The organism is Streptomyces sp. CA2R106, from assembly GCF_037034245.1.
Taxonomy (GTDB): Bacteria; Actinomycetota; Actinomycetes; order Streptomycetales; family Streptomycetaceae; genus Actinacidiphila.
Window position 1 is genome coordinate 286745 of record NZ_JBAGKC010000005.1, and the last position, 57143, is coordinate 343887.

General features: G+C 73.8%; 49 protein-coding genes and 1 pseudogene (2 of these 50 running past the window's edge). 35 read left to right on the forward strand and 15 right to left on the reverse strand.

All coding sequences use genetic code 11. The annotated features are described in order from the left end of the window. The 4 genes from WA788_RS10640 to WA788_RS10655 form a co-directional block, all read left to right on the forward strand. Nucleotides 1-2376: the 3' portion of an MGH1-like glycoside hydrolase domain-containing protein gene (locus WA788_RS10640; protein WP_335974941.1), read on the forward strand. Its footprint begins 786 nt before the window's first position; 2376 of the gene's 3162 nt are visible here — the last part of the coding sequence; the start codon falls outside the window, past its left edge; its stop codon occupies nt 2374-2376. 131 nt (nt 2377-2507) lie between these two features. Beyond that, nucleotides 2508-5969: a glycosyl hydrolase family 65 protein gene (locus WA788_RS10645; protein ID WP_335974945.1), complete on the forward strand. Its 3462-nt coding sequence runs from the start codon at nt 2508-2510 to the stop codon at nt 5967-5969. Between the two features lie 119 nt (nt 5970-6088). Then, a complete protein-coding gene (locus WA788_RS10650) occupies nt 6089-6658 on the forward strand; it encodes a hypothetical protein (RefSeq protein ID WP_335974949.1) in 570 nt (189 codons plus the stop codon). A gap of 61 nt (nt 6659-6719) precedes the next feature. Then, on the forward strand, nt 6720-7313 hold the full coding sequence (locus WA788_RS10655) for a YdeI/OmpD-associated family protein (protein WP_335974951.1): 594 nt from the start codon (nt 6720-6722) through the stop codon (nt 7311-7313). A 31-nt stretch (nt 7314-7344) separates the two neighbouring features. Here WA788_RS10655 and WA788_RS10660 read toward each other — a convergent pair whose 3' ends face one another. Next, the gene (locus tag WA788_RS10660; RefSeq protein ID WP_335974956.1) at nt 7345-8331 is read right to left on the reverse strand and encodes a dihydrodipicolinate synthase family protein; all 987 of its coding nucleotides are present in this window, start codon (nt 8329-8331) and stop codon (nt 7345-7347) included. A gap of 5 nt (nt 8332-8336) precedes the next feature. Then, nucleotides 8337-9506, reverse strand: a complete 1170-nt coding sequence (locus WA788_RS10665; protein WP_335974960.1) for a mandelate racemase/muconate lactonizing enzyme family protein — start codon at nt 9504-9506, stop codon at nt 8337-8339. An 86-nt stretch (nt 9507-9592) separates the two neighbouring features. On the opposite strand from WA788_RS10665, the gene WA788_RS10670 reads away from it, so the two are divergent. The 5 genes from WA788_RS10670 (at nt 9593) to WA788_RS10690 (ending at nt 13882) form a co-directional block, all read left to right on the forward strand. After that, nucleotides 9593-10432 carry an IclR family transcriptional regulator gene (locus tag WA788_RS10670; RefSeq protein WP_335974965.1) on the forward strand — a complete coding sequence of 280 codons (840 nt, stop codon included), beginning with the start codon at nt 9593-9595 and terminating at the stop codon, nt 10430-10432. Between the two features lie 55 nt (nt 10433-10487). Beyond that, nucleotides 10488-11819, forward strand: a complete 1332-nt coding sequence (locus tag WA788_RS10675; RefSeq protein WP_335974969.1) for an MFS transporter — start codon at nt 10488-10490, stop codon at nt 11817-11819. Between the two features lie 36 nt (nt 11820-11855). After that, nucleotides 11856-12518, forward strand: a complete 663-nt coding sequence (locus tag WA788_RS10680; protein ID WP_335974974.1) for a bifunctional 4-hydroxy-2-oxoglutarate aldolase/2-dehydro-3-deoxy-phosphogluconate aldolase — start codon at nt 11856-11858, stop codon at nt 12516-12518. After that, the gene (locus WA788_RS10685; protein WP_335974979.1) at nt 12515-13546 is read left to right on the forward strand and encodes a sugar kinase; all 1032 of its coding nucleotides are present in this window, start codon (nt 12515-12517) and stop codon (nt 13544-13546) included. The genes WA788_RS10680 and WA788_RS10685 overlap by 4 nt, the downstream gene beginning before the upstream one ends. A gap of 117 nt (nt 13547-13663) precedes the next feature. After that, on the forward strand, nt 13664-13882 hold the full coding sequence (locus WA788_RS10690) for a hypothetical protein (RefSeq protein WP_335974982.1): 219 nt from the start codon (nt 13664-13666) through the stop codon (nt 13880-13882). A 10-nt stretch (nt 13883-13892) separates the two neighbouring features. Here WA788_RS10690 and WA788_RS10695 read toward each other — a convergent pair whose 3' ends face one another. Then, entirely contained in the window at nt 13893-17042 is a 3150-nt protein-coding gene (locus tag WA788_RS10695) for an AfsR/SARP family transcriptional regulator (protein WP_335974986.1), read from the reverse strand. Between the two features lie 391 nt (nt 17043-17433). Here WA788_RS10695 and WA788_RS10700 point away from each other — a divergent pair, with 391 nt between their 5' ends. The 3 genes from WA788_RS10700 to WA788_RS10710 all read left to right on the forward strand — a co-directional run bounded on the left by WA788_RS10700 (nt 17434) and on the right by WA788_RS10710 (nt 18970). After that, nucleotides 17434-17859, forward strand: a complete 426-nt coding sequence (locus WA788_RS10700) for a nuclear transport factor 2 family protein (RefSeq protein WP_335974990.1) — start codon at nt 17434-17436, stop codon at nt 17857-17859. 177 nt (nt 17860-18036) lie between these two features. Beyond that, nucleotides 18037-18411: a helix-turn-helix transcriptional regulator gene (locus WA788_RS10705; protein ID WP_335974994.1), complete on the forward strand. Its 375-nt coding sequence runs from the start codon at nt 18037-18039 to the stop codon at nt 18409-18411. Between the two features lie 142 nt (nt 18412-18553). Beyond that, entirely contained in the window at nt 18554-18970 is a 417-nt protein-coding gene (locus WA788_RS10710) for a VOC family protein (protein ID WP_335974998.1), read from the forward strand. A gap of 125 nt (nt 18971-19095) precedes the next feature. Here the strand turns inward: WA788_RS10710 and WA788_RS10715 are convergent. Next, nucleotides 19096-21063 (reverse strand): annotated as a pseudogene (locus tag WA788_RS10715) (PfkB family carbohydrate kinase); the annotation flags it as partial. Nucleotides 21064-21135: 72 nt separating this feature from the next. Between WA788_RS10715 and WA788_RS10725 the strand changes: the two are divergent. From WA788_RS10725 to WA788_RS10820, 20 genes are all read left to right on the forward strand, one after another. Beyond that, nucleotides 21136-21474: a hypothetical protein gene (locus WA788_RS10725; protein ID WP_335975003.1), complete on the forward strand. Its 339-nt coding sequence runs from the start codon at nt 21136-21138 to the stop codon at nt 21472-21474. Continuing rightward, on the forward strand, nt 21474-22964 hold the full coding sequence (locus WA788_RS10730; RefSeq protein ID WP_335975008.1) for a GMC oxidoreductase: 1491 nt from the start codon (nt 21474-21476) through the stop codon (nt 22962-22964). Before WA788_RS10725 ends, WA788_RS10730 begins: the two co-directional genes overlap by 1 nt. After that, entirely contained in the window at nt 22961-24010 is a 1050-nt protein-coding gene (locus WA788_RS10735) for a glycosyltransferase family 9 protein (RefSeq protein WP_335975013.1), read from the forward strand. Before WA788_RS10730 ends, WA788_RS10735 begins: the two co-directional genes overlap by 4 nt. Beyond that, nucleotides 24007-25056 (forward strand): GNAT family N-acetyltransferase, encoded by a 1050-nt coding sequence (locus tag WA788_RS10740; protein WP_335975015.1) that lies wholly within the window; start codon nt 24007-24009, stop codon nt 25054-25056. Before WA788_RS10735 ends, WA788_RS10740 begins: the two co-directional genes overlap by 4 nt. Further along, the gene (locus tag WA788_RS10745; RefSeq protein ID WP_335975020.1) at nt 25053-25919 is read left to right on the forward strand and encodes a hypothetical protein; all 867 of its coding nucleotides are present in this window, start codon (nt 25053-25055) and stop codon (nt 25917-25919) included. Before WA788_RS10740 ends, WA788_RS10745 begins: the two co-directional genes overlap by 4 nt. Next, a complete protein-coding gene (locus WA788_RS10750) occupies nt 25916-26656 on the forward strand; it encodes a hypothetical protein (RefSeq protein ID WP_335975023.1) in 741 nt (246 codons plus the stop codon). The genes WA788_RS10745 and WA788_RS10750 overlap by 4 nt, the downstream gene beginning before the upstream one ends. A gap of 33 nt (nt 26657-26689) precedes the next feature. Continuing rightward, complete coding sequence (locus WA788_RS10755; protein WP_335975027.1) at nt 26690-29047, forward strand: lantibiotic dehydratase; 2358 nt, start codon at nt 26690-26692, stop codon at nt 29045-29047. Between the two features lie 60 nt (nt 29048-29107). Further along, the gene (locus WA788_RS10760; protein WP_335975030.1) at nt 29108-29350 is read left to right on the forward strand and encodes an acyl carrier protein; all 243 of its coding nucleotides are present in this window, start codon (nt 29108-29110) and stop codon (nt 29348-29350) included. Continuing rightward, nucleotides 29340-30626, forward strand: a complete 1287-nt coding sequence (locus tag WA788_RS10765; RefSeq protein ID WP_335975032.1) for an ATP-grasp domain-containing protein — start codon at nt 29340-29342, stop codon at nt 30624-30626. The genes WA788_RS10760 and WA788_RS10765 overlap by 11 nt, the downstream gene beginning before the upstream one ends. Continuing rightward, a complete protein-coding gene (locus WA788_RS10770; protein ID WP_335975035.1) occupies nt 30623-31600 on the forward strand; it encodes an ABC transporter ATP-binding protein in 978 nt (325 codons plus the stop codon). The genes WA788_RS10765 and WA788_RS10770 overlap by 4 nt, the downstream gene beginning before the upstream one ends. Next, on the forward strand, nt 31600-32373 hold the full coding sequence (locus tag WA788_RS10775) for an ABC transporter permease (RefSeq protein ID WP_335975040.1): 774 nt from the start codon (nt 31600-31602) through the stop codon (nt 32371-32373). The genes WA788_RS10770 and WA788_RS10775 overlap by 1 nt, the downstream gene beginning before the upstream one ends. Before the next feature lie 2 nt (nt 32374-32375). Then, nucleotides 32376-33137: an ABC transporter permease gene (locus WA788_RS10780; RefSeq protein ID WP_335975045.1), complete on the forward strand. Its 762-nt coding sequence runs from the start codon at nt 32376-32378 to the stop codon at nt 33135-33137. Between the two features lie 62 nt (nt 33138-33199). Then, nucleotides 33200-34756: an AMP-binding protein gene (locus WA788_RS10785; protein WP_335975049.1), complete on the forward strand. Its 1557-nt coding sequence runs from the start codon at nt 33200-33202 to the stop codon at nt 34754-34756. A gap of 23 nt (nt 34757-34779) precedes the next feature. Beyond that, the gene (locus WA788_RS10790; protein ID WP_335975051.1) at nt 34780-36354 is read left to right on the forward strand and encodes a condensation domain-containing protein; all 1575 of its coding nucleotides are present in this window, start codon (nt 34780-34782) and stop codon (nt 36352-36354) included. Next, entirely contained in the window at nt 36351-37307 is a 957-nt protein-coding gene (locus WA788_RS10795) for a sugar phosphate isomerase/epimerase family protein (protein WP_335975056.1), read from the forward strand. Before WA788_RS10790 ends, WA788_RS10795 begins: the two co-directional genes overlap by 4 nt. Continuing rightward, a complete protein-coding gene (locus tag WA788_RS10800) occupies nt 37307-38536 on the forward strand; it encodes a DegT/DnrJ/EryC1/StrS family aminotransferase (RefSeq protein ID WP_335975060.1) in 1230 nt (409 codons plus the stop codon). The genes WA788_RS10795 and WA788_RS10800 overlap by 1 nt, the downstream gene beginning before the upstream one ends. Beyond that, nucleotides 38530-38898: a hypothetical protein gene (locus tag WA788_RS10805; RefSeq protein WP_335975062.1), complete on the forward strand. Its 369-nt coding sequence runs from the start codon at nt 38530-38532 to the stop codon at nt 38896-38898. Before WA788_RS10800 ends, WA788_RS10805 begins: the two co-directional genes overlap by 7 nt. Continuing rightward, nucleotides 38895-39662 (forward strand): phytanoyl-CoA dioxygenase family protein, encoded by a 768-nt coding sequence (locus WA788_RS10810; protein WP_335975067.1) that lies wholly within the window; start codon nt 38895-38897, stop codon nt 39660-39662. The genes WA788_RS10805 and WA788_RS10810 overlap by 4 nt, the downstream gene beginning before the upstream one ends. Next, on the forward strand, nt 39659-40639 hold the full coding sequence (locus WA788_RS10815; protein ID WP_335975072.1) for a GNAT family N-acetyltransferase: 981 nt from the start codon (nt 39659-39661) through the stop codon (nt 40637-40639). The genes WA788_RS10810 and WA788_RS10815 overlap by 4 nt, the downstream gene beginning before the upstream one ends. 79 nt (nt 40640-40718) lie before the next feature. Next, complete coding sequence (locus tag WA788_RS10820; RefSeq protein WP_335975075.1) at nt 40719-41948, forward strand: radical SAM/SPASM domain-containing protein; 1230 nt, start codon at nt 40719-40721, stop codon at nt 41946-41948. A 115-nt stretch (nt 41949-42063) separates the two neighbouring features. On the opposite strand, the gene WA788_RS10825 is transcribed toward WA788_RS10820, so the two are convergent. The 4 genes from WA788_RS10825 to WA788_RS36045 all read right to left on the reverse strand — a co-directional run bounded on the left by WA788_RS10825 (nt 42064) and on the right by WA788_RS36045 (nt 44827). Then, nucleotides 42064-42858, reverse strand: coding sequence for a hypothetical protein (locus WA788_RS10825; RefSeq protein ID WP_335975079.1), 795 nt, complete (start codon nt 42856-42858; stop codon nt 42064-42066). Continuing rightward, the gene (locus tag WA788_RS10830; RefSeq protein WP_335975084.1) at nt 42855-43502 is read right to left on the reverse strand and encodes an HAD-IA family hydrolase; all 648 of its coding nucleotides are present in this window, start codon (nt 43500-43502) and stop codon (nt 42855-42857) included. Before WA788_RS10830 ends, WA788_RS10825 begins: the two co-directional genes overlap by 4 nt. Next, complete coding sequence (locus tag WA788_RS10835) at nt 43499-44443, reverse strand: NAD-dependent epimerase/dehydratase family protein (RefSeq protein WP_335975089.1); 945 nt, start codon at nt 44441-44443, stop codon at nt 43499-43501. Before WA788_RS10835 ends, WA788_RS10830 begins: the two co-directional genes overlap by 4 nt. 147 nt (nt 44444-44590) lie before the next feature. Continuing rightward, a complete protein-coding gene (locus WA788_RS36045; RefSeq protein WP_443034003.1) occupies nt 44591-44827 on the reverse strand; it encodes a hypothetical protein in 237 nt (78 codons plus the stop codon). A gap of 124 nt (nt 44828-44951) precedes the next feature. On the opposite strand from WA788_RS36045, the gene WA788_RS10845 reads away from it, so the two are divergent. Continuing rightward, nucleotides 44952-48263, forward strand: coding sequence for an AfsR/SARP family transcriptional regulator (locus WA788_RS10845; RefSeq protein WP_335975094.1), 3312 nt, complete (start codon nt 44952-44954; stop codon nt 48261-48263). Nucleotides 48264-48338: 75 nt separating this feature from the next. Here the strand turns inward: WA788_RS10845 and WA788_RS10850 are convergent, their stop codons facing one another. Together WA788_RS10850 and WA788_RS10855 are read right to left on the reverse strand one after the other, a co-directional pair. Further along, nucleotides 48339-48758, reverse strand: coding sequence for an RICIN domain-containing protein (locus WA788_RS10850; protein WP_335975097.1), 420 nt, complete (start codon nt 48756-48758; stop codon nt 48339-48341). 262 nt (nt 48759-49020) lie between these two features. Next, nucleotides 49021-50001, reverse strand: coding sequence for an NADP-dependent oxidoreductase (locus tag WA788_RS10855; protein ID WP_335975100.1), 981 nt, complete (start codon nt 49999-50001; stop codon nt 49021-49023). A 170-nt stretch (nt 50002-50171) separates the two neighbouring features. Between WA788_RS10855 and WA788_RS10860 the strand changes: the two genes are divergently transcribed. Next, nucleotides 50172-51188, forward strand: coding sequence for a GlxA family transcriptional regulator (locus WA788_RS10860; RefSeq protein ID WP_335975104.1), 1017 nt, complete (start codon nt 50172-50174; stop codon nt 51186-51188). A 9-nt stretch (nt 51189-51197) separates the two neighbouring features. On the opposite strand, the gene WA788_RS10865 is transcribed toward WA788_RS10860, so the two are convergent. The 4 genes from WA788_RS10865 to WA788_RS10880 all read right to left on the reverse strand — a co-directional run bounded on the left by WA788_RS10865 (nt 51198) and on the right by WA788_RS10880 (nt 55816). Continuing rightward, nucleotides 51198-51557, reverse strand: a complete 360-nt coding sequence (locus tag WA788_RS10865) for an STAS domain-containing protein (RefSeq protein ID WP_335975107.1) — start codon at nt 51555-51557, stop codon at nt 51198-51200. Continuing rightward, complete coding sequence (locus WA788_RS10870; RefSeq protein WP_335975110.1) at nt 51554-52741, reverse strand: cobalamin B12-binding domain-containing protein; 1188 nt, start codon at nt 52739-52741, stop codon at nt 51554-51556. Before WA788_RS10870 ends, WA788_RS10865 begins: the two co-directional genes overlap by 4 nt. Further along, nucleotides 52738-54420, reverse strand: a complete 1683-nt coding sequence (locus WA788_RS10875) for a PP2C family protein-serine/threonine phosphatase (RefSeq protein ID WP_335975114.1) — start codon at nt 54418-54420, stop codon at nt 52738-52740. Before WA788_RS10875 ends, WA788_RS10870 begins: the two co-directional genes overlap by 4 nt. A 202-nt stretch (nt 54421-54622) precedes the next feature. Beyond that, a complete protein-coding gene (locus tag WA788_RS10880) occupies nt 54623-55816 on the reverse strand; it encodes a PP2C family protein-serine/threonine phosphatase (protein WP_335975116.1) in 1194 nt (397 codons plus the stop codon). Nucleotides 55817-55913: 97 nt separating this feature from the next. Here WA788_RS10880 and WA788_RS10885 point away from each other — a divergent pair, with 97 nt between their 5' ends. Next, nucleotides 55914-56405: a MarR family winged helix-turn-helix transcriptional regulator gene (locus WA788_RS10885; protein ID WP_335975122.1), complete on the forward strand. Its 492-nt coding sequence runs from the start codon at nt 55914-55916 to the stop codon at nt 56403-56405. A 123-nt stretch (nt 56406-56528) separates the two neighbouring features. Here WA788_RS10885 and WA788_RS10890 read toward each other — a convergent pair whose 3' ends face one another. Next, on the reverse strand, nt 56529-57143 hold the 3' end of the coding sequence (locus WA788_RS10890) for a S53 family peptidase (RefSeq protein WP_335975128.1). 2475 nt of this gene lie beyond the right edge of the window; only the last 615 of its 3090 coding nucleotides appear in the window; the start codon falls outside the window, past its right edge; it ends in the stop codon at nt 56529-56531.

Sequence of the window (57143 nt, forward strand, 5' to 3'; positions counted from 1 at the left end):
GCGTCCTCCTACGCCTCCGGCGACCCCTACCACGGCGGCGCGGGCTACCGGCCGACGCTCAACTCGTACCAGTACGGCGACGCGGAGGCGATCAGCGAGATCGCGCGGCTGGCCGGCGACAGCGCGCTCGCCCGGGAGTACGCCGGGCGGGCCGCGAAGCTCAAGTCGGCGATGCAGAAGTGGCTGTGGGACCCCAGCCGCGGCTTCTACTACACGATGGCGCGCGACGGCAATCCGGACCACCAGCTGTCCGGCACCCGCGAGGAGATCGGCTACCTGCCCTGGATGTTCGGCGCCGCCCAGCCGTCCGACGCCGGCGCGTGGTCGCAACTGCTCGACCCCCAGGGCTTCGCCGGCGCCTACGGGCCGACCACGGCCGAGCGCCGCAGCCCGTACTTCATGAAGGACGCCGGCACGTGCTGCCGCTGGGACGGCCCGAGTTGGCCCTTCGCCACGTCGCAGACCCTGACCGGGCTGGCCGACCTGCTCGACGACTACCCCGCGCAGACGTCGATCGCCAAGGGCGACTACGCCGCGGCGCTGGCCACCTACGCCAGGACCCAGACCAAGAACGGCACGCCGTACGTCGCCGAGGCCCACGACCCCGACACGGACGCCTGGATCTACGACGGCGCCGACCACAGCGAGGACTACAACCACTCCACCTACGACGACCTGGTGCTGTCCGGGCTGATCGGCCTGCGCCCCCAGCAGGGCGACACGCTGAAGGTCCAGCCGCTGGTCCCCGCCTCCTGGGACCACTTCGCCGCCGAGAACGTGCCCTACCACGGCCACAACGTCACCGTGCTGTGGGACCGCGACGGCAGCCACTACCACCAGGGCGCCGGCCTGAGTTTGTACGTCGACGGCAGGCTCGTACAGCGCTCGGCGACGCTGCGCGACACCACCGTGCGGGTCGGCGGCACCGTCACCGCCCCCGCCGGCGGCCTGGTCGACGACGCCGCCAACCCGCTGCGCACCGGCTACCCCCAGCCCATCGCCTCCTACACCTGGCAGAACGACAACGCCTGGAACGCCCTGGACGGCAAGACCTGGTACGACGAGGTGCCCGAGGACACCCGCTGGACGAACTACGCCTCCCCGAACAGCAGCGACTTCTACGGCGTCGACTTCGGCGCCCCCACACCCGTCAGCGACATCCGCTGGTCCGGCTACGACGACGGCGGCGGGGTCCGGCCGGCGGCCGGCTACCGCCTCCAGTTCTGGGACGGCTCGGCGTGGAAGGACGTGCCCGGCCAGGTGCACAGCCCCGCCCAGCCGGTGGGCAACGGCACCAACCGCGTCACCTTCCCGCAGCTGACCACCAGCAAGGTGCGGCTGGTGTTCACCGACCCGCCCGGCGCCTTCGTCGGCGTCACCGAGTTCCAGTCGTGGGCGCCCTCCAGCCCCGACGCCGCCCTCAGCGTCGGGCCCGCCAACCAGAGCGGCCTGGTCACCGCTACCGCGTCCACGCCGATCAGCGTCACCGTGCGCAACACGACCCAGCGGCCGCTCACCTCCGCCCAGGTCGAACTCGGCCTGCCCCCGGGCTGGTCGGCCGACCCGGCCACGCGTCCCTCCGGCGCGATCCGCCCGGGCGGCTCCGCGGTGTGGACCTACACTCTGCACGCTCCCCCGACCGCCGACCCCGGCAGCGCCGCGGCGCTCACCGCCACCGCCACCTACCGGCCCGCGGGCGGCACACGGCAGTCGACCCACCGGCTGCAGAACCTCCGCGTCGCCTACCCGGCCGGCCGGCAGGACCCGGTCGGCACCTGGACCCTCGACGAGGGAAGCGGCAGCACCGCCCACGACAGCTCCGGCGCACACGACGCCACCCTCACCGGCGCCCCGGCCTGGGTGTCCGGCGTCTCCGGCACTGCCCTGCAACTCGACGGCTCCGACCAGTACGCCCAGACCGCCGCACCGGTCCTGGACACCGCCGGCAACTTCACCGTCTCCGCCTGGGTACGCCTGGACTCCTCCGGCGGCTTCGCCACCGCCGTCAGCCAGGACGGCACCACCAGCAGCGGCTTCTACCTCCAGTACTCCTCGGCCGACCACCGGTTCGCGTTCTCCACCAGCGGCGGCCGCGCGCTGTCGGACCAGGAGCCGCAGACCGGCCGCTGGTACCAGCTGGTGGGCGTCCACGACGCCGACGCCGGCACCTACACCCTCTACGTGGACGGCGTCGCGCAGACCACCGTGTGGAACCAGGCCACCGGGGCCGCCGCGAACGGCCCGCTGGCCATCGGGCGCGCGTTCTCCGGCGGGCACACCAGCGACCCGTGGCCCGGCGCCATCGACCAGGTCCAGGTGTGGGACCGGGCGCTGACGGCCGCGGACGTGGCCGGGCAGTACCACCCGCAGACCTGACGGCCGCCCGACTGCCCCACGCCCACGGGCGATCCGGGGCGGGCCGGCCACCGCGTGGCCGGCCCGCCCCGCGCACGGCGTCCGACCACCCACGGACGGCGCCCCTCCACCCGACGGAAGGAACAACGGTGATGCGCAGAGCAGGCCGTGCGGTGGCGATCGCCGCCGCGCTGATCGTCACGGCGGGCACCGCCGGCACGGCCGCCGCGGCCGGCGGCGCCGGCGGTGCCCAGGCACGGGCCGGGCAGTCCCCCGGCTCCGCGGCCGCCGCCGACCCGTGGACGCTGACCAGCAGCTCCTACACCGCCCAGGACATCACCACGATGCCCTTCGTCGGCAACGGCTACCTCGCCGAGCGGCTGCCCGCCGTCGGGCAGGGCTACGAGGGCGGTCTCGGGCCGTCCGGCTACCAGTTGGACCAGCAGCCCAAGCAGCGGCTGACCACCTCCATGGTCGCCGGCCTCTACAACAAGGGCCTGACCTCCGCGGTGCCCGACATGGAGTACATGGTCTCGCTCCCCACCTGGAGCACCATGGCCCTCGGCGTGGACGGGCACACCCTGGACGCCGCCGCGCCGCAGGAGCAGATCAGCGACTACCGGCAGCGCCTGGACCTCGCGCACGGCTCCGTCGACACCTCGCTGACCTGGACGCCCGAGGACGGCAAGGCCACCGGCGTACGCGTCGAGGTGCTCGCCAACCGCTCGCTCGAGCACCTCGGGCAGGTCCGCCTCACCGTCACCCCGCGGTGGAGCGGGAACCTGGACCTGTCCGCACTCCTGGACGGCGCCGGCGCGCAGGGCGTCAGCGCCACCTCCCGTTCCGTGGCGACCTCCGCGGACACCGCGACCGTCCGGCTCACCACGCCGGGCAACGGCACCCGCGTGGTGGAGACGCAGCGCCTCCAGGCCGGCCCGGGAACGAAGGTCTCCGCCCGTACCGCCGCGGAGCCGTCGGACGACACGGCCACGGCGGGCGAGAACTGGACGATGCCCGTCACCGCGGGCGCCACCTACACCGTGACCAAGTACGTCGGCACAGCGACCTCCGACGATCCCGGCGACCCCGCGGCCACCGCGGCCGCCACCGTCGAGACCGCCGTCCACCAGGGCTGGTCCAAGCTCGTCGCTCGGCACGACGCGGACTGGGCCGCGCTGTGGCAGCCCAACATCGAGGCGGCCGGTGACAGCGACCTGCAGGCCGACATCAACATGTCCTTCTACACGCTGTACTCCAGCCTGCGCGCCGGCAGTTCGTGGAGCATCCCGCCCGCCGGCCTGACCAGCCAGGACTACAACGGCGACATCTTCTGGGACGCCGACACCTGGATGTTCCCCTCGCTGCTCGCCCTCCACCCCGAACTCGCCGAGTCCGTCGTCATGTTCCGCTCGCGCACCCGGGTCCAGGCCGAGGCCAACGCGAAGGCCAACGGCTACGGCGGAGGGATCTGGGCCTGGGACAACGGTCCCGGCGGCGCATGCGGCGACCTCGGCCACCCGATGTGCGTCACCTTCGAGGACCACCTGGAAGGCGACATCGCGCTCGCGCAGTGGCAGTACTACCAGGCCACCGGGGACACCACCTGGCTGAAGGACTACGGCTACCCGGTGTTGAAGGACGTCGCCGCGTTCTGGGCCGACCGGGTCACGAAGGCCGCGGACGGCAGTTACCACATCGACGGCGTCACCGGCCCGGACGAGTACCACGAGCACGTCGACGACAATGCCACCACCAACGCGGGCGCCGTCCTCGCCCTGAGGGACGCCGCGGCCGCGGCCGCCGTACTGCACCAGCGCCCGGACCCGGCGTGGACGGCGATCGCCGACGCCATCGCCGTGCCCACCGACGCCGACGGCAGCCACCCGGAGTACGCCGGCTACACCGACCAGACCGTCAAGCAGGCCGACACGGTCATGCTCAGCTACCCGCTGGGCTACGTCACCGACGCGTCGTCGGCCGCGGCGGACCTCGACCGCTACATGCCGGTCACCGACGTCAACGGGCCGGCCATGACGAACTCGGTGGAGTCGGTGGTCGCCGCGCAGATCCAGCAGCCCGGCTGCCTGGACTACACGCTGTTCGAGAACTCCTACCAGCCCTACATCAAGGGGCCGTTCCGCCAGTTCGCCGAGACCCAGGGCGACGTGCCGCTCCAAGGCGGCGGCACCGGCCCCGCGTTCACCTTCGCCACCGGAGCCGGCGGCTTCCTCCAGACCTTCCTGTACGGCTTCGGCGGCATGCGGTGGACCGCCGACGGCCTCACGCTGGCCCCCACCCTTCCGCCGCAGCTCGCCTCCGGTATCACCCTGGCCGGCATCCAGTACCGCGGCAGCCGGCTGGACGTGCACATCGGTGCGAAGACCACCACGGTGACGCTCGTGTCGGGCAAGGCGCTCACCCTCGGCACGCCCGACGGCGACAAGCACGTCACCCGCGGCCGCCCGCTGACCCTGCCGACCGCCCGCCCCGACCAGGCCGCCACCGACGACCTCGCCCGCTGCCAGGCGGCATCGGCGCAGTCCGTGCAACCCGCGATGCCGCCCGCGGGGGCCGTGGACGGCAACGACACCACCACGTGGACGGCTTCGGCCACGTCCTCCTCCCTCCAGGTCGCCCTGTCCGGCCGCAACCTGACCGACCACCTCCACGTGCGGTGGGGCACCACCCGCCCGGACACGTACACCGTCGAGGTCCAGGACGGGCCGGGGGCGGCCTGGCACCAGGTGGACCAGGGCAGTGTGCCGCCGCTGGGCGACCTCGTGGCGCGCTGGAGCCGTACGGAGGCCACCGCGGTGCGCCTGTCGTTCGACGGCGCGGTGGCCGCGTCGGTCGCCTCGCTCTCCGTGCCGCGCGCGCAGGCGGCCGACCTCACCGGGGTGCTGACGGCCGACGGCACCTCGCCCGGCAAGGCCGCCACCGTGCGCCTCGCCCTCACCTCCGTCGGCGGCGCGGACGCCCGGCACGTGGAGAGCAGCCTGCGCGTGCCGGACGGCTGGCAGGTCAGCGGCGACCCCGCTGCGGTCACCATCGCCGCGGACGGCCACGCCGACCTCCGGTGGACGGTCACCCCGCCCGCGGGACAGGCGACCACGGCCGCCGGGCTCACCGCCACCACCAGCTGGGACGGCACGGCCGGACGGGACACGCAGACCGCCACCGCCCTGCTCCCGGTCGTGACGCCGTCGCCGCTGGGCTCCACCATCGAGGCCGAGGACGGCGCGCTCAGCGGGGGCGCGCAGCTGGCGAACGACCACGGCGGCTACACCGGCAGCGGCTTCGTGGCCGGCTGGTACGCCGGGGCCGCCGGCACCGTCGCGGTGGACGTCCCGGCCGCCGGCCCCCGTACCGTCACCATCCGCTACGCCAACTCCCTGGGAGGCCAGCGCCCGCCGCTGGAGAACGTCACCCGCACGATCACCCTCACCGCCGGGGGCGCCTCCCACCAGGTGGAACTGCCGGTCACCGGCAGCTGGGACACCTGGTCGACCGTCACCGTCCCCACCGACCTCCCGGCCGGCACCGACCCGATCACCCTGACGGTGGGCCCCACCGACTCCGGCAGCATCAACATCGACAGCCTGACGGTGACCTGAGTCCATGCCCCAGGGCGACTGCAACGGCCACGTCACGTCGGCATCAAGCAGCCCTCTGTGACGGCGGGCGCCGCTAGCATCACAGCGTGCCGGGGGGCGGCGCACGCCGAGGGGGGCGGATGGTGACCAGAGAACGTGGCGTGATCGCGGCGGCTGTCGTCCTGGGGCTGGCCCTGGTGCTGGCGACGCTCTACGGCGGGTACGTGGTGTTCCTGCGGGACCGGACCACGAGTCCCCGGCGGGACCTGCTGCTGCCGAGCCTGCCCGCGCCGGGGCAGTGGCAGCAGAGCGGGCGCCTGCCCTCGGAGGACGGCGAGGCCACCCGCACCTGGGGCCGCTCCACCGACGACTTCGTGGAGGTCGTCTACGGCTACCACTCGAACGGTGCGGCCGCGCGGCAGTTCACCCGGTCCTCGCCCCAGAGGACGGAGCCGTACCTCAACGGCAACGCACGGCCCGACGACATCGGCGTACGGGTCCCGCAGGCGGACCAGGCTCAGTACATGTGCGGCGAGTACGACCACCAGGTGTGCGACACCTGGTGGGCGTGGCTGCGGTTCGGCAAGGTCGACGTCGAGCTCCGCTATCGGCACGAGGTCGGCGCCTCACCGGCCCTGACCGACCCCGAACTCGCCTCCGTCGTCACCCGGGCGGCCACGACCATCGCGGCCATGGCCGAGGAAACCTGACGCCGCTCCCCCTTCCCGCGCGCCGGTGCGTACGGCGGCGCGCCGGGAAGGGCGGGGGCAGGTGTGGTTCGCTGCGGGGGTGACTCAGGATGGGGAGATCGTGGCGTTCGCCTCTGCCGAGGCGTTCGGGGCGTGGCTCGGCGAGCATCATGGCGACTCGCCCGGGATCTGGCTGAAGCTGCGCAAGAAGGGTCCCGGGGTCGTCGCGCTGGAGTACGCGCAGGCGGTCGAGGTGGCGCTCTGCTACGGCTGGATCGACGGCCGGAAGGCGGGGTTGGACGACGAGTGGTGGTTGCAGCGGTTCACCCCGCGCACCCCGCGCAGCAGGTGGTCCAAGGTCAACCGGGAGAAGGCGGCGGCCCTGATCGCGGAGGGCCGGATGCGGCCGGCGGGACAGGCCGAGGTGGACCGCGCCAAGGCGGACGGCCGGTGGGACGCGGCCTACGACAGCGCGCGGACCGCGACGGTGCCGGACGACCTCGCGGCGGCGCTGGCCGCCGACCCGGCCGCGGCGGCGTTCTTCGAGACGCTGGACCGGCAGAACCGCTACGCGATCCTGTACCGGGTGCAGGACGCCAAGAAGCCCGAGACCCGCGCGCGCCGGATCGGGAAGTTCGTGGCGATGCTGGCGCGGGGCGAGAAGCCGCACCCGTAGGCCGCGGCGAAGGCCGGTCGGGCGGCGGGGCTCACCCCGCGGGGCGGTACGCGGGGAGCGCGGTCTCGGCCAGTACCTCGTCGAGGGCGCGGCGCGTGGCCGCGTCCAGCGGTGCCGCAGGGAGGCGTACGGCGGGGCAGGCGATGACGCCCCGGTGCACCAGGACCTCCTTGTGCACCGCCCACGCCTGCCCGGCGCGGATGCCGAGGTGGATGAGCGGCAGCAGCCGGCGGAACGCGGCGCGGGCGGTGGTGCGGTCGCCCGCGCCGAGGGCGTCCAGCAGCCCGCGCAGCACGTCGGAGAACTCGCATGCGGGCATGGTGCCGACCGCTCCGCAGTCCGCCTCGTCGATGACGTACTGGGCGTTCTGCCCGCCCAGTACGGCGAGTCGCCGGCCCACCGCGGCGGTGACGGCGGCGATCTTGGCGGGCGGTGCGGGCACCTCGACCTTGACCGAGGTGATGCCCGGTTCCGCGGCGAGCGCGGTGATCTGGTCGACGCCGATGCCCACACCGGTGACGCCGGGCGCGTCCTGGATCATGACCGGTACGGGCGCGGCCGCGGCCACCTCGGCGTAGAAGTCGAGGACCTGGCCCGCGGAGGGCTTGGTCAGGAACGGCGGCAGCACCATCAGGTGGTCGGCGCCGTCCTCGGCGGCGCGGACGGCCTGTTCGCGCGCGGTGACGGTGCTGGTGGCGTTGACCCCGGCCACCACCGGCAGGTCCGGCCCGGCGGTGGCACGGACCGTGCGCAGAATCGCGGTGCGTTCGGCGCCGGTGAGCGCGAAGCCCTCGCTGGCCATGCCGAAGACTGCGACCCCGTCGACGCCGGAGGCGAGCTGGAAGTCCACCAGGGTGCGCAAGGAGGGCAGGTCAAGGTCTCCGGCGGCGGTGAAGGGCGTGGCGAGGATGGGTATCAGGCCGTGCGGCTGCCGGGCGGCGGGGGCGGCTTCGGGGCTGTCGGCGCTGCGGGGGCCCTGCGGGTCGTGGGGGCCCTGCGGGCTCTGCGGGGTGGTCACGGCGGTCACTTCTCCTCGGACAGTGCGGTGATCTTCTCCACGTCCACCTCGACGCCCAGTCCGGGCCCGGTGGGAAGCGTGTATCCGGCCGGTGTCGCGTCGAGCGGAACGCGCAGGATGCTCTGGGCCACCGGCAGGGAGTCGGCCTGGAACTCGAAGAAGGGGCAGTCGGCCGTGGCGGCGCTCAGCTGGATGCCCGCGGCCAGCGCGACGCCGAGGCCGACGGAGTGGTGCGGGGCCACGGGCACGTGGGCGGCGGAGGCGAGTTCGCAGATCACGGCGGCCTCGGTGATGCCGGTGCGGGCGACGTCGGGCTGGGCCAGCCTGAGGGCGCGGCGGCCGAGCCAGTCGGCGAACTCGTAGCGGTTGCGCAGCGCCTCCCCGACGGCCACGGGGGTGGTGACGCGGGTGGCCAGTTCGGCGTGGCCGGCCACGTCCTCGGGCGCGAGCGGCGCCTCGTAGAACAGCGCGCCGCGCCGGTCGAGCTCCCGGCCGAGGGTGACGGCCTCCTCCAGGCGGTAGGCCCAGTGGGCGTCCACCGCGATCCGCAGCCCCGGGGCGCCGGCGGCGACGGCGTCGAAGGTGGCGAGGTCCTGCTCGATGCCCTTGCCCAGGGCGAGCTTGACCAGGCTCGCCCCCTTGCGCTCGTAGTCACGGGCGAGGGCGGCCCGCTGCGCGTCGGTCGGTTCCGGCAGGCCGGAGACGTAGGCGGGGACCTGGTCGCGGTAGGCGCCGCCCAGCAGTTCGGCGACGGAAAGCCCGGTCAGCTTGCCGTGCAGGTCCCACAGGGCGATGTCCACGGCGGCCATGGCGTCCGCCTGGTGACCCACCAAGTGGCCGCGCTCCCGCATCAGTTCACGCATCCGCTGCCACAGCGGCCGGACCCGGCGGGGGTCCCGGCCGACCAGTTGCCCGGCGAGCAGCCGGTCCACCACGGCGGCGGGCACCTCCGGGCCGACCGGCGCGAGGGCCTCGCCCCAGCCGACGCAGCCGTCGTCGGTGCGGACCTCGACCAGCAGGGTCTCGAAGCGCCCGGAGTACAGGCTGCGCCAGGGCTCGCGGACGACATAGCCGCGCTCGGCCGTCAGCTCGCCGCCGTCGTCGAGGCGCCCCAGGTAGGCCCGGGGCCCCGACAGCTTCAGAACGTGCGTGACGACCTCGGTGATCTTCGCCATGCGTAGCGCCTTTCATTTTTCGAGCGGTGCACTGTGGATTCTGCACGTGGGTTGCAAATAGAGCAAGCAGCGTTAACATCTCTGCCATGAGTTCCGAACGAGGCGGTAACCAGACCGTCGAGCGCGCCGCGGCCGTCCTCCGGGCCTTCACCCACGGGCGTCCCGCCCTGCGGGTCTCGGACGTCGCCTCGGCGCTCGACCTCAACCTGTCCACCACATCCCGGCTGCTGGCCACCCTGGAGGCCGCCGAGCTGGTGCGCCGCGACCCGGTCAGCCAGCTGTACGAGCTGGGGCCCGCGGTGATCTCCATGGCCGGCGTCGCCCTGAACAACGACCCCGTCTACCGGCAGTCCCGGCCGGTCACCCAGCGCCTCGCCTGGGAGCTGGGGCTCGGCGCGAACGTGGCCGTGCGCCGCGGCGGCGAGCTGTTCTACCTCCAGAACGTGGAGGGCCAGCTCGCCCACAAGTCGTACTCGCTGCTGGGCCAGCGCAACCCGCTGCACGCCACCGCGATGGGCAAGTGCCTCGCCCTGGGCATGACGGCGAAGGAGCGCGCGCAGCTGCTCGGCGCCGGCCCCTTCCCCTCGTACACCCCGCGCACCCTCACCACCCCCAAGGCGCTGGAGGAGGAACTCGCCGCGGTCGCCGAGCGCGGATGGGCCACCGAGGTCGAGGAACTCGCCCTCGGCCGCGCCTGCATCGCCGCACCCGTACGCGATCACACCGGGGGCGTCGTCGCCGCGATCTCCGTCTCCGGTGCCCTGTCCGCGATCGCGCTGCACGACCGCGAGGCCGACCTCGGCCGCCGGATCATCGAGGCGGCGGACAGCGTCAGCGTCGGCCTCGGCTACCTGGGTCCCGCCCCCGCCCCGCGGGCATCGGCCGCCACGTCACCGGCCGCGGCAGAGGGCGGCCACCGTTCGTGAACCTCCCGGAGTTACCGCCGCACGCGGTGACCACCCGCACCCCATCGAGGTCCCCATGTCCCAACAGACCGCCGCCGCGCCCTTGTCGGGCACGCGGACGTCCGCCTCCGCTCCCTCCGGCAGAGTCCTCGTGGCCGGCAGCATCGGCAACTTCGTCGAGTGGTTCGACATCGGCATCTACGGCACCCTCTCGTCCGTGATCGCCGGGAACTTCTTCGCCAAGGGCAACCACACCGCCGCGCTGCTGTCGACCTTCGCCATCTTCGCGCTGGGCTTCGCCGTCCGGCCGCTGGGCGGCCTCTACTTCGGCCCGCTCGGCGACCGGATCGGCCGCAACCGCACCCTGGCCGTCACGGTCATCCTCACCTCCGCCTCCACGTTCGCCGTCGGCGTGCTGCCCACCTACGCCACCGTGGGCACGCTCGCCCCGTGGCTGCTGGTCCTCGCCCGGCTCGTCCAGGGGTTCGCCGCCGGCGGCGAGACCTCCAGCGCCGTGAGCCTGCTGTTCGAGTACGCGCCCCGCAACCGCCGCGGCTACTACACCAGTTACGCCGCCAGCCTCGGCTTCGTCGCCTTCGTCGCCGGCGCCGGCACCGCGCTGCTGCTCACCCTCGGGTTCGGCGACGACCAGATGTCCTCCTTCGCCTGGCGCATCCCGTTCCTGATCGCCCTGCCGCTGGGCATGGCCGGGCTCTACCTCCGGCTGAAGCTCGACGACACCCCGGAGTTCGTCCGGATCGAGAAGAGCGGCGAGCTCGCCGCGTCGCCGGTCCGGGAGACCTTCCGCACCGCCGCCGGGCCGATGGCGATCCTGGCCGGGCTCATCGTCCTCAAGGGCGTCGCGCACTGGATCCTCCAGACCTTCATGATCAGCTACCTCACCGACACGATGCACTTCAGCCGGACGCAGTCCTTCGCCGCCTCGATGGTGTGCATGGGGGCCGTGGCGCTCCTTATCCCCGCCGCGGGGCTGCTGTCGGACCGGGTGGGCCGCAAGCCGCTGCTCATCGGCGGCTCGGTCGGCCTGATCGCCCTGGCCTGGCCCTGCCTGCTGCTGATGTCCTACGGCAACGCGGTGCTGGCGGTCGCCGCGATGGTGCTGCTCGGGCTGCCCATTGCCGCGTACGACGGGGCCGCCAACGCCAGCATGGCCGAGCTGTTCCCCGCGCGGATCCGCACCGGCGCCATCGCCATCCCGTACAACGTGTCGGTCAGCCTCTTCGGCGGCACCGCGCCCTACGTCGCCACCTGGCTGGTCAGCGGGACCGGGTACGACCTCGCCCCGTCGTACTACCTGATGTTCGCCGGGCTGCTGACGCTGGTCACCGTGGTGCTGGGGGTACGGGAGACGGCCGGGCCGCGCGCCGACCCGGAGTTCACCTACTGACGGCACGTCAAACGCCCCACCCCACGAGGAGTTCCGATGTCCCTCCCCGCTCCGCCCGAACGGTCCGACCGGCGCTTCGGCGAGGCTCTGGCGCGGCACGGCCTGGTCGCCATCCTCCGCTCCACCCGGGGCACCCGGCTGCCGGAGGTGATCAGCGTCCTGGCCGGCGCCGGGGTTCGGCTGATCGAGGTCACCGTACGCACCCCCGGGTGCCTAGCGGCGCTGCGGGAGACGGGGGACCGGCTCCCCGCGGGGGTGTACCTCGGCGCGGGCACCGTCACCACCCTCGAGGAGGTCGAGGCCGTACGGGCCGCCGGGGGGACCTTCACCGTCAGCCCGCACTGCGACCCCGAACAGGTCCGGGCCGCCCGCGACGCACGGCTGGCGGCCCTGCCCGGCGCGATGACCCCGACGGAGATCCTCACCGCGTGGCGGGCCGGCGCCACAGCGGTCAAGGTCTTCCCGGCCGCACGGGCCGGCGGCCCGTCCTACACCGCCGACGTGCACGCCACGCTCCCGGAGATCCCGCTGGTCCCCACCGGGGGCATCGGCGCCGGGCAGATCGCCGCCTACCGCGCGGCCGGAGCGGTAGCCGTCGGGGTCGGCTCGCCCCTGCTGGGCGACGCCCTCGACGGCGGATCGCTGACCGAACTCGCCTCCCGTGCACGGGACTTCGTGGCAGCTGCGGCCGCGCGATGACCAGCACGACCGACCGGAACGACGTGACCGCCATGACCGGCCCCACCGGCCCCACCGGCCCGACCCACCCGACCGACCGGACCGACCTGACCGTGCTCGGCGAGACCATGGCGAGCCTCACCCCCGACCATATCGGCCCGCTGCGGCACGCCCGCGGGCTCGGCCTGTCCGTGGCCGGCTCCGAGTCGACCGTGGCCATCGGCGCCGCGCGGCTCGGCCACCGCGCCGCCTGGATCGGCCGCGTCGGCGACGACGAACTCGGCCGCACCGTCCTGAACCGGCTGCGCGGCGAGAACCTCCTCGTCCACGCCGTGACCGACCCCGAGGCGCCCACCGGGCTGATGCTCAAGGAGCGGCCCGCCGCCGGCCACAGCCGGGTGCACTACTACCGCGCCGGTTCCGCCGGCTCCCGGCTGCACCCCGACGACCTGCCCGGGCCGCTGCTGGAACGCACCCGCGTGCTGCACACCACCGGCATCACCCTGGCCCTGTCCGACAGTGCCCGCACGACCGCCCACGAGGCGATGCGCCGCACCCGCGCGGCCGGCGGCACCGTCTCCTTCGACCTCAACCACCGTGCCCGGCTGTGGTCGAAGGACACCGCGCGCGCCGCGCTGACCGCCGTACTGCCCCTGGTGGACCTGCTGTTCGCGAGCGTGGACGAAGCGGTGATGGTGACCGGACGGCCGGACCTGACCCCGGCGCAGACCGGGCAGCAACTGCTCTCCCACGGCCCCGGCACCGTCGTCCTCACCGACGGGGCCGCCGGAGCGGTGTGCATCACCGCCGACCGTACGATCCCGGTCGCCGCCGTCCCGGTCCAGGCCGTGGACCCGGTCGGCGCGGGCGACGCGTTCGTCGCCGGCTGCCTGTCAGGCTTCCTCGCCGGCCTGACCACCGAGGAGGCGCTCGCCCGCGCCGCCGCGGTGGCCGCGCTGTGCGTCGCCTCGGAGGGCGACTGGGAAGGGCTCCCCGAACCGGACCGCCTCCCCCAGGCCGCCCACCGGCCCGGCACGGTCCTGCGCTGACCCGGCCGTCGGGCCGCCAATTCGTCGCGATAGCGACGTCATAGGGACGGGATTACGCGGGTTCCTAGCCTCGGAGCAGAAGTTGCCGCCGGACACGCACCGAGGAAAGGACCCCCGATGTTCACCCACCGCGCCTTCCCCACCGCCTTCGCCGCCGTCGCCGCCGCCGTGCTCTGCGTACCTCTGGCCCTGGGCCTCTCCGCCGGCCGCGCGCACGCCCAGGCCGGTCACACCCCGGCCGGCCACACCGCCGCCCGGACCCTGGCGGCCGCGCCCGCGAGCACGGCCGCCGACGACTCCACCGGCGGCACCGACAGCACCGACCCCTGGGGCTGAGCCCGCGCTCTCAGCAGCCGTCCGCGCACTGACCGGTGAGGGCGGCCATGAGCTCCTCCGCCCGCTTCAGTTCCCGGGCCATCTGCTGCTTCCGGAAGACCGGGACCGCCGCTTCCAGCAGGCGGTCGGCCTGACGGCGCCGGTCACCGCGGAGCAGCAGCAGCGCCGCCAGGTCCAGGGAGACCGACGCGACACCGGAGTGGTCGAGGATCTCCTCACGAACGGACAGTGCCCGGGTGAAGAAGTCCTCGGCCTGCGCGGGCCGGCCCATCGACACGTTGACGCGGCCGAGATCGTGCAGCAGATGGCCCTCGCCGATCACGTCGCCGCTGCTGGAGACCATCGCGAGCACGTCGGTCAGGATCTGCTCCGCCTTGGTCAGCTCCCCGCGCTGCTGGTGCACTTGTCCAACCCGCTGCAACGCCCGGGCCTGGCCCCCGAGGTATCCGCTGCCGCGGTAGATCTCCAGCGCCTCCTCCAGTTGCGCCAGGACCCGGCCGGTATGGCCCTGCCGCAGCCAGATGTCGGCGCTCTGCGTCAGCACGGAGGCCCGGCCCACGTGGTCGCCGGCCCGGTCGAAGTCCCGCCGGGCCTGGTCGTAGAGGAGCAGTGCCTTGTCGTCGTTGCCCTGGACACGTTCCAGGAAGGCCAGGTCGCGCCGGCACAGGGCAAGGCCCTTGGGATCGGCCAGCTCCTCGAACAGCTTCTGCGACTCCGTCAGCGCGGCGCGGGACTCGCCGAGCTGGCGCCTGTTGAGGTAGAGGGTGCCCAGGGAGCCGAGCACCGCCGCGTGCCCGCGCCGGTTGCCGGCCTGGCGGACCGCGGAGAGCGCCTTGCGGTGGGTCCGGGCCCACACGTCCAGGTAGCCGCGGGCCTCGAAGAACGACACGAGGCTGACGGCCAGTTCCCAGCTGACCTCGTCCTCGCCGGTCCGCGCCGCGTGCTCCACGGCGATGCCCAGGTTCTCCCGCTCCCGGTCCAGCCACTCCATGGGGTCGGCCAGCAGTTCCCGGACATGGCTCTCGGGCGGCTGCCAGCGGATCGTCCCGCCGCGCAGGTAGTCGGTACCGAAGATCTTCCGGCCGGCCCGCTCCGCGAGCGCCAGCCATCCGCCGAACATGCGGCGCAGCGCCTCCTGCCGCTGCTGTCCCCCGATCTCCTCGGCGAGCCGTTCGCGTGCGAACAGGCGGATGATCTCGTGGAAGCGGTACCGGAAGTGCCCGCCGGCGTCGACGCCGACGACATCCAGCATCTGCACGTCGACCAGCGGTTCCAGCAGGTCCGACGCGTCCGGCCGCCGGTCGTCCACCAGCGCGCCCGCGAGCCATCCCGGCAGCGTCGAGCCCTGCGCCAGGCTGAGCAGGCAGAGCAGTTGGCGCTGCGGACGGCCGAGCCCGTCGTGGGTGAGCGACAGGCTCGCCCGCATCCTCATCTCGCCGTGGGCGAGCTCGTCCAGTCCGCCCCGCTCGTCGGCCAGGCGCCCCAGCATCGACGCCAGCGACCAGTGCGGCCGGGCGGCGAGGCGCGCCGCGAGGATGCGCAGGGCGAGCGGGAGTCCGCCGACCGCTCGGATGAGGGCTTTCGCGGCTTCCGACTCGCGGGCGACCCGATCGTGGCCGACAACGTTGCCGATCAACTCCAGCGCCCGGCCCGTGTCCAGGATGTCCAAAGTGACGCGGTGGGTGCCGGGAAGGCCGGTGAGCCGGTTCCTGCTGGTGACCAGGACCGCGCAGCTCCTGGAGCCCGGCAGCAGCGGACCGACCTGCGCCTCGTCCGCCGCGTCGTCCAGGACGACGAGCATCCGCCGGGTGCCCAGCAGGCTCCGGTACATCTCGGCGCGTTCGTCGAGCCCGTCGGGGATCAGGGAGCCGGGGATGGCCAGCGCTCGCAGGAAGCGGCCCAGCACCTCCCTGGCGTTGAGGGGATCGGGGCGCACCCCGCGAAGGTCGCAGTAGAGCTGGCCGTCGGGGAAGTACTCGTCGCTCAGCCGGTGGGCGATGTGGGTCGCCAGGGTGGTCTTCCCGATTCCGGGGCGGCCGACGATGGCGACGATCCCCATGGCCCGGCCGGAGCCGGTGGCCCGCAGCACGGCCTCGGCCTGCGCGATGACCGCGTCGTCCCCGACGAAGTCGGCGGTGTCCGCGAGGAGTTGGTGCGGCACTTCGTCGCGCTGCCGGTACTCGGCCTCGGCCTCCGCCCCGGCCTCGGCGTCGGCGTCGGGTATCGCTTCGGGTTTCGCTTCGGCTTTCCCCTCGGCTCTCCCCTCGGCCGCCGCTTCGGCTTCGGGCGGGCGGTGGGCAATGGCGGCCGGGGCGGAGGCGCCGCCCTGGGGTCCGGGTGACGGGAGGTTCAGGCCGATGCCCGTGCCGGCCCGAAGTGCCGGGTCGTCGGCGAGGATGGCGCGCTCCAGGTTGCGCAGGTCCTGGCTCGGCTCCAGGCCGAGTTCGTCGCGCAGCAGCGTACGGCCGGCCCGGTAGGTCTCCAGTGCCTCCGCCTGGCGTCCGGACCGGTGCAGGGCGAGCATGAGCTGTCCGCGGAACCGGTCACGCAGCGGGTACTCGCGGACCATCCGGCCCAGTTCGGCGATGAGCTGGGTGTGCCAGCCGAGGTCGAGCTCCAGTTGCAGATAGGTCTCCGTGGCCGCCAGGCGTTCTTCGTCCAGCTGGATTCCGGTGCGCTCCAGGGCCTTGCTGGAGATGCCGCTCAGGCAGATGCCGCGCCAGATTCCCACCGCGTGGCGCAGCGTCTCCGCCGCTTCGGCCGGTCTTCCCCCCTTCACCAGCGCGCGGGCCTCGGCCGTCAGGCGGTTGAAGACGGTCAGGTCGATCGACGCGTCGTCGACCTGGAGCAGGTAGCCCGGGGGCCGGGTCACGACCGACGCCTCGGACCCGGCCGCGGCAAGGGCCTTGCGAATCCGGGAGACACAGATCTGGACCTGGGTACGGGCGGTGTCCGGCGGGTTCTCGTCCCAGAGGACGTCCACCAGGTGGTCGGTGCGCACGATGCGGTTGCTGTGCAGCAGCAACGCGGCCAGCACCACCTCCTGGCGGCCCGGACGGATGCTCACCGGCCCGTCGGCGCCGAAGACCTCGAGCGGTCCGAGCAGGCGGAATCTCAGCCGTTCGTCGCGGGGCCGCTGCTCGTAGGGTAACTCCCCCACCAGGCTCTCCTTTCCGGCTCATGGTCGCCTTCGACAACGCCATTCGACTGCGCGAAAGTCCCCCGAGCCGCACACCGGCAGCGGCCTGTGCCCGTCGACGTGCATTCATGCATGTTACGTGAGCAACCCCGTAACTACCCAGCACGCCAAGGGGACACGCCACGCCGACGCGCCTGCCGTTCGGTGCGCGCCGCGGCCGACAGCTGGATCGTCCGGGCGTCGCCCCGGTCGCGTACCGCTGATCCGCGGCTGCCGGGCGGCGCCGCCGCCCGCCCCCATCGACCGGGGAAAGCGGCGCGATAGGGCCGGGTTATGCGCCCGGACGATGCTCGAAGGCGTAAGGACCGGCCGTCAAGGGCCCGGTCGCCGCACGAGGGAAACGGCCTCCGACATGAGCCGCGAGAATCTGGAACCCCGTTATCCCAGCACCGCCCTGACGGCTGCCGGGATCACGCACGCGATGCTGACCTACCGTTACCGGGACGCCGGAGACCTCGACGGCTACGGCTCCTTGCTGGACGAGGGAGTCGAGGTTGCGGAACCCGGCGCTCCCCGCTGTCGCGGCCGCGGGGAGGTCCTGCGGTCCGAGGCCGGTGCGACGGGCCGCCGCGGCAGACACCGGCTTCGCCGGGTGGTGGCCGAGGGGGACACCATCGTCGTCATCGGCCGGCTCTCGGCCCCGGACGGCAGCACCGCCGAAGACGGCCCGGAAGACGTGGAGTTCGTCGACGTCTTCACGTTGTCGGACGCGGCGCTGATCCTCGACTGCCGCAGGTACTACCACGCCGAGCCCTGGGCACCCCCGGCCCCGGCATGACCGGCGGACCGCGACCGGTCCGCACCGGTCCCCGCGCTACACCCCTTCCGGCGGTCGGCGCACCGCGGTCTCCAGCGCGGCCGCCGCCCGGTCCGGGGCGGCGGGGCCCACCCGGGGCCTGCGTCGCCCGCGTTCGACATTCGACGTCATCGATCCGCCCACGATGGGAGTTTGGAAATGACCCAGCCGACCGACCTCATCGGAAGCACTCGATCGTCGTTACGGTCCGCCGCGATCGGCCTGGCCGAGAGAAGCCTGCGGGAAGAGGACCTCAGCCCCACCTCGATCGCCCGCGGACTGAACGTCTCGGTCCGCACCCTGTACCGGGCCTTCGACGGCACCGGGGAGACGCTCATGGGCTATGTCCGCCGCCGGCGGCTGGAACAGGCCCGGGTCGACCTCATCTCGGGCCACGGCCACCTGACGGTGAGCGAGATCAGCCAGCGCTGGCGCTTCGCGGACAGCAGCCACTTCATCCGGGCCTTCCGGCAGCGCTACGGAACGACACCGGCGCGGATCTCCGACGCGCTCGTCGGCGCGGGCGATCCGTAGCCGAGGCCGCGCGGGCGGGTCCGGCCCAGAAGGCCGACGGGACGGCCCGCCCGCGCCGCCGGCAGTCACGGGGACTGCTCGAACGAGCAGTCCGGCCCCTCTTGTTGAAAGGCAGGTTGTCGTGCCCTCGTTCTCGATCCGCATGGATCACGTGCGCCTCGACGTCACGGATGTGGCCCGGTCGGCAGCGTTCTACGCGGCCGCGCTGCACCTGGAGCAGGTCGTCCGCTATGAGCTGGACCGGCGGACGATCCTCCAGATGGCGCCCGCCGGCATGCCCGCGGGCGTCGAACTCTGGCAGGAGGACGGCCTCCTGCCGGCGCCGCACCCCTCCCAGCACCTGGCCTTCTCCGTCGACGACGTGCCCGGGATCGTGGCCCACGTCCGGGCGCTGGGCTATCAGATCGTCGAGGAACCGCGGCGCATCGGCGGGGAGACCGTCGCGTTCCTCTCCGATCCGGACGGCCACTTGATCGAGATCAACGACTTCCGGGGCCGTGGGGTGGCCGAGGCGGGCAGGGCCCCGGACAGCTCTTCGAGCAGCAAGGTCGTCGAGTAGCCGTCGACGAAGGGCACGGTGACCACCTCGCCGCCCCAGGCCCGCACCGCCTCGGTCTCCGGCAGCTGCGCGGCGTGGTAGTCACCGCCCTTGACGAAGACGTCCGGGCGCAGCGCCCGCAGCGCGCGCTCGGGGGTGTCCTCGTCGAAGACCACCACCGCGTCGACCGAGCGCAGCGAGCGCAGCATCCCGGCCCGGTCGACCGCGGGCAGCACCGGCCGCTCCGGGCCCTTGAGCCGGGACACCGACTCGTCGCCGTTGATGCAGACGACCAGCAGGTCGCCCAGGCGGCGGGCCTCTTCCAGCATGGTGACGTGTCCGCGGTGCAGCAGGTCGAAGCACCCGCCGACCGCCACCACGGTGCCGCCGGCGGCCTGCACCCGCCGCGCCATGGCCAGCGGGTCCTCGTCCGGTCGGGCCTCGTCCGGGGCGGCCGGCCGGTCACCGGCGTTCCGGGGGCCGCCGTTCTCCACGTACGTGGTGGCGGCGTCCGTCGCGGCGGCCACCGCCTCGGCCGTCGTGGCGCCTTCGGCCAGCCGCAGGACCGTCGTCGCGGCGAACCGGTCCCCCGCCCCGCAGCTGTCGAGCGCGACGATCCGCCGGCTGTTGACCACCAGCGGGGTGCCGCCGCCGCTGTGCACCAGGACGGCGCCGTGCGCGCCCCGGGTGACCACGGCCTGCTCGGCCGGCCACCGGTCCAGCAGGGCCCGGGCCGCGGCGACGACCGCGGACAGGCCGTCAGGGCCGCCGGTCTCCTGCCGGCCCGTCAGCACCTCCGCTTCCCGCTGGTTGGGGGTGACCAGGCGGACTCCGGGTACCGCGGCGGTGCCCCGCGGATGCGGGTCCCACACCATCGGCACCCGGCCCGCCGCCTCGGACAGCAGCCGGCGCAGTCCCGGCAGCGCGGTCACGCCGCGGCCGTAGTCCGACACGAGGACCGCGTCGGCCCCGGCCAGCTCTTCGGCGGCGCCGTCCAGGCCGGCCGGCCGTATCTCGCCCGCCGGGCCTGCCTCGTCCAGCATCAGCAGGGTGCGGTCCGCGGTACGGATACGGGACTTGACGGGTGTCGGTCCGCTCAGGCCGAGATCGACGACACGGACGCCGGCTTCGTCGAGCAGGGTGCGCAGCAGGGCGCCGGGGGCGTCCTTCGACAGCGCGGTCACCAGGGTCACGTCGTGGCGGTCCGTCGCGGCGAGCACCGCGGCCAGGCCCGCGCCCCCGGGCCGGTGGGCCGTGTCGAGCCCGGCGAGGACCGGGACGGGTGCTTCCGGGGAGAGCCGGCTGACCGAGCCGGTGCTGTCCCGGTCGAGCAGGGTGTCCCCGACCACCACGATCCTCGGCCGCGTCGGGGTCCCGCTCCGCTCGGCCGGGACGGCGGCCGGAATCGCGGCCGGAGCCGCGGCCGGAACCGCGACCGGGCTCTCCGCGGGGGCCGGCGCGGCCGGCACCGGCGCCGGCTCCGTACCCGGCTCCGACACCGGTGCCGACGCTTCGAGCAGCCGCTCGTCGACCGCCGACGCGAGCAGGTGCACCACCACGAGCTGGCACTCCTGGACGTTGGCGGAGGTGCCCGCCTCGATCGCCAGTGCGTCGTCGGCGAGTTCGGCCAGCGGATTCGGCCCGGGCCCGGTGAGGGCCCAGGTGGTGGCTCCGGCCGCACGGGCCGCCTCCACGGCGTGGAGCAGGTTGGTGCTGCGGCCCGATGTCGACAGCAGCAGCACGATGTCGCCGGGCCGGGCGTGCGCCTCGATCTGGCGCGCGAACACCCGGTCGTATCCGTAGTCGTTGGCCACCGCGGTCACGGTGGAGGAGTCGGCGTGCAGGGCGACCGCGGCGACCGCCCGCCGTTCGCGCTGGTAACGCCCGACGAGTTCCGCGGTCAGATGCTGTGCCTCGGCCGCCGAGCCGCCGTTGCCGGCGGCCAGCAGCGTTCGCCCGGTACTGAGGCGGTCCGCGAGTTCAGCGCCCCAGCGCGTGATCCGGTCCACATCGAGACCGGCCAGCGCCTGCGCCAGACCTGTGAGATGGCTGTGGCTGTGGTCCGCGGACGCCGAATGGGCAGCCATGGTTTCTCCCTCGATGACACGCGACATCGGCCCGTATCCCTCAGGGGTACCGGGAGTCGCGCCGCTCGCTTCGTGGTTTTGCCAGCTACGACCTGATCGATGCCGCCCCTTCCGGGCGCGGAGATCCTGGTCGACGGTGATGCTTCGCCAGTCCAATACGGAATGTATAGCCAGAACAAATTCTCCGACGCCGGGAACCCGGACATTCCGGCCCGGATCGACCAAAGTTGGCGCTGCTTTTCCATTCGCGGCCCGGAAATTCCGTCCGGCTCCGGGGAGCGGTCGCCGAACGGCGGACAACCGGCCCGGCGGACGATCCGGAACCTGGCGCGCAAGTTCAATGAACCGCCTTTCGGCATGTCGTACGGTTCCAACTGGACGGCGCGAGGCCGTATCGGCACAACCGGCCGATTCTCTTGTCAGTTTGGCGGGACGTGATGACGACTCCTTGTGGGACACCGAACGGAATTCATCCGCCGTCAGCCGACGTGCTTGTCGTCGGCGGCGGACTCGCGGGGCTTTATCTGGCCCGCCGGATGGCCGCGACTCATTCGGGCAGCATTCTCGTCGTCGAGGCCGGGCCGGACGCCGGACACGGTCACCTCCGGTGGGAGCACGACCGGGAAAAGGCCGACCGGATATGGCTCGACCCCGCGTCCGATCCCTACTTCCGGCGGCCTTACCACCCCACCGCGACGGGGTTCGACGGAATTTCGGGTCTGCGCGGCCGGCTCGGCGGGCGGGCGCTGTACTGGGGTGGCGTCGCGCTTCCGATCGAGCCGTGGGCGCTGGCGGACGGCAGCTGGCCGGCCGAGGTCGTGGCCGATCTGACGATGCCGCGGAACGGCGAACCGCCGCTCTACGACTCGGTCGTCGCCGACCTGGAGAAGTGGGCGGGCGGCCCGCTCTGCGCCGGGCGCGGGTTCGAACTCGGCGGCCGCCGGTTCACCGAGGTGCCCCGGGCGGTGCTCGCCGAGGAGGGCTCCCCCCGCTGGCGGGCCTGGTCGCCGCTGGAGGACCTGCACGCCCCGGAGCGGCCCGGCGCGGTGTCCGTGCGCTGCGACGTCCAGGTGGTCGCGGTGGTGACCGGGCCGGACGGTACCGCCCGCGGGGTGCTCGTCGAGCACGACGGCGAGCGGACGGTGATCGGGGCCGGACGCGTCGTCCTGGCCGCGGGCACCGTCGAGAACAGCCGGCTGGTGTTGCAGGCGCTGCCACCTGACGACGCCACCGGGACCGCCTCGCTGCCGGGCCTGGTGGACAAGCTGGCGCAGGGGTTCGTGACGGCCTTCGCCCCGGCGGCCGTGCCGGAGCAGCTCCGGCCGTTCGCCGAGGCCGGCGGCCTGTTCATGGCTCCCGGCCCGGCCGGTTCGCGCTCCAACCTGTTCCTGCGCGTCTACACCAACGACCACGGCCTCACCGTCGTGGACTGCTACCTCATGGGCGAGCAGACCCGTCATCCCTCCGGCCGGGTGTGGTGCGAGCCCGGGCCGGAGCTGCCCTGGCCGACGTTCGCGGCCGGCCATGTCGGCGAGGCGGACCGGCGGTTGGCCGGCGACCAGCGGCGGGAACTGCGGCGGATGCACCAGCTCCTGGGCGGGCAGGCGGACACGACCGCGGCCCCCCTCGCGTTCGAGGACGGGTTCGGCTCGGCCGACCTCGCCGGCCGGATCACCGCCGGGGACAGCATGCAGGCGCCCGGACAGCCGGTGACGTACAGCTTCCCGCTCGGCTGGGAGCAGCACGAGGCCGGCACGCTGCCGCTGGGCGGCGCGGTGGTGGACGAGCGCGCCCAGGTGCGGGCGGTGCCGGGGCTGTACGTGTGCGGGCCGGCGACGTTCCCGCGCACCGGCGCGGCGAATCCCGCCCTGACCGTCCTCGCCCTTGCCGCGCGGCTGGCCGGCGAACTCACCGGGGTGCGCCGATGAGCGCCGCAGCGACCGGCCGGCGCAACGCGCTGCTGTTCCTCAACGGCGGCCTCGGCAACGGCATCATCCTCGCCCCGCTGCTGGCGGAGCTGGAACGGACGCTGCCCGGCCTGCGGTACTGGTCGCCGCCCAACGCGATGCTGGAGGCGGACTGGGTGCGCGAAGCGGCCGGCCTGCGCGGTCCGACCGCCGTCCTGCCCACGCTCTGGCGGCGGTTCCGCCCCGCCGACCAGCCGGCCATCGTGGAGTTCTGCCGGCAGCACGACGTCACGCTCATCGTCAACCTGCGCCACGAGGAGTGGCAGCGCGACGGCGACTACCTCGACTTCCGCGAACGGGCCGCCGGACTCGGCATCGAGTGCTGGGACATGCACGAGATCACCGAGCCGGAGAAGCTCCTGCCGATCGGCAGCCAGGCGGCGGCGTGCCTGCGCCGGCACGGGGTCGAAACCGACGGGGCCGACGCGGCGTGGCTTGCCGGGTACCGGGCGCCGCGGCCGGGGTCGACCGGCATCTGCGTGGGCGCGAGCACCCGGCCCAAGCGCTGGCCCGCGTCCCGCTGGTCGGAACTGATCGGCGAACTCGGCCCGGTCGAGGTCTGCTCGGGGCCGGACGAGTCGGAGCGGGAGATCGCGCGGGAGCTGGCCGCCCGCCATCCCGGCCGGGTCACGCTGCGCCTGGTGGACAGCACCACGGAGCTGCGGGACTGGATCGGCGGCCTGGAGCGGCTGCTGACCAACGACTCGCTGGCGGTGCACCTGGCAGCGGCGCTCGGCTGTCCGGTGGTCGCGCTGTACCTCGCCACCGACGCCCGGATCTGGTCCCCGCTCGCGCTTCCGGGACGGTTCCGGGCCGTGCAGAGCGGGCGGGCGCGCGCGTGCGCGTTCATGGGCGCGAACGGCACCTGCACCAACTACTACGACGTGTGCTTCGAGACCTGCCGTGACGGGGTCGCCGCGGCCGAGGTGCTGGCCGCGGCCGGCCGCCTGGCGCCGGCCGGCGCGAGCACACCCGACCATCGCGGCGAAGGAGCGGCAGCAGTATGAGGAATCGGGCGATCGCGGTCCTGGGCGGCCGAGCGGGCAACGCTGGTTCCAGCGCGCTGGAACTCGCCGACGCCATCGGCGGGGAGATCGGGCGCCGCGGGTACGGCATGGTCACCGGCGGGGACGGCGGTATCGCGGAGAGCGCGCAACGTGCCTGCGTGGCGGCGGGCGGGCAGACCCTGGGGCTGCTCAAGTGGAACCGGTTGGACGACGCCACCGACTGCACCACCTGGGCGCTGCCCACGTCGATGGACCTGGCCCGCAGCAACATCCTGAACTGGGCCGGGGACGGGGTGATCGCCTTCGAGGGCCGGTACGGGACGCTGGGCGAGATCGCGCTGGCCCTGGACACCGGGCGCCCGCTGGTCGTACTCGGGCAGCAGCCGTTCCTGGACGCCCGCGCTCTCGACGCGCCCACCTGCCGGCACTTCCCCGACCCGAAGCCGGAGGACGCCGCCTCGATCCTCGACAGCCTGGAAGAACTGATCGCGGCGTGCGCGCCGGCCCCGGTGCGGCCCGGCGCGGCACTGTTCGCCGACCAGGCGGCCGGCGCCGGCGGCATCGGACTGCGCCGGGCGGTGCCCGAGGATCTGGCCCTGTTCGAGCGGGCGTTCCGCGACGCCGAGGTGCGCAGGTGGTGGGACCTGCCCGCGGAACCCGAGCACCTGGCCCGGTTCCAGCACGAGCGCTGCCTGCCCTTCACGAAGGACGGCAGGACGGTCGGCTTCATCGAGTACGAGGTCGACTCCCGCACGGACACGGTGCGTCCGGACGTCGTGGTCGCCGCGCCGGAGGACCGGGGCCGCGGGCTGGGGTCCGCCGCGCTGGCCGCGTTCGCCGCCGCCGTCTTCGCGGCCGGCCACGCCCGGGTGGCCGTGCTGGCCGACGCCGCCAACACCCGCGCCCTGCGGTGCTACGAGAAGGCCGGCTTCCGCCACGTCGGAAGGCTGCGCTCCTACCTGCCGGGCCCGGACGGGCGGCGTGACGCGCTGCTGCTGGACCTGCTGCCCGATGACCTCAAGTCCGCTGAGGAGGACACGAAGTGAATACCCGTCAGACGACGCTGTCGGCCGAGGCGCAGGACCGTCTCGCCTTCGATCTGGCCGTGCGCCAGGACGTCTTCGGCGACGCGGAGTCGATCCGCGTGGCGGACGAGGACGTGGAGAGCTGGGGGGAGTACGCGCGGTTCCTGCGGTGCGGCCGCCCGATCGAGGTGCGCGGCGGGGCGCGGGTCCCCCGCTATCCGGCGGCGGACAAGGGCCCGGCGCTCTGGTTCTCCGGCGGCGTGGAGTCGACCTACACCCGGGAGGTGCTGGCCGCGCAGAACATCGAGCCGACCCTGCTGAGCATCCACGACTACGACCTGTTCGACGGGCCGGACCGCAAGATCGGCCAGATCCACTTCCTGTGCGCCGCCATCGCGTCCGCGCTCGGGTACGGGCCGGTCTATCTCGGCATGGAGCGCAACGACCTGCTGCTCGGGCACAGCGAGTTCATGCGCGGCTACTTCGAGCGGCACCCGCGTTTCGCCGACTGGTGGTCGCGGTACCAGCCGGCGCACCCGGTGCGTACCGTCGCCGGCGGCCTGCACAAGGAGGAGATGATCACCTGGCTGCACGAGCGGGACATCCCGATCCTCGGCACCTGCGACCGGCTGACGAACGGCGCGTGGTGCGGTGAGTGCTACAAGTGCTACGAGGCCTTCTACAGCGCGAAGGCCGTCGGCATCGACCTGGGGATTCCGCTGACCCGCCAGGCGTACGAGCTGTACCACGCCGAGTACGAGCGGTTCGTGGCCTCCGGGTTCACCGACAACTTCAACAACGCGTCCCAGCACTACGTCCGGCTCCAGATCACCTACGGGCCGCTCTTCGACCCGGACGCGGACTGCTGCGAGGTGCCGGCGTGAGCCCCCGGCCTCCCCGGCACGGCGCGGACGGCGCGGACGGCGCGGCCCCGATCACCGTCGTCCTGGAGTTCCCGGGAAGCGGCACCGCCGGACGCATCCGCGCGATGGACCTGGAGAGCCAGGGCTTCACCACCCGGTACCTGCTCGACGAGTTCCGGCCGCGGCGGACCGGGATCGACGAGTACGCCCGGCAGTTGTCCGAGCGGGTCGCGGAAGAGGACGTCGGCGCCGTCGTGTCCTACTGCGGCGCCGCCGCCGTCGGCCGGCACCTGGCCGCGCACTGCCGCCGGCGTCCCACGCTCGTGGCGCTGAACCCGGAGCCGACACCGGCGGCCGGGGTGGCCGGCCTGTTGCGGCGCACGCTGGCCCGGGTCCCGCTGCCGCCCGAGGAGGCGGAGCGCTACCGCGCCGACGCCGGCACCGTGCGCGAGGTCATCGCCCGCTGGCTGCCCGACATGGAGCGGGCCATGGCGCGGTCGTACGCCGGAGCACCGCTCAACCTCGGGCCGGTGGCCGACCGCCTCGCCGCCATGCAGGCCGACTGGCTCGCCCATGTCACCGCGACCTGCGATCCGGACCGGCGGCCGGCCGGCCCGGAGGAACTGCACCTGGTGGCCCGGGACCACCCTTGCGACCCGGACTGCCCGGCGAAGCACGAGACGGTCGAGGTCGGCCGGGCGGACTTCTTCGCGGCACCGCAGACCAGGGACGCGCTGATCGGTGTGCTCAGCGCCTGAGCACACCGCGTCACACCGGAGGGACCGAAAGACATGCAGACTCTCAGTGCGAACCACGCGGTCGACGGGCGCGCGGGCGCGACGTCCGACTCCCTGCTGCTCCCCGGCAGCCGCCGCCGGATCTGGCCGCAGGCGATGGTGCGCAGCGCCGGCTACCCGGCGTCGGCCGCCCTCGCCCTCGCCGACCCTGCCGTCTGCCGCGCGGCCGACGCGGTGCCCGACGTCTCCCTGAGCCGGCGGATCGACCTCGGTTCCTTCGACCCGGCGTGGCGGGAGTACCGGCGCAGGGCCGACCGGTCCATGGCGGAGCTGGCCGGCTCGTCGTGGCTGCGGCTCGCGGTGACCTGGCAGAACCGCGCTGTGCTCGCCACCGGCATCGATCCGCTGCTCGCGCACATCAACGAGGGCCGGGGGCGGGACGCCAAACGCCGGGCCCGGGAGGCCACGCTCGTCACCTACGTGCAGCGGTACTGCACGAAGAACGAGACGATCGGGTTCTTCGGCCCGATCGCCTGGGCCGGGCTGGACCCCGCCCGCCCGGCCGCCGTGGCGGTCCGCCCGGGCAGCGGCCTGCTCTCCGGTGTGGACGTGCACATGGAGGGCTGGGCGGTGGACGCCGTGGCGGCGCACTTCGCCGAGCGGTTCGACCTGCGGCCGTGGCTGCCCGTGCGGCGCGTGCCCTCGCTGCGGCCGGCCGCGGACGGCGTACGGTTCTCCTCCGGCCGGGTGCAGTCGGCCGATCCGGTCACCGCGGCCGTCCTGGCCCGGGCGGACGGCCGGATGCCGGCGTGGCTGCTGGCGGCCGAGGTGGCGCGCGAACACCGGCTGGACGGCCCGGAGCAGGTCATGGCGCTGCTCGCGGAACTGGCCGACCGGCGCTGGCTGACCTGGGACCTCAACCTGGCCGGGCCGCTGCACACCGACGACGAACTGGCCGCGCTGGCGCAGCGGATCACCGATCCGGCGATCGGCGGGGCGCTGCGGTCCGCGGTCGGCAGGCTGGCTGCGGCCAAGCGGCAGGTCGCCGAGGACTGGGACGACCCCGACCGCCTGGACCGGGCGCTGGGCGCGCTCGACGAGACCTTCGTCGAACTGTCCGGGGTGGACGCCACGCGGCGGCACGGAAAGGCGTACAGCGGCCGCACGGTCGCCTACCCGGAGAGCCGGCGCGATGTCGCGGTCGACCTCGGCGGTCCGTTCGTCGACGCGCTCGCACCGCTGGGGCCGTTGGCCGACAGCGCGCGCTGGCTGACCTGGCGGGTGCGGGAGCTGTTCCTGCCGCACGTCCTCGCCGCGTACCGGAAGCTGCTGGCCAGGGGCATCGACACCCCGGACGCGATGGCGCTGTGGCTGGCCTGCCTGCCGCTGCTGGCCTCGGCCCTCCCCGGGGCGCTGGCCACCGCCCGGGAGGAGTTCGACGCGCGCTGGCGCCGGGTGCTGGCTCCGGAGCCCGGGCAGCGGGTGCTGCACCGCACCACCGCGCAGCTCGCCCGCGGCGTCGCGGCCGAGTTCGCCGCGCCCCGGCCGGGCTGGAGCGAGGCGCGGGTGTGCTGTCCCGACCTCATGATGATCGGCGGTGCGGCGCCCGGGGAGCCCTTCCTGGTGCTGGGCGAGATGCACGTGGCCCTCAACACCCTCGACTACCAGGCGACCGCGCGCCAGCACCCGGACATGGCCGCCCTGCGGGACATGCTCAGCGCCGACTTCCCGGGGCCGCGCCTGCTCATGGCGCTGCCCAAGGACGCCCGGCCGCGGCTGACACCGCGCTCGCATCCGGCGCTGGTACGCCCCGCGGACTACCGGCTCCTGCTCAACCCGAAGCACCCGACGCCGGCCGACGGCGTCCTCGTCGCGGCGAGCGACGCACAGGTCCGCGAAGAGGACGGCGAGCTCGTCGTGGTGCTGCCCGACGGCCACCGGTTCGACGTGATGGACCTGTTCGCCGAGCAGCTCAAGGAGCCGGTGTCCCAGGTGTTCGGCCTGCTGCCCGGTGCGCGGCGGCCCCGGATCGTCGTGGACTCGATGGTGGTGGCCCGGCAGAGCTGGACGGTGCCGGCCCGCAAGGCGGCGTTCGCGATGTGCGGCGACGAGCGGGAGCGCTTCGTGGCGGCCCGCGGCTGGGCCCGCCGGCTGGGACTGCCGCGCTTCGTGTTCGTGAAGTCGCCGTTGGAGACGAAGCCGTTCTTCGTCGACTTCGACGCCCCCGCGTTCGTGGAGATCCTGGCCCGGACGGTGCGCCGGCTCATGCGTGAACCCGGCGAAGGGGACGTCAGCGTCGTGGAGATGCTGCCGGAGCCGGAACAGTGCTGGCTGACCGACAGGCAGGGCCGCGGCTACACATCGGAGCTGCGGCTGGTGCTGGTCGAGGAGGACACCGCGGCGGCGTCATGAGGGCTGCCGGCCGAGCGAGCGGTGAGGGATTCGACGGACGTCGAGATGAGGAGATTGATCATGGCGGTAAACGGGCCGACCTTGGAAGAGTTCACCAGGCTGTGTGCCGACATCCTCGGCGTGCCCGAGCTGTCGGGGGACGCCAACTTCTTCGAAGCCGGCGGTGACTCGATCGGCGCGGCGCAGCTGGCGGTCGAGGTCGACGAACGCTGGGGAGTGCAGGTCGACATGCTGGAGATGTTCGCCGTGCCGAACCTCAGCGCGCTGCATGCCGGGATTCGTGAGGCGTCCGGTGCCAACTGAACCGGCGGGCGCCGGGACCGTCGTCCTGGTCGACCCCTACTCCTCCGGTGTCGCGCTCGGCCGCACCCTGCGCCGTGCGGGCTTCGACACCCACGCGGTGCTCACGTCGCCGCGCCCCGACCCGTCGTACACGCGCACCTTCCAGGCCGCCGACCACGCCGGGACGACCGAGGCCGCCATCGGCTTCGAGGAGGTCCTCGACCGTGTCCGCCGGATGCGCCCGGTCGCGGTGTTCCCCGGGGCGGAGTGCGGGGTCGAGTTCGCCGACGCGCTCGCGGCCCGGCTCACCCCGGAGTTCGCCAACGATCCGGAGCGCTCGCAGGCCCGCCGCGACAAGGCGGTCATGATGCGGACCCTGCGCGCCGCGGGGGTCCCGACCATCCCCACGGTCGCGGTCGACGACTGGCGCGGCTGCGTCGAGGCGGCGGCGGCCGGCGGCCTGTCCACCGACACCGGCGCGCTGGTGGTCAAACCGGCCCGCAGCTCGCTGTCGGACGGGCTCACCCTGGTGCCCGAGGGCGGCGACCTCGAGGCGGCGGTGCGCGGCCTGCTGGGCGCGGTCAACCTGCTGGGCGCGGTCAACGAGACGGTCCTGATCCAGCGGCGGATGTACGGCACCGAGTACGTGGTGGACACCTTCACCCGCAACGGCCGCCACGCCGTCACCAGTGTCTGCCGGTACAACAAGGTCCCGGTCGGCCCCAGTTTCGCGGTGTACGAGAGCACCGACTTCAGGCCCGAGGACGCGCCGGAGAACCCCGGGCTGATCGCGTACGTGCGCCGCGTCCTGGACGCGCTGGGCGTCCGCTTCGGCCCCTGCCACACCGAGGTCCTGCTCACCGCCGACGGCCCGGTGCTGATGGAGTCGGGCGCGCGCCTGGCCGGGGCCGGCCTGGCCGGCGCGTCCGAGCTGGCCACCGGGGGAAGCGCCCTCTCGCGGTACGTGCACAGCCTCACCGGCGCCGCCCCCGACGAGGGCGACTACCGGCTGCGCCGCCGGGTCCGCGGGGTGTACCTGATCTTCCGCCGGGCCGGCACCGTCGGCAACACGGCCGCCCTCGGCCGGGTGCGGCAGCTGCGCAGCTGCCGGCACTTCCAGCTGTCCCTGCGCGACGGTGATCCGGTGGCGCCGACCACCGGCCTGATGTCCACCATGGACCGGGGCTGGGCGCTGCTGGCCGACCGGGACATCGACCGGGTCGAGGCCGACCACGCCGAGTTCCGCAGGATCGAGCAGGAGCTGCGCGTGGTGGCGGACGAGGACGGCACGCCATGACGCCGGCGATCGAAGTGCACGGGATCGGCCGGTCGTTCGGCCGCCCCGGTGCCGAGGTGGCGGTCCTGCGCGACGTGACGTTCGAGGTGGCGCCCGGGGAGATCGTGGCGCTGCTCGGCGGCAACGGCGCGGGCAAGACCACGCTGCTGAAGATCCTGTCCACGGTGCTGGTGCCGGATCGGGGAACCGCCCGGGTGCAGGGCTTCGACGTGGTCACGCAGGCCCGCCGGGCCCGCGGCGCGCTCGGTGTCTCCTTCGGCGGGGACCGCGGGCTGTACGGGCGGCTGAGCGCGCGGGACAACCTGCGGTACTTCGGGATGCTGCGCGAACTCGGCGGCCGCGGGCTGCGCGAGCGCATCGCGCAGGTGCTGGAGCAGGTGCACCTGACCGATGTGGCCGGCCGGCGGGTCGAGACGTACTCCAAGGGCATGCGCCAGCGGTTGCACCTGGCGATCGGCCTGCTGGGCCGCCCGTCGGTGCTGATGCTCGACGAGCCGACGGTCGGCCTGGACGCGTTCGAGGCGCAGAGCCTGCGCGAGACCGTGCTGTCCCTGCGCGACGAGGGCGTGGCGATCCTCCTCACCAGCCACTACCTGCTCGACGTCGAGCGCCTCGCGCAGCGCGTCGTGCTGCTGCGGGACGGGGCGGTGCAGCACCAGAGCGAACTGGAGGAGTTCACCCGCCTGGCCGGGTACGTCGCCACCATCGTGGTGCGGGGCGAGGGCCCGCTGCCGGATCTGACCGGGCCGCACCTGCCGGAGGTGCTGGTACGCCAGGAGGGCGGCGGCTGGGAGATCGGGCTGCGTCCGCAGGCGTGGGAGGCGGGCGTCTTCACGGAGATCGGGCGGCTGCTCGGTGATGTGACGGTGCACGAGGTGCGGGTGGAGGACACCCGCCTGGAGGAGGCGTTCACCAGCCTGAGCGGGCGCACGGCGGCACCGGCCGCGGCCTCGGCGCCGGGACGGCGGGCGTGATGCCCGGCTCCGGGACGGGCGAGGCGCTCGCGGTCGCCGCCCGCCACCAGATCCTGATCTACGCCGCGGAGTGGAAGTTCACCCTGGTCCTCGGCTTCGTCCAACCGGCGGTGCTCCTCGTGGTCAACCTGAACGCGGTCACCGACCCGGTGGCGGCCGGGCGGGTGGTGTCCGGCATCCTGCTGATGGCGTTCTGGACCTCCACGGTCTGGAACGGCGCGGGCATCCTGAGCCTGGAACGCGCCGAAGGCGTGCTGTCGGCCGGCCTGTTCGGCGTGCGGTCGGCGCTGGTCGTGCTGGTGGGCAAGTCGCTGGGCTCGAGCGTGCTGTCCGTGGCGTCGATCCTGGCCACGGTCGCCGCGACACTCGCCGCCCTGCGCCAGCCGATCGCGTTCGGCGATGTGGGGTGGCTGCTCGTCGGCCTGCTCGTGGTGGTGTGCTCCGGCACCGCCCTCGGCATGCTGCTGGCCTGCGTGTTCCTGGTGAGCCGGTACGGCTCCCAGATCTCGGGCGCGCTGATGTACCCGGTGTTCCTGCTCGGCGGCCTGCTGATCCCGCTCCGCCTGATCCCGCGGCCGCTGGGCGCGCTGTCCTGGCTCATCAGCTTCCGCTGGGCGATGGAGTTCCTCACCTCCTGCACCCAGCGGACCCCGGACCTGCGCTTCCTGGGCCTGACGGTCCTGCTCAGCGCCGGCTACGCGCTGCTGGGCCACCGTGTCTTCACTTACGTGTCCCGGCGGGCCCGGGTCCTCGGCACCCTGGATCTGGAGTAACCGTGGTGGACTACACGACCGCCGCACGGCTGGCGTGGACCGAGCACGTCGCGGCAGTGCCGCCGCGCATCTCGCTGACCGCGGCCTGGCCCAGGGCGGTGCTGCAGTGCCTGTTCTGGGTGCTCGTCGGCCGGGTCAGCGGCACCGGCGCAGCCTACGCCTTCCCGGGCTCGGTGGCGCTGAGCGTCACCCTGTCCACGGTCATCGGCCTGTCCGACGTGCCCATGCTCGACCAGCGGTCGGGGACGTACCACCGGGTGCGGATGGCCAACGTGTCGATCGCCGGCCTGTACGCGGCCCGGAGCGTGCCGTGGCTGGCGGATGCCACCGCGGTCTACCTGCTGTGCGTGGTCGTCGTCGGCCCGGTGTCGGGCCTGGGTGCGATGACGCCGACGCTGCTGGAGGCGTGCCCCCTCTACCTGTTGATGATCCTCAGCAGCGCGGCGGCCGGCCTGGCGGTGGCCTCGCTCGGCACCCGGTTCAACAGCAACGTGCTGCTCGGCAACACCCTGACCTACCTGATGCTCGCCGCGGGCAGCCTGGTCACCGCGACGACGCGGGTGCCGGTCCTGGGCACGGTCGGCGCGGGGCTGCCGATGACCCACGGAGTCGCCGCGGTCCGCGCGTTCGCCGACGGCCGGCCCTGGTGGCCCGACACCGTCCGCGAAGCGGCGGTCGGCGCGGTCTGGGCCGTCCTGGCCGCCCTGGCCTACCGGGTGCAGGCGGCGCGGGCCAGGCGCACCGGCAGGGACTTCCCGATCTGATGCGGCCTCACGACGCGACGGCCCTGCCGCGCTCTCCCCTTTGCGAATCCGATGGATCACTGATGCCGAAGGCGGTGTGGACAATGCGGTGCCCGGTCCTGGACAGGGTCGAGTTGGCGGCCCGGACGTATGCCGACCGGACGGCGGTCGTCGCAGGAGGCGCGGGAACCGGGAAGGCCCGGGAGGAACTGACCTACGCCGAACTGTGGCAGGCGGTCGGCAACGTCGCCGACGCGCTGCGCGACCGCTTTCCGGCCGGCTCGGCGGTGGCCGTCACCACACGCGGCGGCGTCGGCCTGCCCTCGGCGTTCCTGGGTGTGCGGGCGGCCGGGCTGGTGCCGTTCCTGGTCGACGCCTACCTGCCCAGGGCCAGGGTGCGGGCGCTGCTGGAGATCGTCCGCCCGGCGGCCGTGATCGAGGAGGGCGCACCGGAGGTGGTCTCGCCCGGTGATCCGCACCCGGCGGTCCTTCCCGAGGGCGCCGGCTACCTGGTCTTCACCTCCGGCAGCCAGGGCACGCCCAAGGGCATCGTCGGCAACGCCGCGGGCCTGGCCGCCTTCCTCGACTGGGAGGCCGCCGAGTTGGGCCTGGCGCCCGGGCACCGTGCGGCGTCGCTGACCTCCCCCTCGTTCGACGTGGTCCTGCGCGAGGTGCTGCTCCCCCTGGTCTGCGGGGGCCGCGTGCACATGGCGGGCGCCCGGGTCCGCACCAATCCGCGGGCGGTGCTCGGCTGGCTGCGCGACGAGCGCATCGACCTGGTGCACCTCGTACCGAGCATCAGCGCCCGCTGGCTGGCGGCCGCGGACGACACCGTGCTTCCCGATCTGCGCTGGTCGGTCTTCGCCGGGGAGCCGCTGTTCGCGCGCCATGTGCGGCAGTGGCGGCAGGCCGCCCCCGCCTCCCGGATCGGCAACCTGTACGGGCCCAGCGAGACGACACTGGCGAAGTTCTGGTACCCCGTCACCGATCAGGCGGGCGAACTCCCCGACGGGCCGCTGCCGGTGGGCCGCCCCCTGCCCGGCACCGTGCTGCACCGGCTGCCGGTCCCGGCGGAAGCGGCCGCGGTGCCGGGAACGTTCCGGATCGGCATCCGCACACCGCACGGCTCCTACGGCTATCTGCGACCGGAGCGGATCGGGCCGGCGGCAGCGGCGCTGCGGCGCACGGACGGCATGACCGTGTTCGACACCCAGGACCGCGGCCGGCTGCTCGCGGACGGCGCGCTGCTGGTGACCGGCCGGCTCGACTCGGTGGTGAAGCGGCGGGGAGCCGCGGTCGACACGGCCGCGATCACGGCGGCGGCGCTGCGCGACCCGACCGTCGGGGCGGCCTGCTGCTTCCAGGCCGACTGGCAGGCCGAGGGCGAACTGGTGCTGGCGCTGGAGAGCGCGCCGGACACCGACCGCGACGCGGTGATCGGCGCGCTGCGCACCGCGCTCGGCGCGGAGATGCCGGACGTGGTCCTCGGCTGCCCCCAACTGCCGCGGCTGCCCAGCGGAAAGGTCGACGCCCGGTCGGTCGCGCACGACGTGGCCGCCGGCGGACCGGGCTTCGTGACGATGTACGGCCGCCGGCCGGCGAACCGGGACATGACGAAAGAAAGGACGCACGCACGGTGAACTCCCAACACACCGAACCCTCCATGACCCCTGAGACGATCAGGGCCGCGGTCCGCGCGGCGATGGCCGAGGTGACCGACCAGGCGGGCCTGGACGAGATCGGCGACCAGGCGGACTTCTTCGCGGCCGGCCTCGACTCGATGGCCGTCGCCGCGATCGTGGCGCGGCTCCAGCAGCGGCTGGGCTTCGACGTGCCGCTGTCCGCGGTCTTCGAGTACCCGAACGTCAACGGCCTGGTCTCCTTCCTGGCCGGGTCGGCCCACGTCCCGGTGGAGCGGATGCCCCCGCCGGCCCTGCCGGGCGCGTACTTCCCGGCGCCCGCCATGACCACCTACCTGGCCCGCCGTATGGGCCCGGACTGGGAGCGCACCCCGGCACCGGTCTGGGGGGCCGTCGAGCTGCCGGCCGGGACGATCGACCCCGGCGTCCTCCGTACGGCGCTGGACACCCTGGTCGAGCGGCACGAGGCGCTGCGGGTCTCCCTGCACCGGCGCGGCGACGAGGTGCTCGCACGGCTCGATCCGCCGGCCCCCATCCCGCTGGAGGTGGTGGACGCGCCCGGCGCCGACGACCACGAGCTGAACCGGATCGTCCTGGCGCGCAGGGAGCACCTCTTCGACCGCACCCGGACCCCCATGGCCGCGGTCACCCTGATCCGCGGCACGGAGCTGGAACTGCTGTTCATGGTCGTCGACCACAACGTCGCCGACGCGTGGTCGCTGCGGATGCTGCTGCTGGAGATCGGCGAGTTGTGCGCGGGCGGGCAGCCCGAGCCCGCCGCCGAGCCGCAGTTGACCCTGTCCCAGTGGTGCGCGACGGAGAACCGGCTGCTGGCCGACAAGGGCAAGGAGGCCGCGGAGTTCTGGCGCGAACTGCTCGAGCCGTCCTGGCGGACGCCGGGCCAGGGCGAGGTACCGGGCAGCGCGCCGGACCGGTTGACCACCCGCCGGTTCGAGGTCGGCGCCGAGCCGCGCCGCCTGCTGCTGGAGCGCGCGGCGGCCGAGGGCCTGAGCCTGTCCTCGCTGCTGGGCGGCCACCTCCTCCACGCGGTCCGGGCCGGCCTGGGCGCCGACCGGGTGCCGGTGGTCGTGCACTCGATCAACCGGGACCTGGTGGGCACCTCGACGCTGGTCGCCTCGACCTCGCGCGAGCTGTGGCTGTCGGTCGACCTGACCGAGCGCGGCACGCCCGAGCAGGCGGCCGCGGCCCTCCAGAGCTGCCTGCTCCAGGCCGTGTCCCGGCAGATGACGCCGCCGGCGCTGGTGCTGGGAGCCGACGGCTTGCGGTTCGGCCCGAAGTGGAAGCCGTGGCTGTTCCTCGAGGTGAGACTGTGGCAGCCGGTGCTGGACTTCCCGTCCGGCCCGGTGCGGCTGCGGTCGATCCCGGCGGCCAAGGACGCCAGCGCCCCGCTCGACCTGCACGTCGTCGACATGGGCAGCCACCTGGTGTTCGAGCTGACCAGCTGGCCGGGCGCCATCACACCCGAGACGACCGACCAGGTGGTCCGGACGCTGGTCGAGACCGTCGCCGCACCCTCCGGACCTCTCCCCCGGGTCCAGGACCCGGACGCGGCGGCGCAATCCCCGGCGGCGCCATGACCGGCCGCGGGGAGTTCGATCCGCGCATCGCGATCAGCGGGACGGAGTTCCGCGACGAGCCGATCGACACACTGCTGCGCACCGCGGACAAGGTCGGGGTCACCGCGATCGAGCTGTGGTACCCGGAGAACCTCCGTGCGGACGCCGGCGGCGTTGCCCTGGCCCGGCTGGCCGCCTGGCCCGGGCAGGTCGCCGCGGTGTCGGCCGGCGTCGAGATCGGGGAGACCTCCGACGTGCCGGGCAGCCGCTCCCGGCTGATCGAGGCGCTCGAACTGGCCGACCGGCTCGGCGCGCCCGTGGTCAACACGTACTTCGGCGCGCCCGGCTACCGGGACGACCGGCGCTCCGGGGAGGTGCTCGCGCGCAACCTCGAACCGGTGCTGCGGCGCGCGGAGGCGCTCGGGGTGACCGTGGTGCTGGAGAACGAGTTCGACGCGTTCGGCCGCGACCGCTACGGCGGCGACCTCACCCGGCGCCCGCACGCCCTGCGGGAGGCCGTGCGCCGGATCGGCAGCGCGCGGCTGCGGCTCAACTTCGACGCGGCGAACTTCTACTGCGCGGGCGTCGAGCCCTTCCCGTACGCGTACGAGGTCCTCGCCGACGACGTCGAGTACCTCCACGTCAAGGACATCAGGCGCGCCGACCCGGCCCTGCCCGCGCAGGACGGGCCGTCCGTCCGCTACCACGACTACGACCGCGCGTACGTGACCACCGCGCTCGGCTCCGGGGCGGTCAACTGGCCGGGGCTGCTCGCGCGGCTGGCCGCCGACCGCTACCCGGGTCCGCTGACGCTGGAACCGCACGTCCGGCCGGAGCACCGCACGGCCGCTCTCGCCCAGGCCGCCGGCTGGCTCCGCGCCGAGATCGCCCGCCTGCGCGGGCGCCCCACCGACCCTGCCCCGCCCGTCCCCCCGTTGTCCGCTCCGCAATCCATCCTCATGGGAGGTCACTGATGCCAGGACCCGGTTTGTCCATGATCGGCCTGGAGGAACAGGCCGAGGTGCTGGACGTCCTCACCAGCCGCGAGCTCAGCCGGTACCGCTTCGACGGCGACCCGACGCCGTCCAAGGTGTACCAGTTCGAGCGCGAGTTCGCGGACCTGACCGGTTCGCCGCACTGCCTGGGCCTGAACAGCTGCACCAGCGCGCTCTACACCGGGCTGCTCGCCGCCGGGATCGGCCCGGGCGACGAAGTGATCGTCCCGGCCTACACGTTCATCGCCTCGATCGCGGCGATCGCCTACACCGGCGCCACCCCGGTGCTCGCCGAGATCGACGACAGCCTCCTGCTCGACCCGGTGGACGTCGCCGAGAGGATCACCCCGCGGACCCGGGCGATCCTCGCGGTGCACATGCTCGGCGCGCCGTGCGACCTCGACTCCCTTGCGGAGATCGCCCGCGCCCACGACCTGCTCCTGGTGGAGGACTGCGCGCAGGCCGGCGGCGGGACGTTCCGGGGGCGGCACCTCGGTACCGTCGGCACGTTCGGCGCGTTCAGCCTCAACGTCTTCAAGACGTTCACCGCCGGCGACGGCGGCATCCTCACCACCGCGGACCGGGCGCTGTACGAGACCGTGTTCGCCCTGCACGACCACGGCGCCGCGCCGCTGCGGACGGGCGTGACCGACGGCCCCGCGCTGTTCGGGCTCAACCTGCGGATGCACGAACTCACCGGCGCTGTGGCCCTGGCCCAGGTGCGCAAGCTGCCGGACATCCTGGCGACGCTGCGCGCCAACAAGAAGGCGCTCAGCGCGGCGATAGGCGAGGTTCCCGGCGCCACCGAGCGGGTCGTGCACGACCTGGACGGCGAGTGCGCGACGGCGCTGGCCTACACCTTCGAGTCGGCCGGCCTCGCCGCGGAGGTCGCCCGGCTGCTGGGCACCATCACGCTCGACCGGTCGGGCAAGCACAACTACGCCAACATGCCGCAGTTGACCGGCGGCGGCGGCGCCGGCCCGGACCTGCCGCACCCGGCGGCGGCACAACCGGCCTACCGGCGCGGTGACCGCCGGCGCACCGACGACAGGCTCGCCCGCACGGTCGCGCTGAGCGTCGGGGTGGTCGACTCCTATCTGGGAACGGCCGTCGGAATCGACATCACTTCGGACGAGGAACGCATCGACGCGGCCGCCGCGAACTTCCGCACGGTGGTCGGGAAGGCGCGAAAGGAGTCGGCATGCTGAACAGGGTCCGCATCCGGGGCTGGTCGGTGGTCGGCACCGGCGAGCCCACCGAGCTGGAACCGCGCTGGCGCCACCGGGACGACGTGCCGCTGCCGGCGGACCGGTGGAGCCGCGCGCAGGGCGTGGCCCCCGGGGCGCCGGTGGGTGAGGCCGACCGGCTGCTCGTGCTGCGGGCGACCGGAGCGCGGCCGGTCGAGATCGAGTTCGTGCTGGGCAGCCAGGGATCGGCCGAGCCTTCGCGCACCGCGCCGGCGGAGCGGATCACCCTCGCCCCCAGCGAGACGCTGATGCTGGACGCGCGCCTGTGGTGGCGCGGCGACGCCTCCGACGACGTCGTGGCCGAGATCTGGGAGCAGATATGACCGACCACCTCGACGAGCTGCGAACGGCCGGCTTCACCGTCGTCCCGGGCGCCTTCCCGGTCACCGAGGTCGACGCGCTGGCGGACCGCATGGACGCCCTGCTGGCGGACGACGAGGCCACCTGGGGCAAGGACCGGCTGCTGAAGATCCACCAGTGGGGCGCGCTGCGCAACCTGGCCGACCGGGGACCGGAGTTCGAGCGGCTGCTCGACACCGAGCCGCTGCACGCGATGGCGGCCGAACTGCTCGGCCCGTCCTACCGGCTGCACTCCTTCGACGGACTGGTACTCCAGCCGGGAGAGGGGCGGTTCCCGTGGGACTTCCACACGGACCTGGACGCCCTCGCCGGCACGGCCTTCCCCGCCGACTCCCCGCCCGGGCTGAACAGCCTGGTCGCCGTCGACGAGAGCGGACCGGAGAACGGCGCCACCTGGCTCATCCCGGGCAGCCACCGGTCGGTGGTCCGCGACCCCGGCCCCGAGGAGCTCGCCGGGCTGGCGATCCAGCCCCGGCTGCGGCGCGGGGACCTGCTGCTGTTCGACGCCCGGATCTGGCACTGCGCCGGGGAGAACCGGTCGGCCGCCGTACGCCGCCTGATCAAGATCGAGATGGTGCGGCCCTGGCTGCGTACGCAGATGGACTACGCGCGATCGGTGCGGCCGGAGGTCCTGGCGCGGCTGTCGCCTCGGGCCAGGGCCGCGATCGGCGAGCCGCTGCCGGCCGGCGTCGAGGAGTTCTGGCAGGCCGTGGAGCGTGCGACGTGACGGTCGCGACGCCCCTGCGGGTCAGCCGCGGCGACGCGGTGGTGGCCCAACTCCCGGGCGCCGGTGCGCCGACGCCCTTCCAGAGCGCCGGCTGGTGCCGCGCCTGGATCGCCGAGGCGGCCGCCGCCGAGGGCGCCGCCCCGCTGCTCCTGCGGGCCGCGACCGCGGCCGGGCGACCGGTGTACGCCGGACTCCAGGTGCACAGCGAACCGGCGGGCAAGGTGCTGCGGCCGCTGTGCTGGCCCTGGGCGGACTACCACCGCGCCTGGTGGCCGGAAGGCGAGCCGGAGCCGGAGGGTGCCGCGGCCGCGCTGGCCGCGGCGCTGGCCGAACTCCAGCGGATCGAGGGCGCGGCCCTGGACCTCCAGGACGTGGCCGAGGGGGACCTCCTGCACCGCGCGGCGCTGCTGGCCGGTGCCCGCAGCAGCCCCGCCAGCCCGGTGGTGGCGTTCGACCTGACCGACGCCGAGCGGGTCGCCGCGGTGCTCGGGCGCAAGGAGACCGTGCGAAAGGCGCGGCTGCTCGCGCGGCGCGGCCGGGTCGAGCTGGTCCACTGGCGTGATCCGGCGGACCTGCGGGAGCGGTTGCCGGTGTTCTTCGCGATGCACGCCGCGCAGTGGCGGGACCGGCCCGACGTCGTCGCGCCGTTCGACGGCGGGCCGGTCGACCGGACCTTCGCCGCAGCGGCGCAGCGCGGGGACTGCGGTGTCGTGCTCAGCGAACTGCGCCTGGAATCGGTGCCGTTGGCGATGTACTACGGCTTCCTGCACCAGGACCGCTACTGGGCGTACCGGACCGCCTTCGACCAGGAGTACCGGCGGCTGTCCCCGGGCTACCAGCTGGTGGCCGGCATGATCCGCGACTTCGTCGCAGCGGGCGTGACCTGCTTCGACCTCATGCGCGGCGACTACCCGTACAAGGCCGACTACGCCGAGGGCGTCAGCCACAACGTCCGCCTCGAACGGGCGAAGCCCTGACGGACTCCCCGAGCGGGGCGCTCCTGCCATGTCGGCGATCTGCCCGCCGGGTTCGGGCAGCAACGGAGAGAGAAGAAGAATGTACGTCACGCCTTTCTGGCACTACGAGACCACCGACCGCGAGACCGCGCTGTCGAACACCGTGACCGGCCGGCAGGTGACGGTCCCCGCCGGGGCGCTGGACACGCTCGGCGCCGTCTTCGCCGACCCCGGTCTGCCGATGCCCGGCGAGCTGCTGGCCGCCCTCGCCCCGGCCGAGATCGTCTTCCCCGACCGCGAGGCAGCCGACACGTGGCTGGCGGGTTCCCTGGCCCAGGTCCGCGAGCGCCCCCTGATCGACCAGATCGAGCTGACCAACCGCTGCCCGTACACCTGCCAGATGTGCCCGCGGACGAGCTCGATGACGCGCGAACTGGGCAGCATGGAGATCCCGCTGTTCGAGCGGATCATCGAGCAGATCGCGCCCTACCAGCAGTACACGGCGCTGCACCACTTCGGTGAGTCCCTGCTGCACCCTGAGATCGACACCGCGGTGCGGGTCGCGCGCGCCCACGGGGTGAAGACCGGGCTGTCCTGCAATCCGCCCAGCCTCACGCCGCGGCTGAGCCGGCGGCTGCTCGATGCCGGCCTGGCCAACATGGTGCTCTCCCTGGACTCGCTGGACGCCCGCACCTACCGCAGCATCCGCGGGCACGCGGCGCGGCTCGACAAGGCCGACAAGCACGTCCGGCGCATCGTCGAGGCACGGGACGAAGGCGGCTACGACACGTGGATCACCCTCCAGATGATCGCGATGCGGGCCAACCAGTCGGAGATCGACGGGTTCCTGTCCTACTGCGAGGAAGTCGGCGTCGACCGGGGCATCGTGGTGCGGCTGGGCCGGTGGGACTTCGAGGACGACAAGGTCGAGGACCTCGGCGGCCACGACAGTCCCGGCTACACCGCGCCCTGCACCCTCCCGCAGAGCTCGGTGGTCGTCCTCTGGGACGGCCGGGTGGTGCCGTGCTGCCACGACTACGACGGCGACGTGGTGCTCGGCGACCTCAACACGCAGACCCTGGAGGAGGTGTGGGCGTCGCCGGCCGCGCAGCGGTTCCGTGAGCGCAACGAGGACTACGAGCTGTGCCGGCAGTGCGCGTTCAGCCGCTGGTTCAAGGAGAGCCAGCGGGAGAAGGACGGGTTCACCGACTTCCACCGCAAGCGGACCACCGCGCTGTCCGTCCGGTACGAGTGGACCAATCCGGCCTCGCTGAGCCGCGGGGACGGGGGCGAGCTGTTCGACCGGTTCGACGTCTACACCAGGGACTGAACCGCGGTCGGGCCCCGGGCCGGTCCCGGCCCGGGGCCTCTCCCGGCACTACGCCGGCCGCGGTATACGTCGGTGTCGGCACTACACCGGCCACGGCACTACTCCGGCCACGGCATTACGCCGGCCACGGCTCGAAGTCCTGCGCGGCCAGCAGCGGGTAAACCGGCGAACCGGGCGCGGGGGTCGGCACGAAGACCAGCCGTTCCCACAGCCACCGCGCACCCGGGGTGGCGTCGGCGGTGCATCCCGGCATCGGCCGCTGCCAGCACCACGCGCCGACCCCCTTCGCCCGGAGCCGGTCGATGGTCGCGTCCCGGGTGGCGGACAGCAGCGGCAGCAGCGTCAGGACCTCCGACGCGACGGTGCGCGGCGGCAGCAGGGGGCCGAGCGCGGTCCGGGCGGCGCGGTCCGCGGCGAGTCCCCGCGCGACCTCGGCCGCGCGGTCGAGGCGGTCCCAGCGGGCGCCCACCGAGGCGTCGGCACCGACCGCGCCCCGCAGCCGCGCCGTGCCGTCGCCGACCGCCAGACCGCCCTCGGGCCACAGGAACTCCTTGCGCGGGCTGAACACGACGAGCGGCCCGGCGGGGGGCGCGGCCATGCCCAGTGCCGTCCGCAGGCCGAAGCAGGCGTCCTGGATGACGGTCAGGTCGTCCCTCGGCGGCGGGGGCAGCCAGCGCCCGAAGGGCTGGTGCCACACCAGCGTCCGGAACCGGTCGTCCGTGGGAAGGCGTACCGGAGCGAGGTCGGCGCCCAGGTCGTAGACCTGCACCGGGACGCCGGCCGCCTCGATGTCCTCGGCCACCTCGGCGCAGTACAGCGCGGGCAGCAGCACACCGCTGCCCGCCTGACCGCAGGCGGCGGCCAGCAGGTGCTTCGCCCGGTCGGCGAGCAAGGGGTGGTCCCATGTCATGGCAGCTCCGTTCCGCTGTCGCCGGGCCCGGTCCCGCCGGGCGGTGGGTCGGCGGGCGCGTCCCGCGGTCCAGCCAGGAAGTCCGCGAGGCCGGCCGCGGTCTCGGCCGCGGACCGGAAGGCGATGGCGCGGCCGCCGAGCTCGCGTACCGCGTCGACGTTGCGCGCCTTGTCGTCGACGAGCACCAGTCGGTCCGGCGTCGCACCGGCCGCGGCGCACAGTTCCGTGAAGTATTCCGCGGACGGTTTGCGCACGCCGTGCCGATAGGAGGGAAACCACTCCACCGCGATTCCGGAGAGGAACCTGCGGCGGAGCGACTCGGCCCATTCCGGGCAGTTCGTCGCGATCACCGTGCGGTGCTTTCCGGCGTAATGCGCCACGAGGTCGCGCATTCCGGGAATCCACCGGCAGCCCGCTTCGTGGGCCCGGTGGAACATTCGGGAATCCGGTTCCGCCCCGAGCGCGCGCAATCGGCGCCAGTATTCCGCCTCGGTGATCTCGCCGCGCTCCAGGCTGTGGTAGAGCGGCTTCATGCCGATAGCGAGGAGCCGTGCCATCGGCAGCCCGGTGGACGCCTCGTGGGCCTGCTCGAAAGGATCGGTGAGCAGGGTGCTCATGAGGTCGAAGGCGAGCAGCGCGGTCAAGGCTTGCCGGCTTCGAAAGCGTCGAACAGCTCCCGGGCGCGGGCGCGGACCCCGCCGATGTCGAGGCCGCCCGCGCCGGGCAGGGCCGCGCGCAGCTTCGTCATGTCCGCGCCGGTCCAGTACTGGTAGCGGGCGGAGAGCGGGTTGGCGACCAGCCGGACGTCGAGGGGCGATCCGGTGAACTCGGCGCACCACTCGAGCAGGGTCGCGAAGCTCACCGGCAGGCCGGAGCCCAGGTTGTAGATCCCCGAGGGCACCTCCGCGTCGACCAACCGCAGGCAGACCCCGGCCACCTCCCGCACCGGCACGTAGTCGCGGCTCGCCTGAAGGGTGTCGGCGAACACCGGTATCCGTTCCCCTTGCGCGGCTCGGCGCAGGATCTGCGAGATGATCGAGGCCATCGCCTTCTTGTGTTCCTCGAAGGGGCCGAACACGTTCGTGTAGCGCAGCCCGACCCAGGTCGGGCCGGCGGGGCGGCGGGCCATCTCCCGGTCGAGGGCGAGCTTGGAGGCGGCGTAGCGGTTGAGCGGACCGGAGCACTGCCCGGGGCCGGCGTCCTCGGCGATCAGGGTCCCTTTCTCGAAGGTGCCGTAGACGCTGTGCGAGGACGCGTAGACGAAGCGGGTGCCGGAGGCCGCGCAGGCGTCGGCGAGGGCGAGCGGGCCGTCGGTGTTGGTCCGCCGCAGCAGGTTGCGGTCGCTTTCGGTCGTGCTGCTGATGCCGCCCTGGTTGATCACGGCGGCGAAGCGGCCGGCGCGCACCTCCTCGAGCACGTCCGGTTGTGCCAGGTCGGCCCGCAGGACCCGGCAGGCGAGCGCCACGTCCTGCGGCGCCGGCTTGATGTCGAGAGCGGTCACCTGATATCCGGAAGCGGCACACAGAAGCGCGCAGTGCCGCCCGATGAATCCGGCGGCACCGGTGACCAGTATTTCACCCGGCATTCACATGACTCCATCCGATGACAGAAACAGTGATGCGCCGACGATAACACGGCACCGGTACCTTTTCCGAGCGGAAAACCGGCCCGACAATGACAGCGAAATACAATCTCGCGCACCCCGGCGTCATGTATGACGGGCGCCGCTAATTCACCGTTCAGCCCTCCGCGAGGGCCCGCCCGAGGGAGAGCAGCGCGAGGAACGCGCCGGCATGAGCGTCCCCCGCGCCGTTGCTGCCCACCGCGGTGACCGGGAAGCCCGCGACGTGGACCGGTTCCCGGCCGGGGTGTCCAGCACCTCGTCCTCCTCGACGGTGTCGACCAGGAAGCCGACGACCACCAGGTTCAGGATGCCGAAGACGACCGTCGCCCACTTGTTGATCCACATGATGGCCGCGTGGCCGAGGCCGAGCCCGTGAGCTGACGCCCGCCGCCGCTGGACGGCACGGCCCGCAACCGGAGCAGGCGGCGTACCCGTCTACTACGGGGGCGGGCAGGAATGGAGAGTACGGATGCGGCGGCGGGCCCAGGCGTTGGCGGTGCGGCTGTTGGGGCCCTACGAGGTCACCGTCGGCGCTTGCCCCGTCGCGGTCCCCGCGGGCCGGCTCCGTGCGCTCCTGACCGGCCTGGCCCTGTCGGCAGGACAGGTCGTTCCTCTCGACGCACTCGCCTCCGGCGTCTTCGACGAACAGCAGCCGGCGAACCCGCGGGGCTCCCTGCAGACCTACGTGCTGAGGCTGCGGCACCTGCTGGGAGCCGACGCCATCCTCACCACCGACGCCGGCTACCGGCTCGACGTCCTCCCTGCGCAGGTGGACGCCCTCCTCTTCCAGGAGTTGCTGGAGGCTGCCTCCGCCGCCGACGGCGCGACCGCCCACGAGCTGCTGACCCGGGCGCTCGGCCTGTGGCGCGGCACGCCGCTGGCCGACGCCGGTTCGACCTCACTGGAGCGCGAGTACGCCCCCGCCCTCACCGAGCGCTTCCTCACCGCGTCCGAACGCCATCTCGATCTCGGTCTCGCGCTCGGCGCCGGGCAGCCGCCAGGCGAACCGATAGCCCGCCTGAGAGAGCTGACCGCCAGGTACCCGCTGCGCGAATCGCTGTGGGCACGGCTGCTGACGACGCTGCTGGCGGCAGACCGGCAGGCCGAGGCGCTCCAGGCGTACGAGCGGCTGCGCCGCCTGCTGGCCGAGGAGTTGGGCGCTGATCCCTCCCCCCGCCTGCAGGAGTTGCACCAGCGGTTGCTGCGCCAGGAGGTGTCTCCACCGCAGCCGCGAGAAGCCGGCCTCCTGCCGCCGGGGCCGCACGCACCGCCGTCCCCCGCCACGCACCGCGACAGCCCACCTGTTCCGCGTCAGCTTCCGCCCCCGGCCGAGGGGTTCGTGGGCCGGACCCAGGAGGCCGCGGCTCTTGACGGCCTCCTCGTCCCTTGCGCCGACACTTCCGGCCGGGCCCCTGTCGCAGTCGTGCACGGCGCCGGCGGCATGGGCAAGACCGCCCTGGTGGTGCGATGGGCCCACCGGGTGGTGGACCGCTTCCCCGACGGCCAACTCCACCTGGACCTGCACGGCTACGGGCCGGGGGCGCCGCTGTCCGCGCACGAGTCGCTCGGGATGCTCCTGGCGGACATCGGCGTCCCGGCCGACCGGATACCGCCGGGCGTCGACGGGCGCGCCGCGCTGTGGCGCAGCACGCTGGCGGACCGCCGGGTCCTGCTCGTCCTGGACAACGCCCGCAGCGCGGAACAGGTGCGCCCGCTGCTGACCGGTCCAGGCGGCACGGTGGTCGTCACCAGCCGCAACCGTCTCAGCGGGCTGAGCGTGAGGGAGGGTGCCCGGTCCATCCCGCTGTCCGAACTGCCCGAACCGGACTGCGTCCGGGTGCTCGCGGCGGGAGCCGGCGCCCGGCGGGTCGGGGCCGAACCCGACGCCGCCGCACGGCTGATCCGCGTGTGCGGGCGGCTGCCGCTCGCGCTGCGCATCGTCGCCGATGCCGCTTCGCGCCACCCCGGCGTCCGGCTGGCCGAGATCGCGGACGACTTCGCGGCCCGCGAGGGCGTACAGGGCAGCTTGGACGTCCTGGCGGTCACCAGCGACCCCGCCACTGATCCGCGCACGGTGCTGTCCTGGTCCTACGACCAACTCGACGACGAATGTGCCCGGTTGTTCCGCCATCTCGGCCTCGTGCCCGGCACCCGGTTCGGGTCCGCCGCCGTCGCCGCGCTGACCGCCCGTCCCCCCGGCACCGTCCGCTCCTCGCTGAGGACGCTCGCCACCCTGCACCTGCTGGAGGAGGAGAGCCCTGACCGGTACCGGATGCACGACCTGCTGCGCGAGTACGCCTGGGAGCGGGCCGAAGCGGACGAGCCGCCGGAGAACCGGTGCCGTGCACGGGAGCGCCTGCTCACCTGGTACCTGCACGGGGTGGACGCCGCCGCCGACACGATCTACTCCCGGTGGGTGCGGCTGGCGCCCCCACCGGGCACGCCCGCGGCGCCGGTCCCGCGGTTCGGCGCCGACGCCGCCCGCGCGACCGCCTGGCTCGACGCCGAGTGCGCGGCTCTCGTGGCGGCCGTCGTGCACGCCGCCCAGCACGGTCCCCGTCCGCTTTCCTGGCTGCTGGCCGATCGCCTGCGGGGGTACTTCTGGCGGAGCAAACGTACCCAGGAGTGGCAGACGTCCGCGGAAGCCGCCCTTGCTGCCGCCGACGCCGAGGGCGATGCCGCGGCCCTGGCCGCGGTGCGGCTGAACCTCGCCGACCTGCACACCCACGGCAACCGGGTCGCCGACGCCGTGCCCCTCTACCTGCGGGCCCGCGACCTCGCCGACGAGGCGGGCCGGCCGGAATTGACCGCGCTGGCACTCAACGGGCTGGCCGCCGCGTACTGGCGGGCGGGCAGGCTGCGGGAGAGCGCCGATCACCTCGGCGAGGTCCTGGACCTCAACGACCGCCTGGGGCACGCGTACGGCCGGTTCAGCAACCTCCTCAACCTCGGCGCGGTGCTCTTCCGGCTGGGAAGGACCGGCGCGGCGTACGACCGCTTGCACGCGGGTCTGGCGTTGGCGGAGGGCCGCCATGAGGAGGCCCAGGCACTTGTCAGCCTCGCGTCGGTCACCCACGCCTTGGGCCGGCTCCCGGAGTCCCTGGCCCACGCCGAGCAGGCACTGCCCACGCTGCGGGAGAGCAACGACACCGGACGTGTGGTGGACTGCCACCGCTACCTGTCCAAGTCCCACGCCGATCTGGGGCACGAGGCACAGGCCCTGGCCGCGGCACGGGCTGCCGCCGAGATCAGCAGCACGGTCGGTGACCATCTCGTGGAGGCGGAGGCACTGGCCAACGCGGGCATGGTGCATGCGCACTTCGGACATTTCGAGGACGCCCGGACCCTGTGCGCGCGAGCCCTCGACCTCGCGCTGGAGGGCGGCCTACGGCATCTGGAAGCCACTGCCCGCACCGGCCTGTCCCGGGCGGCAGCCGGACTGGGCGACCTGGACGGCGCTGTCGCGCACGCCGAGACCGCCGTCGCCGTCATCCGGGAGCACGGCTTCGCCGACCGCGAGGGCACCGCGCTCCTCGCCCTGGCCGAGGCCCGGTTCGCCCAAGCCGACAGCGAGGCAGCCGCGGACCTGGCCCGCCGGGCCGCGCGCGCCCACGAAAGAGCCGGCCAGCGGGTCGGCGCGGCCCGCTCCCTGCTGTTGCAGGGCCGTGCCCTGACCGCGCCCGCTGCCGTGCCCCCGCTGGAACGAGCACTGCGGATCTTCGCCGAACTCGGTTCCCCCGAAGAGGCCGAGGCACGCGCCGCCCTGCGGGCGGTCCGCTGAAGTGCCGGTGGTCCGGTGGCCCGCCCGTGTGCCGGAACCCCCAGGACACGCCGAGCAGGCCGGTACCGGATCACGTCACACGTAGCTGCCCTGCCACTGCTGGAAGTTGAGGCCGTTGCACGGGATCATCCGCAGGCCGATGGAGCTGTCATCGAGGCAGTTGCCCGTGTGCCTGTTCCTGATGTCGGCGTTCGGAATCCAGACCTGGTAGTCGAGGGAGTTGCAGTTCAGCGTCCGCAGCCCGGCGACACTGTCGTCGAGGCAGCGGCCGGTGGCCACGTTCCGGAAGAAGCGGTTGTTGAAGCCGAAGCTCCCGGCGTCCACCTGGACCCACTGCTGGAAGGTCGTTCCGTTGCAGGCGAACGCGCGGACGCCGTACGCGAGGCTGTCGTCGAGGCAGCCGCCGGTCGCCACGTTCCTGAACACGGTGGGGGGCGTGTCGTCGGCCTGGGCGCTACCGACGCCGGCGAAGGACATCGCGAGTGCCGCGAGCACGCAGCCACCGATACCTGCGACACGGCGTCGCACTGACCTCTTCACGTTCATTGAGTCTCCACTCGTCTGTGGTGTTCTTGGGTGCGCCGGCAACCGCGCCGTGCCTACGGGGCGGCGATTCCCCTCGGCACGGCGGGTGTCGGGCTCCCTCATCACGCTAGGGGGCACCTCTTTCACATCGGTCACGTCTGGCTGTCACCCGCCCTGCGCGCGCCGGGAAACCCGGTGCGGGGCCGGGTCGGGTGGCGACACCGTCAGCGGGCTACGCGAGGTCGAGGACGAGTTTGCCGCGGGTGCGGTTGGCTTCGCCGAGGCGGTGGGCCTCGGCAACCTGGTCGAGGGGGAAGGTGCGCTCGACCTCGACGCGCAGCGCGCCGGACTCGACGAGGGCGGCGACAGCGGTGAGGGCGGGGGCGTCGGGTTCGACGAGGAGCGGGCTGGTGCGGACCCCCGCGCTGGCGGCCGCGGCCGCCAGCGCGGGGGAGACACCGCCGGGGATGGAGACGACGAGGCCGCCGGGCCTGGTCACCGCGACCGAGCGGACGTCGGTGGCGTCGGTGCCGCCGACCAGGTCGATGACGACGTCGACGGGCGCGGTGGCCTGCTCGAAGGGACCGGCGGTGTAGTCGATCGCCTCGTCCGCGCCCAGTTCCTTCAGCCAGGTGTGCCGCGGCGCGCGGGCGGTGGCGACCACCTCCGCACCGAGGTGCCGGGCGATCTGCACCGCCAGGTGGCCCACGCCACCCGCCGCCGCGTGCACCAGGACCCGCTGCCCGGCGGTGACGCGGGCGGTGTCCACCAGGGCGTGCCAGGCGGTGAGCACCGCCAGCGGCAGCGCCGCGGCCTCGACGTGGCTGAGGGAGGCGGGCTTGCGGGCGAACTGGCGCGAGGGCGCGGTGACGTACTCCGCGTAGGCGCCGGCCGGGCGCGGGAACCACGGCATGCCGTACACCTCGTCGCCCGGTGCGAGCGTGGTGACGCCGAAGCCGACGGCCTCGACGACGCCGGAGATGTCCCAGCCGAGGATCAGCGGGAACTTCTGCAACCCGGCCATGCCCTGGCCCGCGCGCGTCTTCCAGTCCACCGGGTTGATCCCGGCGGCGTGCACCCGCACCAGCACCTCGGTCGGCAGCGGCTCGGGGCGCGCGACCCGGCCGACGGCCAGCACCTCCGGGCCGCCGAACCGGTCGACGGTCACCGCCCGCATCGTCTGCTCCGCCACACCCTTGTCCTTGCCGCTCATGTCTCTCGCGCCCCTCGTCGTTCTCTCGCAGGTCACAGGTACGGACCCGGGTCCTTATCCCAGGCCCGGGTCCACCCGCCGGGCCTCTGGCCTCGGTGTGCCTCAAGGTTCGCGGGGTCCGCCCCGGAGCGGTCAGTGGCCGGGGAGCCACCTGTCGTACTATTCCGGCCATGCCGCACCTCGTCGCCGTCCTCGCACTGGACCACGTCATGCCGATGGACCTGGGGATCGCCGCCCGCGTCCTCAACGAAGCCCTGGACCCGGCCGGTGAGCGCCTGTACTCGGTGCTGACCTGCTCGCTCGGCGGCGCACCGGTCCGTACGAGCGAGGGCTTCCGCGTCCTGCCCGACGAGGACGAGTCGCTGCTCGAACGCGCCGGCACCGTGGTGATCGCCACCCAGGAGCCGGGCGAACACCTGCTCGCCACCGGCGAGTTGCCCGCCGACGTGGCCGCGGCCCTGGCCCGGATCGCCCCCGGGGCCCGCATCGTCAGCCTGTGCACGTCGGCGTTCCTGCTCGCGGCCGCCGGGCTGCTGGACGGCCTGCGCGCCACCACCCACTGGACCCTGTGCGACCGGCTCGCCCGGCTGTTCCCGGAGGTGGCGGTCGACCCGGACATCCTCTTCGTGGACAACGGGCGCGTGCTGACCGGCGCCGGCGGCGCGGCCGGCATCGACCTGTTCCTCCACCTCGTCCGCCGGGACCACGGCACGGCCGTGGCCAACGCGGCGGCCCGGCGGTGCGTGGTGGCGCCCTGGCGGGAGGGCGGCCAGGCGCAGTTCATCGAGCGCCCGGTGCCGAAGGAGGCGGACCGCTCCACGTCGGCCACCCGCCGCTGGGCCATGGACCACCTCGCGGAGCCGCTCACCCTCCAGGACCTGGCGCGCCACGCCCACATGAGCGAACGCACCTTCACCCGGCGCTTCCGCGCCGAGGTCGGCACGAGCCCGTTGCAGTGGCTGGTGCGCAGCCGCCTGGACCATGCCCGCCACCTGCTGGAGAGCAGCGAGTTGACGGTCGCGCGGATCGCCACGGCCACCGGCTTCGTCGACCCGACCGTGCTGCGCCGGCACTTCCACGCCCGGCTGGGCCTGTCCCCGCTCGCCTACCGCAGGAGCCACCGCCCGCCGGCCACCGCGACCGCCCTACCGGTCCTCACCCACGGCGTCGGCAACAGCCCTCACTGAGCGGCCCGTTCACCGATCCGGCTGCCGCGCCGCGTCCTCGCCCCCGGTGCGGAACAGGCCGCGGACCCCGGTGATGGCCAACAACCGCTCCAGGAGCGGGGGCACGTGGTCCAGGTGGAGGCCGACTCCCGCGGCGCCGGCCGTACGGTGGACCATCAGCAGCGCCGAGAGCCCCGACGAGTCGCAGAACCGCAGTTGGGCGCAGTCCAGGTGCAGGTCGCGCAGGTCCGGGTGGGTGCTGACGCAGTGGGCGGCGCGGTGCACCAGCACCTCGGCGCTGTCGTCGTCGAGGTCGCCGCAGATCCGCAGGTGGACGGCGCGCGGGCCGGCCTCGACGGTGACGGCGAAGGGGAGGTGCGGCAGGGTCACGCTGGTGCTCCGGGGGGTGGTCCGGTCGGTGCGGCCATGGCGTCCAGGGCGCGGCGGGCGCCGTCGAGCAGCCGCACGGACCGCGGGAAGTCCCGCAGTTCGGCGGCTAGGACGGTAAGGGCCGGCCGCAGGGACCGCGCCGGCACGTTCCGCGCGGTGAGGACGTCCGCGGTCCAGGTGATGAAGCCGGCGAACAGCTCGTCGTCGTCGCAGTACAGGGCCGCGGTGAGGAACTCGACGATGTGCGCGAGGTCCTCGGCGGTGCGCTCGCGCTGCTGCGCGGTGTAGGAGGCCATGGCCGGCAGGTGGGACTCCAGTTGGGCCAGCACCTCCCTGACCAGGGTCGGCTGGGCGCGGGCGACGAGCGTGTACTCCTGGTCGGCGAGGTGCGGCAGGTCGTCGATCGGCTGCCGTCCGGCGGCCAGGTCGGGCGCGGGGATGCCGTCGGCGAGCTGCCTGGCGGCGGAGCGCGCGTCGGGGGCCCAGGCGTTCGCCCCGAGCAGGCGGGCGTTGCGGCCGTCCGGGCCGAAGGCGGCGCCGCCGACGATGACCGGCAGGCCGATCGCCTGGCAGCTGGTGATCGCCGCGTGGGCGGTGGGCAGCCGGGTCGGGAGCGAGGAGGACAGCGCGACCGCGTCCGGCGCGCCGGCGTGGAGGTGGGCGATCAGGTGCGGGGTGGGCACCTGGGCGCCGAGGAAGTCGACCTGCCAGCCCCGCAGGGTGAGGACCTCCGCGAGGAGGCGGGCGGGCAGGGCGTGCCACTCGTGGTCCACGCACGCCACGGTGACCCGGCCGCGGCGGGGCGTGGCGCGCGCGGCCGGGTGGTGGGCGAGGGCGGCGATGACGCGTTCGGTGATGGCGCTCGCGGCGTGTTCCTGGGCGACGCTCAGGCGGTTGGCGGCCCATTCGGCGCCGACCTTCGTCTGGAGCGGGGCCAGCAGGTCCAGCAGGATCGCCTCGGCGTCCGCGCCCTCCTGGAGTGCGCCCAGGACGAGGGCGGCGGCCCGGTGCTCGTCCCGGTCGACCACCGCGGTCCACAGCGGGTCGCGCACCGCGCGGAACGGGTCGGGCGCGGGGCGCGCCTGCTCAGCGGGGCGCGCCTGCCCAGCGGCTCCCTGCTTGCCGGGTCCCTGCCCGGCGGGGTCCTGCCCGGCGGGGTCCTGCTCGGCGGCTTCTACGGTCATACCGTGTACCTGCCCCGGGTGTGCCCGTCCACCGCACTGAGATGGGTGGTGCGGGGCGCGCCGATGGCGACCAGGGCCATGTCGTCGTGGCTGCCGTCGTGCAGCCACTGGAACGCCAGCATCTGGATGCGCTCCACGATCGCCTCCGCGGGCAGGTCGGCGCACTCCGACAGCGCCCGCTTCAGCCGCTCCTCGCCGAACATCTCGCTGCCGAGCGGGCCGCCGCGCGCCTCGGTGAACCCGTCGGTGTGCAGCAGGCAGGTCTCGCCGGGCTGGAGGACGACCTGCGCGGAGTGCGCCTCAATGGCCGGCAGGGCGCCGATCAGGGTGCCGCGGGTGGGCACCTCCTCGACGCTGCCGTCCAGGCGCACCACCAGCGGGGCGGGGTGGCCGGCCGAAGTGAGCCGCAGCCGCACCTCGTTGTCGTGCCGGCGCACCGAGCCGAGCACCATGGTGGCGAAGCGGGTGTGGTGGGAGTTGAGCAGGGAGCCGTTGAGGAGTTCGAGTATCCGCCGGTGGTCGTCGCCCAGCGGGGACAGCGCCTGGAGGGTGCTGCGGATCTTGCCGGTCAGTACGGCCGCGTCCAGGCCCTTGCCGCACACGTCGCCGAGCACCACCAGCGAGGCGTCGTCGGTGCCGGGTCCGGGGTGGACGTCGTAGAAGTCGCCGCCGACCCGCTCGTGGCTCTCCGCGGCGCGGTAGCCGCCGGCGAACTCCACGCCGTTGACGCGCTGGAGCGTGGGCGGCAGCAGTTCGCGCATGAGCGTGCGGGTGATCGCGCTCTGCTCGCTGTAGAGGCGGGCGGCGGACAGTGCGGCGCCGGCCCGGGCGGCGAACAGCCGCGCGAAGTCCTCCTCGCTCTCGCTGAACCGGGCGGGGCGGCCGGCGCGCAGCAGCACCAGCGCCCCGGCGGACACCCCGTGGCCGGGCAGGGGGGTGACGACGATCGACCCGATGGGGCCGGCGCAGCCCTCGGGCAGCAGCCAGTCGGGCAGCAGGGCGCCGTCGATCCACCGCGAGGGCAGCGGCGGGAAGCCCTGGAGCGCCTCGCTGAGCCCGGGCAGGACGGCGGGGTCGGCCGCCACCTGGCGGCGTACGGCGTCCTGGCCCGCCACGGCGGAGACGGTCAGCAGCTTGCCGCGGGAGGGGGGCGCGACGACGACGGCCGCGTCCGCGAGGTGCTCGGCGGCCAGCGTGACCGTGGCCGCCATGCAGCGGTCGGGGTTCAGCGAGGCGAGCAGGACGTTGGACGCCTCGACGAGGAAGCCGGTGCGCTCCCGCTCGGCGGCGAGGGCCTGTTCGGCGCGCCGCCGTTCGGTGCCGTCGACCATCCACCAGACGACCTCGCCGGACTCGCCCGGGGTCGGGTACGCCTCGAAGCGCCGCTCCCCGATCGGGCCGGCGGCCGGTGCGAGGGGCGCGCCCGGCCGGTCAGCGTCGCCGGGCACCCGGACGTGCGGGGCCGCCTCGGCGTGGGCCCGGGACAGCCAGGCCGGCACGGCGTCGGCCATGTTCGCGCCGGGCTCCGCTCCGCTCAGCAGCAGCCGGGCGGCGGGGTTGGCCCGCAGCACGGTGCCGGCCGGGTCGGCCACGAGGACGGGGTAGGGGGCCAGTGCCCACAGACCGGCGGTGGCGCCGGGCCCGGGCCTTGCGGCGGGAGTTCCCTCGACAGAGGTCATGAACGCCGGCTCGCACGCGGCGAGCCGCACCAACTTTCCGTAGGAGGCGAATTCATTTGCCGTGCGGCAACTATCGCTCACCCCGTACGCGATGACAACCCGCCCCCGCCCGCCGCCCGTGCGGAAAGCCGCCCGGACCTGGGGCGGTTGCCACCTGCGGCGACGCGGAAACGGTACGCGCGACGCCGCAGGCGGCCGGACGTCAGGCCCCCGCTCCCCCGTCGGGGCGGCCGGTCCAGTCCAGGCACATCACCAGGGCGTCGTCGGCCGCCGGCCCCGGACCGCGGTGGCCCAGCAGGTTCTGGAGGATGGCCCGCGGCACCTGCGAGGCGGGCAGCAGCCGTGTCTCGTTGATCGACCGCACCAGCGCCCGCAGGCTGTACTTCTCGCCGCCCGGGGAGAGCGCGTCGTAGACGCCGTCGCTGATGAACAGCAGGCGGTCGCCGGGCAGGACGGTGAACGACTGCGGCTCGTAGACGGTGTCCTCGAACATCCCCAGCGGCATCTGGGGCTCCAGCTCGACCAGGTCGACGGCACCCTCGCGCACCCGCCATATCCGGGGCGAGCCGGCGTCGATGACCTCCACGTTCCCGGTCGGCAGGTCGAAGCGCAGCAGCAGCGCCGCCAGGTACTGGTCCCCCTGGTGCTGCCCGTAGACGGCCTGGTCGGCCAGGTACGCCTGGTCGCTGAGGGACAGCCCGGCGCGGCGGGCGTTGCGCAGCGCGCTGACCGCGAGGTTGGTCAGCAGCGCGGCCTGTATGCCCTCACCCATGCCGTTGTTCACGGTGACGTGCAGGTGGTCGGCCGAGGAGGACCAGTCGAAGCTGTCGCCGAAGATGGCGTAGGCCGGTTCGAGCTGGGCGCCGAGGGTGTACTCGGGCCGGGCGCACGCGCGGCCGGGCAGCAGTTGCCACTGCATCTCCGCGGCCAGGGTGAGCCGTTCGGCCCGGCGTGCCTGGAGGAACAGGTCGGTGTCCCGCCCGGCGACGACCAGTTCGTGCGCGAGCGCGTCCGCGCACGCCTGGAGTTCGCCGACGGTCTGTGCGGTCGGGCCCGCGCCGTCGGCGTCCGGCAGTGTGACGCTCAGCACGCCCAGCCGGTCGCCGCGTACGCTGACCGGAAGGTGCACCGCCACCGCGGCGGCCGGGGCGTCGGGCACCGCGTACGGCTCCTGGGCGCCGAACGCGCGGCCCGGCGCGGTGTCGTGGACCGACAGCGGTGCACGGGTGTGCGGCAGCGCGTCCACCGGCTGGAGCCTGGTCACCGCGTAGTCCGCCATCAGCAGTTCCACCGTGTGCGCGCGGTGGCGGCGCTCGATCGTGGCGCGGATCACCTCGAAGATCTCGTGGGGCTGCGCCTCACGCAGGCGGCCTTCGACCGTCCCGGGTCTGTCCAACGCTATCGGTCCCACTTTCGTTGACATATCGTCGTCCAGGCGACTGCTGGAGCGAACAGAAGGAAAGAGCCCGAAACGGCTCACTGGGGAGTGTCACATGGACGAGGCCTCGGCCGCTGTGCGCCGGCTCGCGTCCCCTGCTGTCGGCGAGCTCGGCGAGGTGCTGGAGCTCCTGGAGATCGCGTGGGAGCGGGGCCGCCGCGACTACAGCACCGCGCCGCTGTCGGCCGCCCAGGCCCGGGTGCTGTACGTCGTCGAGCGCGAGCCCGGGATCAACCTCACCGGCCTCGGCCGTGCGCTGTCGGCCGCGGCTCCCTCCGTCACCCGGCTGTGCGACCGCCTCCAGGCGGCCGGGTTCCTGCGCCGGGCCGCGGGCGCGCAGGACCGCCGCGAGGTCGAGCTCGAGCTCACCGAGGCCGGCGCCGCCCACCTCCGGACGATCCGGCACCGCCGCGAGCAGGCCCTCGGCCGGGCGATGGGCCTGATGTCCCCCGAGGCCCGCCAGGCCCTCGTCACCGGCCTCACCGCCCTCAACGACGCCGTCAGCCCGCCGGCCCGCCCCTCCCCCCGCGCCCGCCGCGCCGTCTGACCCGACCGTCCGACCCCGCCGTCAAGCGCCGCCGTCAAGCCCCGCCGGCCGCGCCCGCACGCAGGCGCGCCTCCCGGCCGGGTGGGCCGGGAGGCGCGCGGTGCTGCTGAGTGCTGCGGAGGGTCAGGCGTAGTAGCCGAAGAGGTCGGCGACCACGTCGACCGAGCCGGCGCTGGCGTGGAAGTCGACCTTGCCGTCGACCACCGGGACCGTCACGAGGTTGGCGATGGTCTGCCCGGCCGACCAGTTGAGGTTGGACGAGGTGGGCCGGGTCTGCCCGTCGGGCCACACCGTGAGGACGCCGCCCTTGGTCCCGTTCACGACGGTCACGTTGAGGACGACCGCCTTGGCGCCGGCCAGAGCGCCGCCGTCGGCGAGGCTGAGCGACAGCGACCCGGTGGAGGCGAGCTGCCCGGCGCTGGGCGCCCCGGTGCCGTTGCGGGTGTCGAGCAGCCGGACCGGCCCGGCCGGGTGGAAGAGGGCGCCGCCGGTATCGGCCCGGTAGTAGCCGAAGACGTCGGCCACGAAGTGGGTCGTACCGGAGCTGGCGTTGTACAGGTCCACCGTGCCGTCCGCGCCGATCGGCACGACCACCAGGTTCGGTACGGACTTGCCCGCGATCCAGTTGAGGTTGGAGGAGTCGGGCCGGGTGGTGCCGCCCGGGTAGGCGATGAGGTGGCCGGAGGACGCCTCGGCGGTGGCCGTCACATTGAGGACGACGGCGGTGGCACCCGTGGC

Bases quoted from the DNA above. Each gene is read 5' to 3' on its own strand.
- WA788_RS10645 (WP_335974945.1), top strand. From the start codon at position 2,508: ATGCGCAGAGCAGGCCGTGCGGTGGCGATCGCCGCCGCGCTGATCGTC.
- WA788_RS10650 (WP_335974949.1), top strand. From the start codon at position 6,089: ATGGTGACCAGAGAACGTGGCGTGATCGCGGCGGCTGTCGTCCTGGGG.
- WA788_RS10665 (WP_335974960.1), bottom strand. From the start codon at position 9,506: ATGGCGAAGATCACCGAGGTCGTCACGCACGTTCTGAAGCTGTCGGGG.
- WA788_RS10670 (WP_335974965.1), top strand. From the start codon at position 9,593: ATGAGTTCCGAACGAGGCGGTAACCAGACCGTCGAGCGCGCCGCGGCC.
- WA788_RS10675 (WP_335974969.1), top strand. From the start codon at position 10,488: ATGTCCCAACAGACCGCCGCCGCGCCCTTGTCGGGCACGCGGACGTCC.
- WA788_RS10680 (WP_335974974.1), top strand. From the start codon at position 11,856: ATGTCCCTCCCCGCTCCGCCCGAACGGTCCGACCGGCGCTTCGGCGAG.
- WA788_RS10685 (WP_335974979.1), top strand. From the start codon at position 12,515: ATGACCAGCACGACCGACCGGAACGACGTGACCGCCATGACCGGCCCC.
- WA788_RS10690 (WP_335974982.1), top strand. From the start codon at position 13,664: ATGTTCACCCACCGCGCCTTCCCCACCGCCTTCGCCGCCGTCGCCGCC.
- WA788_RS10700 (WP_335974990.1), top strand. From the start codon at position 17,434: ATGAGCCGCGAGAATCTGGAACCCCGTTATCCCAGCACCGCCCTGACG.
- WA788_RS10705 (WP_335974994.1), top strand. From the start codon at position 18,037: ATGACCCAGCCGACCGACCTCATCGGAAGCACTCGATCGTCGTTACGG.
- WA788_RS10710 (WP_335974998.1), top strand. From the start codon at position 18,554: ATGGATCACGTGCGCCTCGACGTCACGGATGTGGCCCGGTCGGCAGCG.
- WA788_RS10725 (WP_335975003.1), top strand. From the start codon at position 21,136: ATGCCGCCCCTTCCGGGCGCGGAGATCCTGGTCGACGGTGATGCTTCG.
- WA788_RS10730 (WP_335975008.1), top strand. From the start codon at position 21,474: ATGACGACTCCTTGTGGGACACCGAACGGAATTCATCCGCCGTCAGCC.
- WA788_RS10735 (WP_335975013.1), top strand. From the start codon at position 22,961: ATGAGCGCCGCAGCGACCGGCCGGCGCAACGCGCTGCTGTTCCTCAAC.
- WA788_RS10740 (WP_335975015.1), top strand. From the start codon at position 24,007: ATGAGGAATCGGGCGATCGCGGTCCTGGGCGGCCGAGCGGGCAACGCT.
- WA788_RS10755 (WP_335975027.1), top strand. From the start codon at position 26,690: ATGCAGACTCTCAGTGCGAACCACGCGGTCGACGGGCGCGCGGGCGCG.
- WA788_RS10760 (WP_335975030.1), top strand. From the start codon at position 29,108: ATGGCGGTAAACGGGCCGACCTTGGAAGAGTTCACCAGGCTGTGTGCC.
- WA788_RS10770 (WP_335975035.1), top strand. From the start codon at position 30,623: ATGACGCCGGCGATCGAAGTGCACGGGATCGGCCGGTCGTTCGGCCGC.
- WA788_RS10775 (WP_335975040.1), top strand. From the start codon at position 31,600: ATGCCCGGCTCCGGGACGGGCGAGGCGCTCGCGGTCGCCGCCCGCCAC.
- WA788_RS10785 (WP_335975049.1), top strand. From the start codon at position 33,200: ATGCCGAAGGCGGTGTGGACAATGCGGTGCCCGGTCCTGGACAGGGTC.
- WA788_RS10790 (WP_335975051.1), top strand. From the start codon at position 34,780: ATGACCCCTGAGACGATCAGGGCCGCGGTCCGCGCGGCGATGGCCGAG.
- WA788_RS10795 (WP_335975056.1), top strand. From the start codon at position 36,351: ATGACCGGCCGCGGGGAGTTCGATCCGCGCATCGCGATCAGCGGGACG.
- WA788_RS10800 (WP_335975060.1), top strand. From the start codon at position 37,307: ATGCCAGGACCCGGTTTGTCCATGATCGGCCTGGAGGAACAGGCCGAG.
- WA788_RS10805 (WP_335975062.1), top strand. From the start codon at position 38,530: ATGCTGAACAGGGTCCGCATCCGGGGCTGGTCGGTGGTCGGCACCGGC.
- WA788_RS10810 (WP_335975067.1), top strand. From the start codon at position 38,895: ATGACCGACCACCTCGACGAGCTGCGAACGGCCGGCTTCACCGTCGTC.
- WA788_RS10820 (WP_335975075.1), top strand. From the start codon at position 40,719: ATGTACGTCACGCCTTTCTGGCACTACGAGACCACCGACCGCGAGACC.
- WA788_RS10825 (WP_335975079.1), bottom strand. From the start codon at position 42,858: ATGACATGGGACCACCCCTTGCTCGCCGACCGGGCGAAGCACCTGCTG.
- WA788_RS10835 (WP_335975089.1), bottom strand. From the start codon at position 44,443: ATGCCGGGTGAAATACTGGTCACCGGTGCCGCCGGATTCATCGGGCGG.
- WA788_RS36045 (WP_443034003.1), bottom strand. From the start codon at position 44,827: ATGTGGATCAACAAGTGGGCGACGGTCGTCTTCGGCATCCTGAACCTG.
- WA788_RS10845 (WP_335975094.1), top strand. From the start codon at position 44,952: ATGCGGCGGCGGGCCCAGGCGTTGGCGGTGCGGCTGTTGGGGCCCTAC.
- WA788_RS10855 (WP_335975100.1), bottom strand. From the start codon at position 50,001: ATGAGCGGCAAGGACAAGGGTGTGGCGGAGCAGACGATGCGGGCGGTG.
- WA788_RS10860 (WP_335975104.1), top strand. From the start codon at position 50,172: ATGCCGCACCTCGTCGCCGTCCTCGCACTGGACCACGTCATGCCGATG.
- WA788_RS10870 (WP_335975110.1), bottom strand. From the start codon at position 52,741: ATGACCGTAGAAGCCGCCGAGCAGGACCCCGCCGGGCAGGACCCCGCC.
- WA788_RS10875 (WP_335975114.1), bottom strand. From the start codon at position 54,420: ATGACCTCTGTCGAGGGAACTCCCGCCGCAAGGCCCGGGCCCGGCGCC.
- WA788_RS10885 (WP_335975122.1), top strand. From the start codon at position 55,914: ATGGACGAGGCCTCGGCCGCTGTGCGCCGGCTCGCGTCCCCTGCTGTC.